The organism is Paraburkholderia sediminicola, from assembly GCF_902859805.1.
Lineage (GTDB): Bacteria > Pseudomonadota > Gammaproteobacteria > Burkholderiales > Burkholderiaceae > Paraburkholderia > Paraburkholderia sediminicola.
On sequence record NZ_CADIKC010000001.1, the window covers coordinates 1 to 57,671 of the forward strand.

53 protein-coding genes and 1 pseudogene (1 of these 54 running past the window's edge) are annotated in these 57,671 nt (G+C 61.5%); 30 read left to right on the forward strand and 24 right to left on the reverse strand.

The annotated features are described in order from the left end of the window. From R8871_RS00005 to R8871_RS00020, 4 genes and pseudogenes are all read left to right on the forward strand, one after another. Positions 1–196 (forward strand): annotated as a pseudogene (locus tag R8871_RS00005) (IS30 family transposase); the annotation flags it as partial. Between the two features lie 71 nt (positions 197–267). After that, complete coding sequence (locus R8871_RS00010; RefSeq protein ID WP_175048469.1) at positions 268–579, forward strand: hypothetical protein; 312 nt, start codon at positions 268–270, stop codon at positions 577–579. Positions 580–1,061: 482 nt separating this feature from the next. Then, positions 1,062–1,868, forward strand: coding sequence for a DUF72 domain-containing protein (locus R8871_RS00015; protein ID WP_175048470.1), 807 nt, complete (start codon positions 1,062–1,064; stop codon positions 1,866–1,868). A 112-nt stretch (positions 1,869–1,980) separates the two neighbouring features. Further along, complete coding sequence (locus R8871_RS00020) at positions 1,981–3,099, forward strand: 3-deoxy-7-phosphoheptulonate synthase (protein WP_054042840.1); 1,119 nt, start codon at positions 1,981–1,983, stop codon at positions 3,097–3,099. Between the two features lie 268 nt (positions 3,100–3,367). Here R8871_RS00020 and R8871_RS00025 read toward each other — a convergent pair whose 3' ends face one another. Then, positions 3,368–3,646, reverse strand: coding sequence for an HU family DNA-binding protein (locus R8871_RS00025; RefSeq protein WP_006049832.1), 279 nt, complete (start codon positions 3,644–3,646; stop codon positions 3,368–3,370). 601 nt (positions 3,647–4,247) lie between these two features. Here R8871_RS00025 and R8871_RS00030 point away from each other — a divergent pair. After that, complete coding sequence (locus R8871_RS00030) at positions 4,248–6,215, forward strand: putative bifunctional diguanylate cyclase/phosphodiesterase (RefSeq protein WP_175048471.1); 1,968 nt, start codon at positions 4,248–4,250, stop codon at positions 6,213–6,215. A gap of 75 nt (positions 6,216–6,290) precedes the next feature. Here R8871_RS00030 and R8871_RS00035 read toward each other — a convergent pair whose 3' ends face one another. Beyond that, positions 6,291–7,019, reverse strand: coding sequence for a DUF899 family protein (locus tag R8871_RS00035; RefSeq protein ID WP_175048472.1), 729 nt, complete (start codon positions 7,017–7,019; stop codon positions 6,291–6,293). Positions 7,020–7,291: 272 nt separating this feature from the next. On the opposite strand from R8871_RS00035, the gene R8871_RS00040 reads away from it, so the two are divergent. Continuing rightward, entirely contained in the window at positions 7,292–8,254 is a 963-nt protein-coding gene (locus tag R8871_RS00040; RefSeq protein WP_175048473.1) for a LysR substrate-binding domain-containing protein, read from the forward strand. A 113-nt stretch (positions 8,255–8,367) separates the two neighbouring features. Then, entirely contained in the window at positions 8,368–9,618 is a 1,251-nt protein-coding gene (locus R8871_RS00045; protein WP_175048474.1) for an MFS transporter, read from the forward strand. 70 nt (positions 9,619–9,688) lie between these two features. Here R8871_RS00045 and R8871_RS00050 read toward each other — a convergent pair whose 3' ends face one another. Beyond that, positions 9,689–10,294, reverse strand: a complete 606-nt coding sequence (locus tag R8871_RS00050) for a peroxidase-related enzyme (RefSeq protein ID WP_175048475.1) — start codon at positions 10,292–10,294, stop codon at positions 9,689–9,691. 379 nt (positions 10,295–10,673) lie between these two features. Here R8871_RS00050 and R8871_RS00055 point away from each other — a divergent pair, with 379 nt between their 5' ends. The 3 genes from R8871_RS00055 to R8871_RS00065 all read left to right on the forward strand — a co-directional run bounded on the left by R8871_RS00055 (position 10,674) and on the right by R8871_RS00065 (position 13,538). Further along, on the forward strand, positions 10,674–11,693 hold the full coding sequence (locus tag R8871_RS00055) for a VTT domain-containing protein (protein WP_175049915.1): 1,020 nt from the start codon (positions 10,674–10,676) through the stop codon (positions 11,691–11,693). Between the two features lie 118 nt (positions 11,694–11,811). After that, complete coding sequence (locus R8871_RS00060) at positions 11,812–12,345, forward strand: MarR family winged helix-turn-helix transcriptional regulator (protein ID WP_175048476.1); 534 nt, start codon at positions 11,812–11,814, stop codon at positions 12,343–12,345. Continuing rightward, on the forward strand, positions 12,342–13,538 hold the full coding sequence (locus R8871_RS00065; RefSeq protein WP_175048477.1) for an MFS transporter: 1,197 nt from the start codon (positions 12,342–12,344) through the stop codon (positions 13,536–13,538). Before R8871_RS00060 ends, R8871_RS00065 begins: the two co-directional genes overlap by 4 nt. A 34-nt stretch (positions 13,539–13,572) precedes the next feature. Here the strand turns inward: R8871_RS00065 and speB are convergent, their stop codons facing one another. The 3 genes from speB to R8871_RS00080 all read right to left on the reverse strand — a co-directional run bounded on the left by speB (position 13,573) and on the right by R8871_RS00080 (position 16,804). Further along, positions 13,573–14,535: an agmatinase gene (gene speB / locus R8871_RS00070; protein WP_093645064.1), complete on the reverse strand. Its 963-nt coding sequence runs from the start codon at positions 14,533–14,535 to the stop codon at positions 13,573–13,575. Positions 14,536–14,669: 134 nt separating this feature from the next. Beyond that, entirely contained in the window at positions 14,670–16,163 is a 1,494-nt protein-coding gene (locus tag R8871_RS00075) for an aldehyde dehydrogenase (RefSeq protein ID WP_175048478.1), read from the reverse strand. Positions 16,164–16,252: 89 nt separating this feature from the next. Then, positions 16,253–16,804: a cupin domain-containing protein gene (locus tag R8871_RS00080; protein ID WP_054042828.1), complete on the reverse strand. Its 552-nt coding sequence runs from the start codon at positions 16,802–16,804 to the stop codon at positions 16,253–16,255. Positions 16,805–17,238: 434 nt separating this feature from the next. Between R8871_RS00080 and R8871_RS00085 the strand changes: the two genes are divergently transcribed. The 11 genes from R8871_RS00085 to R8871_RS00135 all read left to right on the forward strand — a co-directional run bounded on the left by R8871_RS00085 (position 17,239) and on the right by R8871_RS00135 (position 30,151). Next, a complete protein-coding gene (locus tag R8871_RS00085; RefSeq protein WP_035516723.1) occupies positions 17,239–17,442 on the forward strand; it encodes a hypothetical protein in 204 nt (67 codons plus the stop codon). A 301-nt stretch (positions 17,443–17,743) separates the two neighbouring features. Further along, a complete protein-coding gene (locus R8871_RS00090) occupies positions 17,744–18,538 on the forward strand; it encodes a gamma-glutamyl-gamma-aminobutyrate hydrolase family protein (protein WP_175048479.1) in 795 nt (264 codons plus the stop codon). 32 nt (positions 18,539–18,570) lie between these two features. Further along, entirely contained in the window at positions 18,571–19,905 is a 1,335-nt protein-coding gene (locus tag R8871_RS00095) for a glutamine synthetase family protein (protein ID WP_120294626.1), read from the forward strand. A gap of 49 nt (positions 19,906–19,954) precedes the next feature. Further along, positions 19,955–21,400 carry an aspartate aminotransferase family protein gene (locus R8871_RS00100; protein WP_175048480.1) on the forward strand — a complete coding sequence of 482 codons (1,446 nt, stop codon included), beginning with the start codon at positions 19,955–19,957 and terminating at the stop codon, positions 21,398–21,400. A 73-nt stretch (positions 21,401–21,473) separates the two neighbouring features. After that, positions 21,474–22,595, forward strand: a complete 1,122-nt coding sequence (locus tag R8871_RS00105; protein WP_175048481.1) for a polyamine ABC transporter substrate-binding protein — start codon at positions 21,474–21,476, stop codon at positions 22,593–22,595. A gap of 206 nt (positions 22,596–22,801) precedes the next feature. After that, complete coding sequence (locus R8871_RS00110) at positions 22,802–23,965, forward strand: ABC transporter ATP-binding protein (protein ID WP_175048482.1); 1,164 nt, start codon at positions 22,802–22,804, stop codon at positions 23,963–23,965. Then, positions 23,962–24,933, forward strand: coding sequence for an ABC transporter permease subunit (locus tag R8871_RS00115; protein WP_175048483.1), 972 nt, complete (start codon positions 23,962–23,964; stop codon positions 24,931–24,933). The genes R8871_RS00110 and R8871_RS00115 overlap by 4 nt, the downstream gene beginning before the upstream one ends. After that, positions 24,930–25,841, forward strand: a complete 912-nt coding sequence (locus R8871_RS00120) for an ABC transporter permease subunit (RefSeq protein ID WP_175048484.1) — start codon at positions 24,930–24,932, stop codon at positions 25,839–25,841. Before R8871_RS00115 ends, R8871_RS00120 begins: the two co-directional genes overlap by 4 nt. 38 nt (positions 25,842–25,879) lie before the next feature. Next, positions 25,880–27,463 carry a DUF3138 family protein gene (locus R8871_RS00125; protein ID WP_175048485.1) on the forward strand — a complete coding sequence of 528 codons (1,584 nt, stop codon included), beginning with the start codon at positions 25,880–25,882 and terminating at the stop codon, positions 27,461–27,463. Positions 27,464–27,536: 73 nt separating this feature from the next. Beyond that, positions 27,537–28,829 (forward strand): NAD(P)/FAD-dependent oxidoreductase, encoded by a 1,293-nt coding sequence (locus R8871_RS00130; protein ID WP_175048486.1) that lies wholly within the window; start codon positions 27,537–27,539, stop codon positions 28,827–28,829. Continuing rightward, on the forward strand, positions 28,829–30,151 hold the full coding sequence (locus tag R8871_RS00135; protein WP_175048487.1) for an NAD(P)/FAD-dependent oxidoreductase: 1,323 nt from the start codon (positions 28,829–28,831) through the stop codon (positions 30,149–30,151). Before R8871_RS00130 ends, R8871_RS00135 begins: the two co-directional genes overlap by 1 nt. 95 nt (positions 30,152–30,246) lie before the next feature. Here the strand turns inward: R8871_RS00135 and R8871_RS00140 are convergent, their stop codons facing one another. From R8871_RS00140 to R8871_RS00155, 4 genes are all read right to left on the reverse strand, one after another. Beyond that, positions 30,247–30,741 carry an Lrp/AsnC family transcriptional regulator gene (locus R8871_RS00140; RefSeq protein ID WP_175048488.1) on the reverse strand — a complete coding sequence of 165 codons (495 nt, stop codon included), beginning with the start codon at positions 30,739–30,741 and terminating at the stop codon, positions 30,247–30,249. 41 nt (positions 30,742–30,782) lie between these two features. Next, positions 30,783–31,508: a haloacid dehalogenase type II gene (locus tag R8871_RS00145; RefSeq protein WP_175048489.1), complete on the reverse strand. Its 726-nt coding sequence runs from the start codon at positions 31,506–31,508 to the stop codon at positions 30,783–30,785. 104 nt (positions 31,509–31,612) lie between these two features. Next, positions 31,613–32,347: a haloacid dehalogenase type II gene (locus tag R8871_RS00150; protein WP_175048490.1), complete on the reverse strand. Its 735-nt coding sequence runs from the start codon at positions 32,345–32,347 to the stop codon at positions 31,613–31,615. Positions 32,348–32,544: 197 nt separating this feature from the next. Continuing rightward, positions 32,545–33,426: a LysR family transcriptional regulator gene (locus R8871_RS00155; RefSeq protein WP_175048491.1), complete on the reverse strand. Its 882-nt coding sequence runs from the start codon at positions 33,424–33,426 to the stop codon at positions 32,545–32,547. Between the two features lie 269 nt (positions 33,427–33,695). On the opposite strand from R8871_RS00155, the gene R8871_RS00160 reads away from it, so the two are divergent. The 5 genes from R8871_RS00160 to R8871_RS00180 are packed head-to-tail and all read left to right on the forward strand — an operon-like array spanning position 33,696 to position 39,256. Continuing rightward, positions 33,696–34,826, forward strand: coding sequence for a porin (locus R8871_RS00160; protein WP_175048492.1), 1,131 nt, complete (start codon positions 33,696–33,698; stop codon positions 34,824–34,826). Between the two features lie 32 nt (positions 34,827–34,858). Further along, entirely contained in the window at positions 34,859–35,086 is a 228-nt protein-coding gene (locus R8871_RS00165) for a DUF3311 domain-containing protein (protein WP_175048493.1), read from the forward strand. Continuing rightward, positions 35,083–36,561, forward strand: coding sequence for a sodium:solute symporter family protein (locus R8871_RS00170; RefSeq protein ID WP_175048494.1), 1,479 nt, complete (start codon positions 35,083–35,085; stop codon positions 36,559–36,561). The genes R8871_RS00165 and R8871_RS00170 overlap by 4 nt, the downstream gene beginning before the upstream one ends. A gap of 5 nt (positions 36,562–36,566) precedes the next feature. After that, the gene (locus tag R8871_RS00175; protein ID WP_175048495.1) at positions 36,567–37,763 is read left to right on the forward strand and encodes an amidohydrolase family protein; all 1,197 of its coding nucleotides are present in this window, start codon (positions 36,567–36,569) and stop codon (positions 37,761–37,763) included. A 41-nt stretch (positions 37,764–37,804) separates the two neighbouring features. Continuing rightward, a complete protein-coding gene (locus tag R8871_RS00180) occupies positions 37,805–39,256 on the forward strand; it encodes an amidohydrolase family protein (RefSeq protein WP_175048496.1) in 1,452 nt (483 codons plus the stop codon). Positions 39,257–39,269: 13 nt separating this feature from the next. Here the strand turns inward: R8871_RS00180 and R8871_RS00185 are convergent, their stop codons facing one another. Both R8871_RS00185 and R8871_RS00190 read right to left on the reverse strand, forming a co-directional pair. Beyond that, positions 39,270–40,106 carry a bifunctional allantoicase/(S)-ureidoglycine aminohydrolase gene (locus R8871_RS00185; protein ID WP_175048497.1) on the reverse strand — a complete coding sequence of 279 codons (837 nt, stop codon included), beginning with the start codon at positions 40,104–40,106 and terminating at the stop codon, positions 39,270–39,272. A gap of 74 nt (positions 40,107–40,180) precedes the next feature. After that, on the reverse strand, positions 40,181–41,398 hold the full coding sequence (locus R8871_RS00190) for an amidohydrolase family protein (protein WP_175048498.1): 1,218 nt from the start codon (positions 41,396–41,398) through the stop codon (positions 40,181–40,183). Positions 41,399–41,836: 438 nt separating this feature from the next. On the opposite strand from R8871_RS00190, the gene R8871_RS00195 reads away from it, so the two are divergent. From R8871_RS00195 to R8871_RS00205, 3 genes are read left to right on the forward strand one after another with little or no spacing between them, the layout of a single operon-like run. Beyond that, entirely contained in the window at positions 41,837–42,544 is a 708-nt protein-coding gene (locus tag R8871_RS00195; protein ID WP_175048499.1) for a DUF969 domain-containing protein, read from the forward strand. Further along, the gene (locus R8871_RS00200; RefSeq protein WP_175049916.1) at positions 42,544–43,494 is read left to right on the forward strand and encodes a DUF979 domain-containing protein; all 951 of its coding nucleotides are present in this window, start codon (positions 42,544–42,546) and stop codon (positions 43,492–43,494) included. The genes R8871_RS00195 and R8871_RS00200 overlap by 1 nt, the downstream gene beginning before the upstream one ends. Positions 43,495–43,504: 10 nt before the next feature. Then, on the forward strand, positions 43,505–44,515 hold the full coding sequence (locus R8871_RS00205) for a DUF2891 domain-containing protein (protein ID WP_175048500.1): 1,011 nt from the start codon (positions 43,505–43,507) through the stop codon (positions 44,513–44,515). Between the two features lie 164 nt (positions 44,516–44,679). Here the strand turns inward: R8871_RS00205 and R8871_RS00210 are convergent, their stop codons facing one another. Then, the gene (locus tag R8871_RS00210) at positions 44,680–45,105 is read right to left on the reverse strand and encodes a PRC-barrel domain-containing protein (RefSeq protein WP_054041262.1); all 426 of its coding nucleotides are present in this window, start codon (positions 45,103–45,105) and stop codon (positions 44,680–44,682) included. 217 nt (positions 45,106–45,322) lie between these two features. Here R8871_RS00210 and R8871_RS00215 point away from each other — a divergent pair, with 217 nt between their 5' ends. Next, on the forward strand, positions 45,323–47,737 hold the full coding sequence (locus R8871_RS00215) for a DNA polymerase II (protein ID WP_175048501.1): 2,415 nt from the start codon (positions 45,323–45,325) through the stop codon (positions 47,735–47,737). Positions 47,738–47,875: 138 nt separating this feature from the next. Here the strand turns inward: R8871_RS00215 and R8871_RS00220 are convergent, their stop codons facing one another. From R8871_RS00220 to R8871_RS00270, 11 genes are all read right to left on the reverse strand, one after another. Further along, positions 47,876–48,244 (reverse strand): Rieske (2Fe-2S) protein, encoded by a 369-nt coding sequence (locus R8871_RS00220; RefSeq protein ID WP_175048502.1) that lies wholly within the window; start codon positions 48,242–48,244, stop codon positions 47,876–47,878. A gap of 12 nt (positions 48,245–48,256) precedes the next feature. After that, positions 48,257–49,120 carry an intradiol ring-cleavage dioxygenase gene (locus R8871_RS00225; RefSeq protein ID WP_246287270.1) on the reverse strand — a complete coding sequence of 288 codons (864 nt, stop codon included), beginning with the start codon at positions 49,118–49,120 and terminating at the stop codon, positions 48,257–48,259. 8 nt (positions 49,121–49,128) lie between these two features. Beyond that, entirely contained in the window at positions 49,129–50,235 is a 1,107-nt protein-coding gene (locus R8871_RS00230) for a branched-chain amino acid ABC transporter permease (protein WP_246287272.1), read from the reverse strand. Between the two features lie 9 nt (positions 50,236–50,244). Further along, a complete protein-coding gene (locus tag R8871_RS00235) occupies positions 50,245–51,111 on the reverse strand; it encodes a branched-chain amino acid ABC transporter permease (RefSeq protein ID WP_175048504.1) in 867 nt (288 codons plus the stop codon). Continuing rightward, on the reverse strand, positions 51,108–51,818 hold the full coding sequence (locus R8871_RS00240) for an ABC transporter ATP-binding protein (RefSeq protein ID WP_175048505.1): 711 nt from the start codon (positions 51,816–51,818) through the stop codon (positions 51,108–51,110). The genes R8871_RS00235 and R8871_RS00240 overlap by 4 nt, the downstream gene beginning before the upstream one ends. Before the next feature lie 2 nt (positions 51,819–51,820). Continuing rightward, positions 51,821–52,543, reverse strand: a complete 723-nt coding sequence (locus tag R8871_RS00245; protein ID WP_097396162.1) for an ABC transporter ATP-binding protein — start codon at positions 52,541–52,543, stop codon at positions 51,821–51,823. 20 nt (positions 52,544–52,563) lie between these two features. Next, complete coding sequence (locus R8871_RS00250; protein ID WP_175048506.1) at positions 52,564–53,853, reverse strand: ABC transporter substrate-binding protein; 1,290 nt, start codon at positions 53,851–53,853, stop codon at positions 52,564–52,566. Between the two features lie 43 nt (positions 53,854–53,896). Beyond that, positions 53,897–54,955 (reverse strand): maleylacetate reductase, encoded by a 1,059-nt coding sequence (locus R8871_RS00255; protein WP_175048507.1) that lies wholly within the window; start codon positions 54,953–54,955, stop codon positions 53,897–53,899. A 6-nt stretch (positions 54,956–54,961) separates the two neighbouring features. Further along, positions 54,962–56,425, reverse strand: coding sequence for an aldehyde dehydrogenase family protein (locus R8871_RS00260; protein WP_175048508.1), 1,464 nt, complete (start codon positions 56,423–56,425; stop codon positions 54,962–54,964). A 96-nt stretch (positions 56,426–56,521) separates the two neighbouring features. Next, positions 56,522–57,517 (reverse strand): hydroxyquinol 1,2-dioxygenase, encoded by a 996-nt coding sequence (locus R8871_RS00265; protein WP_175048509.1) that lies wholly within the window; start codon positions 57,515–57,517, stop codon positions 56,522–56,524. A gap of 37 nt (positions 57,518–57,554) precedes the next feature. Further along, positions 57,555–57,671 carry the 3' portion of a cupin domain-containing protein gene (locus R8871_RS00270; protein ID WP_175048510.1) on the reverse strand. Its footprint extends 375 nt past the window's final position, so only the last 117 of its 492 coding nucleotides appear in the window; the start codon falls outside the window, past its right edge; it ends in the stop codon at positions 57,555–57,557.

The following is a 57,671-nucleotide window of genomic DNA, read 5'->3' on the forward strand; positions in this document are numbered from 1 at the left end:
TGGGTTGCTGCGCCAGTTTTTGCCCAAAGGAGCAGACCTGTCGAAGTTCTCGCAGCGCCAGCTTGATGCGATCGCGCTGAACCTGAATCGGCGACCTCGAAAAACGCTGGGCTGGCGCAGGCCCGGAGAAGCCTTCATTGAAAACTGCGCCAGGCAAGGGATTGTTATCGACCCGGCTGTTGCACTTGGTATTTGAAACCGCCAGGCAAAAGAAAGCAGCTCAAACCGCTAATGCTAAGTGGGCACCGTGGTTTTCTGCAGGTAGTGGTGCATCTGGAATCTGTGTTCGTGCGTGTGCATACGCCAGTGACAAGGGCATCATACTTCCGGCGGCGCTGCGCGCGCCGAAGAGCCGCTCGTAAAACCACCCGCTACGTCTCGACGCTCGCGTCTCGCCACCGACCTTGGCTGGTCATTGCACCGCTGCAACCTTTGCCATTGCCATTGTCATTGCCAGCCTTCGCCTTCGCCATCGCCATCGCCATCGCCATCGCCATCGCCATCGCCATCGCCATCGCCATCGCCATCGCGATTGTGATTGGAACGGCACCTGCAACCGCATCCGTGCCGCGACCGTGATTGCGGGATCCCGCCATATCATTTGAGGCGGGGTTCCCGCGTGAGTGCAGAGGCGCGTCGCCGAGGCGAAGCCGACGGCCCCCACAAACCCCAACCGAAGCCCGTGGTTTCCCCTGCAGACCCGTCCGCGACGCACGCAGTGCGGAGTGGGAGCTGATGAATCCTTTGTCACTAACGCGGAATGTGCGAGAACACGGATTCCAGTCGGACCACTACCTGCAGCAGACCACGGTGCCCGCTTAGCATTAGCGGTTTGAGCCGCTTTCTTTGCTTATCTTTCTTTGCGGCGGCAAAGAAAGTAAGTGCCGCCCCGCACAGGGGCAACGCTAATAGACCACTAACAAATCAAGGAAAGGCACCAAAGCCAGATCAAGGAAAGGCCAACGCCCAAAGCAAACAGAAAAAAAGCGCCGCAAAGGCAAAAACCCCAAAATACGCTACCCTACCCCTCCCGGCAAAGCCACCAACCCTGGACACGCAAAATGCCATCCCCGAAACCCGGCAAAATCCGAATCGGCATAGGCGGCTGGACCTACGCTCCCTGGCGAGGCACGTTTTACCCGTCAGACCTGACACAAAGCCGCGAGCTCCAACACGCGAGCCAAAACCTCACATCGATAGAAATCAACGGCACCTTCTACGGCTTGCAAAAACCTGCAAGCTACGAAAAGTGGTATCAGGAAACGCCCGAAGATTTCGTCTTCTCGCTAAAAGCCCCCCGCTACGCAACAAACAGAAAAATCCTGGCGGACGCCAACGAAACCATCGAACGTTTCTTCGCCAGCGGCGTGCTACTGCTAAAACAGAAACTAGGCCCGATTAACTGGCAATTCGCCACCACCAAAAAGTTCGACCCGGAAGACTTCGAAGCCTTCCTGAAACTGCTGCCCGCGAGCATCGAAGGCCAGAAACTAAGGCACGCCATCGAAGTCCGTAACGACACCTTCAAGACCCCCGAATTCATCGCGCTGGCCAGAAAATACAAAGTCGCCGTCGTGCTGGCTGCCGACAGCGACTACCCGCAAATTGCCGACATCACCGCGCCATTCGTCTACGCCCGCATCATGGGTACTAGCGACAAGGAAGCCAAAGGTTATTCGGCCAAAGCCCTCGACGCCTGGGTCGAACGCGCCCGCCAACTCGCCACGGGCACGACACCGGATGACCTCGAAACATCCGCCGCGGCCCCCGCAAAAACCGCGGCGCGCGACGTCTACCTCTACGTCATCAGCGGCTTCAAGGAACGCAATCCGGCCGCCGCCATGGCGCTGATCAAACGCCTCGAATAACGGTCATCCGGCCCACACGCGCGAGTGTCATAATCCCGGCAGCGAACCAACGCAACGACACTCACCCATTCAGGCCGCAAGGCCATCTCAACCCAAGGTCCGGGAGACTATTTTGAGCGCCATCGACAATCCTTTGCACGATCAGGAAGTCGGCTCGGCCGACGCCACCCAGGACACCACGCGCATCGACGACGTTCGCATCGGCGCGGTACGTCCGCTGATTTCCCCAGCCCTGCTGCAGGACGAATTGCCTGTGCCGCCGTCGGTGCAGACGCTCGTCGAGAAAACCCGCGCGGAAATCGCCGATATCCTGCACGGCCGTGACGACCGGCTCGTGCTGATCGTTGGCCCGTGTTCGATTCACGACCACGACCAGGCAATTGAATACGCCCGCAAGCTCAAGGTCGCGGCGCAAACCTACAAGGACGATCTGCTGATCGTCATGCGCGTGTACTTCGAGAAGCCGCGCACAACAGTAGGCTGGAAAGGCTATATCAACGATCCGCGTCTCGATGGCAGCTTCCGCATCAACGAGGGCTTACGTCTCGCACGGCAACTGCTGCTCGACATCAACGGTCTCGGCTTGCCCACGGCCACCGAATTTCTCGACCTGCTCAGTCCGCAATACATCGCGGACCTGGTCGCGTGGGGGGCGATCGGCGCGCGCACGACGGAGAGCCAGAGTCATCGGCAGCTTGCATCGGGACTGAGCTGCCCGATCGGCTTCAAGAACGGCACGGACGGCGGCGTGCAGATCGCCGCGGACGCCATCGTTGCGGCGCACGCAAGCCATGCGTTCATGGGTATGACCAAAATGGGCATGGCCGCGATCTTCGAGACGCGTGGCAATGACGACGCGCACGTGATCTTGCGCGGTGGCAAGAAAGGTCCGAATTACGACAGCGCGTCCGTCGACGCAACCTGCGCAGTGCTCAAATCGGCAGGCCTGCGCGAGCAGGTCATGATCGACTGTTCACATGCGAACTCAGGCAAATCGCATTTGCGTCAACTGGAGGTGGTGCAGGATCTGGCGCAACAACTCTCGCAGCGCGAGCGCCGCATTCTCGGCGTCATGCTCGAAAGTCATCTGGAGGAAGGTCGTCAGGATCTGAAAACCGGTGTGCCGCTGCGTTACGGCGTATCGATTACGGACGCCTGCGTGAGCTGGGCGCAAACCGAACCGGCGCTCGAAACGCTGGCCGAAGCGACCCGGAAACGGCGCGCGGGCTGAAACCCGCCGTACGGCCTGCACGATCTCGCGCATCCAGTAACCGTCCGATGAGCATCACGCACGATGAGCATCAATAAAGGCTGGAACGCGAGCGTGCACGACGCAAATCTGAAGCAAAAACAACATCATAAGCACCACACGCGCCGCACCAGCCACCGATATAACACCCTCACCGGTGTTGGGCAGCGCGTGTTTCCTCACGCCCGATGCATCGGGCACCGCGCACTAAAACAGCGCGCGTGGATGCTCCAGCGCGAGGCGCGTTGCATTACGACGCGTTGACGGCTTCCTTGAATGCCTTGCCGGCGGTGAACTTCACCGTCTTGGCTGCGGCGATCTGGATTTCTGCACCGGTCGACGGATTGCGACCCACGCGTGCTGCGCGCGCGCCGGTCGAGAAAGAACCGAAACCGACCAGTTGCACCGTATCGCCGCCAACCACGGCTTTGGTCACCGCTTCGACGATCGCGTCGATGGTTTGGCCGGTGGCCGCTTTGCTTTCGCCCGTCGCTGCGGCGACTGCATCAATCAGTTCCTGTTTGTTCATAGCACTTCCCGTATGGTAATCATGGAACCGGCGCCACATCTGTTGCGCCGGGACCGACACACTAACGCATAGGCGCGCATTCGCGCAAACCTTGGATGTAAGCCTTGTATCGCCCGCCCAGCGGCAATTTGACGTTTTTTTGTCCCAAAGTGCTATAAGAATCGCGCGCTTACGCATTTCTCCCGCTTTACGGCTCTCCGCGGCGTATCACAATCCGTTGCAATTTCAGTGATTTAGCGGCGGAAAATCGGCTGCCACCATGCTTTTTTACGATGTTACGGGGGATCGCAAAGATTGACGATTCAGCGCCGCGCCACGCCCAGCAATAAAAATCCGGGAAGAATAAAACAATGAAAATTCGCCATATTGCAACATGCGCGGCGCTCGCCGGATGGTCTTGAGGACCGGAGCAGCAGGCGATATCGCCTGCGCGGCCCGGATCGGGCGCGGCACAAATGACCCATCACCGACAATCTCGCAGGGCGTATTTACCGCTCTTTCAACACGCCTGATTTATTTCCGCTGAGAATTCCCTCAAGGTCTCACCGACGTTGCCGATATACAAAGCTGCGTGTGCGGCGCAAACGTTACAAGGACGGGCATGGTTCGGTTAGCCAGATTGAGGGAAGCGCTATCGGTCGCGGAAGGCGACCCGGAACTCGTGCGCTCGCAACTTCAGGCATTCGGCCGCCAGATACCGTTGCTTTATTTCATCCTCATCGTCAACACGATGGCCGTGGCTGTCACGCATCTGGGATCGGCGCCGGCGTGGTTGTCCATTTACTTCCCCGGGGCGCTCTGCGCGCTGTGCGTCATCCGTTGCGTGCGCTGGTGGCGCATCCGGCACCGGCCTCTGACGCACGACAAGGCCGTGCCCGAACTGCGCAAGCTGATCTGGCTCGCGGGCATCTTCGCCGTCGCCTTCAGCAGCTGGTCACTATTACTGTTTCCCTACGGCTCAGCCTATGAGCAGGCCCAGGTCGCGTTTTACATGGCGACGACGCTGGTCGGCTGCGTGTTCTGCCTGATGCATCTGCGGGCGGCCGCCCTGCTTCTGCTATCAATCGTTATCCTGAGCTTTTCGACGTATCTGGTTTCCACGCGCTCGCCTGTCTTCATCGCGATGGCCATCGACATGACGCTGGTCGGCGTCGCACTCGCCTTCATCATCGAGTTGTATTACCGGACTTTTGCCGGCGTGGTGCATGCGCAGCGCGAATTGCAGGTAAGCCAGGAGAAAACGCAAAGACTCAGCGACGACAACTTCAGACTGGCGAGCATCGACAGCCTGACCGACCTGCCCAACCGGCGCAGCTTCTTTGCCTCGTTGCGCGCGTTATCGGAGCAGACGCCCGCTGCCGGTGGCGGCTTCAACGTCGGCCTGATCGATCTCGACGGGTTCAAACAGGTCAACGATATCTACGGACATGCAAGCGGCGACCTCGTGCTGCAGGAAGTCGGCATGCGCTTGCTGGCGCTCGCGGAACCGGGCATCTTCTTCGCGCGCCTGGGCGGCGACGAGTTCGGCGTGCTGGCCCAGCACAAACTGCCGAATGAGACGCTCGTCGAGTTGGGAGAGCGCATCTGCGAAACGCTCGGCCAGCCCTATCGGGTGGCCGGCAATGTCGCCGAACTGACCGGAACGATCGGCTGGGCCGCGTTTCCTGAAGCGGGCACGACAGTCCAGCAGGTTTTCGAACGCGCCGACGCCGCCTTGTACGTCGGCAAGGAAGGGCGCCGCGGTACGCCTGTGATCTTCTCGACGGAACATGAGACCCGCATCCGGCGCTCGAGCCTCGTCGCCCAGGAACTCCGCCATGCGGACCTGGAGTCGGAACTGTTCCTCGAGTTTCAACCGATCTACGACGTGCTCACACAACGCACCATCGGCATGGAGGCGCTCGGGCGCTGGCACAACGCGCGGCTAGGCGCAGTCAGGCCAGAGGAATTCATTCGGATTGCCGAGCGTACCGATCTGATTCTGCGCGTCACCGAAGTGCTGCTGCGCAAAGCGCTGGATGAAGCATCGCGCTGGCCGTCCGACCTCTATCTGTCGTTCAATCTCTCCGCGATCGATATTTCGACTTCGCCGCGCGCTCGCCGCCTGGTCGATATCGTGCTGGGCAGCGGCGTGCCCGCGCATCACGTCAACTTCGAGATTACGGAAACCGCCGTCACGCGCGATTTCGAGCAGGCCCACTGCTCGCTGACGATGATCAAGCAAGCCGGCTGCCGCGTCTCGCTCGACGATTTCGGCACCGGTTATTCGAGCCTCAGCTACGTGCATCGCCTGCCCTTCGATACGATCAAGATCGACCGCAGCTTCATGACCGACGTGGATTCCAATAGCGCGTCGAAGAAGATCGTCAAGTCGGTGCTGGATCTGTGCAGAAACCTCGGACTTGAATGCATCGTGGAAGGACTCGAGACGTCGTCGCAAGCCGACGTCGTCAAGGCGCTGGGCGCTCGCGCGCTGCAGGGCTATCTGTTCGGCAGGCCGATGCGGGCAAGCGCCGTGCCGGCCTATCTGCAGACCATGCTTGGGCAAGGTGACGTCGTCGAGACGTAGAGGCTCTCCTCCCCTGCCTCGTGCGGACCAGCACGACACGCGCACCGCACACGTGCACGAAACCGCGCGACTAACCTAACGCGGCACAGTGTCGTATTCCAGCTCCGGATACCAGTCGCTGCCGCGGCCGCCGGGGGTCATGTCGAGCACCGTCCAGATCGGCATCACATCGGGTGCGCCGCGCGGATCCTGACCCGGGTCCGCTGTCGACGGTCCCATCTCCTCGGCCCAGAAGTGCCGCACCGTCCCGCCTGAACGCGTGAACACGTTGAAGGCGGGATTGTCGCCGCCATCCGGAACTTCGGCGGCGTAGTCGCGGTTGAACGTGTTGCCGCCCGACGAATACAGCCGCAGGTGCCGCCAGCCGCGCTCTTTCTTGAAGGCCACCAGCTTGTCGATTGGCGAGCGGCCGATCACCGCAAAGGCCACGCGTTGCAATATGTCGGGCATTTCGCCGTCGTACGCGCTCAGGAGCGAAGTGCACATCGAACAGGGGCGCTCGCGCTGCGGGCCGAACATCCAGTTGTAGGTGACGAGGGTGTCATGCGCGCCGAACATTTCGGAAAGCGTCACCGGGCCTGCCTCGCCCTCGAAGAGATAGTCTTGAGGCACGATACCGCCCGGCGGCAGCGCGCGGCGCTGGGCGGCCACACGTTCGATATGGCGGCGTAATTCGATTTCCTCGGCCAGCAGGTCGTTGCGCGCGCTGCGATATTCGGCGCTCTCGCCCGGAAAGCGCGCGGGAGATTCGGCCAGCAGCCGGGCCGGTTTCAACGTTTGTGCAGATGGGTCTACAGCATTCATCAGCCACCTCCTGTTGCGGCAACAAGGATTAAGGGCCCGATAGCGGCACGGCGTGACGCGACGCGACGCAGCCGCAAGCGCATCTTTTGCCCTTATATAGCCACGACGAACGGCTTGGCGGCGAATCGACAACGCCGGCGAAATATTTTGCGCCGCCTACGCGGCGGCAATCGAAACCTCATTGCAAGGTATCCTTTCCCGAAACAGCATGCGCGCGCCGGCGCACTTTTGCACCGTCACGGCGTCCGCCGCGCCGCCTATGAGGATGCCCCATGCCGCTTCGTCTGCCCCCGCTGCCCGCGCTTCGTTTTTTCGAAGCGGCCGGCAGGCATCAGAGTTTCAAGCTCGCCGCCGCGGAACTGAACGTCACGCCGAGTGCGATTAGCCACGGCATCGTCGGCCTCGAACAATCGCTCGGCGTCGAACTGTTCGTGCGCGAGCCGCGCGGAATTTCGCTGACGACGGCGGGCGCCGACTATCTGTCGTACGTATCCGAAGCCTTTTCGCTGATCGCGATCGGCACGCAGCGCCTGCCGAACCACCGCGCGAATCGCCCGATCGCGCTGAGTTGCGCGCCTACGCTCGCCTCGCGCTGGCTGTTGCCGCGCCTCGCCGCCTTTCGTGCGCGCTGGCCGGATGCGAACGTCACCGTCGATACCTCGCACCGTCAGGTCGGTTTTCCCGTCGACGGTTTCGATTTCGCCATTCGCCTGAGCCGCGCCCCGGTCGCGGGAACCGCGTGGACGCGTCTGTTCGGCGAACGCCTGGTGCCGGTGTGCAGCCCCGCGTACGTGGATAACCTGCGCGACGCGCATGGCAACATCGATCTGCGTCACGCGACGTTCATTCACGTGAACTCGGCGAGCGAGGACTGGCAGGCATGGTTCGACGGGGTCGCTATAGACGGAACCGCCACAGACGGCATCGACCTGAACGACGGCCTGCGCGTCGACACGATCCAGCTCGCTTTCGAAGCCGCGAGCATGGGCCTCGGCGTCGCACTCGGCAGACGGCCGCTGGTGGACTGCGATCTCGCGAGCGGCGCGCTCGTCGAAGCCAGTCCACACACGATTGCCTCCTCCACGGCATATTGGCTGGTGAGCGCGCAAAACACGGAAAGCGCGGCGAATCGCCCGGAACTGTCTGACTTCAAACGCTGGCTGCTCAGCGAGGCTGAACCGTTCACCAATCCATCCGATACTGCCGACGCGGAATCGCACGGCGCCAACCACTAGACCCTGCACGCCCCCTGCCTGGACAGGTGAGCCACGCTCACCCGTCGTCAAAATCTTTTCTTTTGCCGCTTCTGACGCTCGCTGCGACCATGGTGTCCAAGGAGATCAGAACCATGTCCACCGCCAACAGCAAACGCTTCGCCTTGCCGTTCAGTCAGACGACGCTCGTGATCATCGCCGGCGCGCTGATTCTGAGCGCCGCCATGGGCATCCGGCAGACCTTCGGCCTCTTCATCGGGCCGTTCTCGTTCGACCGCGGCCTGCCCGTCACGCTGATCGCTTTCGCCATCGCGCTGCACAACCTGGTGTGGGGTTTCGCGCAACCGTTCGCGGGCGCTGCAGCGGACCGCTATGGCTCGGCGCCGGTGGTCGCGTTCGGCGCGACAACATTCGCCGCGGGCCTGGGCGTCGCGGCGGTCGCGCCGTCGGGTCCGCTGCTGATCGTCGGTATGGGTTTGCTGGTCGGCATCGGCGTGAGTTGCACGACGTTCGGCGTGGTCTTGCCGGCAGTCGGCCGCATCGCGTCTCCAGAAAAACGCAGCATGGCGATGGGTCTCGTCAGCGCAGGCGGCTCGGCAGGACAGGTGCTGATGATCCCGCTCGTACAGAGCATTCGACTCAGCTCGGGTATCGCCACATCGCTCTTCGTGCTGGCCTTCCTGATGCTGCTGATCGCGCCGCTCGGCATCGTGCTCGACCGGCGTGCGAGCGTCGGCATGCAGCTGCAGGAGCCGCCCGCTGCGCCGCTTCGCAAGGTATTCGCTCAGGCGATCCGGCATCGGGGATATCGACTCCTGACGCTCGGCTTCTTCACCTGTGGATTTCAGCTCGCGTTCATCGCCACGCATCTGCCTGAGTATCTGACGCTGTGCCATATGCCCGTTGGGCTGGGCGCCACCGCGCTCGCGCTGATCGGCCTGTTCAACATGGCGGGCAGTTGGGGATGCGGCTGGCTGGGCGGCCGGTTCCGCCAGCACCATGTACTCGGCTGGCTTTACCTCATTCGAAGCGCGACGATCGGCGCCTTCTTCCTGCTGCCGAAGACCTCCGCTTCGGTCGTGATCTTCGCAGCGGTGATGGGGCTGACCTGGCTCGGGACCGTGCCGCTGACGAGCGGACTCGTGGCAAAAGTGTTCGGCACGCGGCACCTCGGCAGCCTCTTTGGTGTCTGCTTTCTGAGCCACCAGATCGGCTCGTTTCTCGGCGCGTGGCTAGGCGGCCTGGTGTTCGATCTGACGGGATCGTATTCGCTGCTGTGGGAAGCGACGGTCGTCGCAGGACTCGTCGCGGCGATGCTGCACTTCCCGATCGACGACAAGGCCGTCAGCACGCCCGCAATCAGGTCCAAGCCGGCGGCTGCCTGAGGGTTCAGGCGCGCGCGTGTGCGAACACGTATCCGCACGCGCCGCGAATCCGCTACTCACAGCGCCGATGCTATTTACGCGGCGCGTCCGCCGCCGCTTTCGGCACACGCCCCATCAGATAGAACTCGTCGTTTGGCCGCATTGAAATGACGTTGGCCATCCGGTTCGACAAACCGAAAAATGCGGTGATGGCCGCGATATCCCACACGTCTTCATCCGAGAAGCCGTGCTTACGCAGCGTCTGAAAATCGGCATCGTCGACCGTGCCGGATTCGCGGCAGACCTTCAGCGCAAAATCGAGCATCGCCTTCTGACGCGCCGTAATATCCGCCTTGCGATGATTGACGGCCACCTGATCCGCAAGCAGCGGCGCCTTGTCGTAGATGCGCAGAATCGCGCCATGCGCGACCACGCAATACAGGCACTGATTCACCGCGCTCGTGGCGACGACGATCATCTCGCGCTCGCCCTTGGTGAGGCCGCCTTCTTTCAGCATCAACGCGTCGTGGTACGCAAAGAACGCGCGGAATTCATCCGGCCGGTGCGCCAGCGTCAGAAAAACGTTCGGGACAAAACCGGCTTTCTCCTGCACTTCGAGAATCCGGGCGCGGATGTCGTCCGGCCACGCGCCAGGCTCCGGCACGGGATAGCGGCTAATGGGCTGCGCGTTTGCCATGGGGCGTCTCCGTTGTATCTGTATGTGCACGACGATTGTAGCGAACTTCGACCCGCTGCCGTTCCGGTCAATCTGGCGCGTTGCTCCGCGCTGAGCAGCGGCAGGGAGAGGCCGCGCAGGGGCGCCGCAGCACGATCAATCGCTCCATACCCTTGAATTTTTTCAGGTACTCGGCCCGCCCCGCAGCGTCATTTCACAAACCTGTGCTTAAATCCGAAGTTCGTGCTGCTGCGTTCGTGCCGCCTGCCTGCTGAACGAGCCATGCACTCGGCCGCTGCCCGGCGAGAACAGGCCCTGCACGACGTGTTCGCAACGCGCCCCGGCGAGGCACGGGCACGGGTTGTCCAGATCCCTTCATCGCATCAACAGGAGCGTGGTTGTGTGGCATTTTCCGGTTGCTATTCCACCCTCGCTGGGCGTGTGGGCCGTCTTCATGAGCGTGCTCGTCACACAACTTGGGCTGCCGATTCCGGCAGCACCGATGCTGATCCTCGGCGGCACCATGGCTGCCATGGGCCAGACCTCTTATGCCAGCGTCATTGGGGCCGCCGTCTGCGCCACGCTGCTGGCGGACTCGCTATGGTTCTTCACCGGACGAACCTACGGCCGGCGCTTGTTGAATCAACTGGTGCGCTTCTCACTCTCGCTCGACACCACCGTCCGTGTCGCACGCAATACCTATGAACGGTACGGCGCACCGATTCTGACCGTCGCCAAGTTCCTGCCGGGGCTCGGTCTGATCTCGGCGCCGCTGCTCGGCACCACGCCAATCAACGTCGGCGTGTTTCTGCTGTGGGATTTTGTCGGCGCGATGCTGTGGGCCAGCGTGTGGGTGATCGGCGGCGCCGCGCTTGACGATCAGATCGTGCAACTCGTTCTGCTGGTACGCCATCACGGCGGCACGATTTTCGACGCGTTCGCAGCGATCTTCCTTGCCGTGCTCGTCTATCGCTACGTGCGGCGCTGGCAGTTTCGCCGCTGGCTCGCGCATATCCGCATTTCGCCGGACCAGCTCGACGAACTGATGAAGTCCAATGAGCCGCCGCTGATCCTCGATGCCCGGCCGCACGGCATCCGCGCGAAAGAATCACACCGGATAGCGGGTGCGCAGCTGTTGGACCTCGATTCGCCCGAGCCCTTGCATCCCGAGTTGCTGAAACGACCGATTGTCGTCTACTGCGTGTGTCCTAACGAGGCGACGGCCAAGCGGATCATCGCCCAGTTGCATCGGAAGAATATTCACCACGTCAAAGCGCTCAAGGGCGGCCTCGACGCGTGGGAAAAACGCGGCTATCCGGTCGAGCCGCTGCCACCCGACTTCGAAACGGCGATGGCCCATATGGCGGAAGACGAGGGCAACGAGGGCGAATACACCGTACGGGCGCGATTGGCGAAGTGACGGCAGGTGCCTGAATCCACCCCAAAAAACACCACGGACTGCATTAAAAACCACTTGCGCATCACCCTCAATGTGTGCAACATGCATATATGCATGTTGCACACATTGAGGTGTCGCTATGACGCAGCGCACAGAAAACCTGCTTGGCGTGCTTGCCCTGCTGGTTACGGACGAGATGAACGCGCAGCCTACCGTGGCCGCGCTCGCGGGCCCCACTGCCCGCGCCATGCTCAACGCGATCGGTCAATATCCCGATTCATCCATTGAAGTTTTACGCGAGGCGGTCGATCTTTCGCATCCAGCCGCGGTCCGCGCCGTTGCGGGCCTGGTGGACGCCGGTCTCGTCGAAAAGAAATCCGGCACGGATAAACGTTCCGTCGCGCTTGCCTTGACCGCTTCCGGCAAGCGTGAGGCCAAACGCCTGCAAACGGCGCGCGACCAGATGCTCCAGCGCATCGTCGGGCAGCTCGACGAGGGCGAACGCGCCGTGCTCGAAAGCCTGCTGATCAAGATCCTGTGGAATGAGACCCGCGATCCGGCGCACGCCATGCAACTGTGCCGCCTTTGCGACGACGGCCCCTGCCTGAAAGCCGGCTGCCCGGTCGAATGCCGCGAACAGGGTCTGCCCATGCCTGCGCGGAGCGGCACATGAATACCGTCACGCCGGTGCGCTGGCCGGCAATCGCCGCGCTGACCACCGTGTCTGCGCTCTCGCAGATCGGCCAGTTCGGCATAGGTTTCATGGTGCTGCCGGTGTGGCTCGCGCAGCGCGGCCTCGACGCACCGCGCGCCGGCCTCTTTTCCGCTTCGCAATGGACCGGCATGCTGGCCGGCTTGCTGCTCGCGCCGTGGCTGATGGAGCGGATCGGTGCGAAGCGCACGGTATCGCTCGGTCTCGCCGCCACGGTGCTTGCGTTCGCAACGATGAACGCGCTGTGGTGGCCGCTGTGGCTCGTGCCCGGTCTGTTGACGGGGCTCGGCATCGGGTTGCGTTGGATCGCCAATGAAACGTGGCTCTATCGGCTTGTGCCGGCCGAATCGAGCGGACGTGTCGTGGGCGTCCACGAAGCCCTGATTGCCAGCGCCGGCGTCATCGGCCCGGCGTTGGCGGTGTGGTGTGCAGTCGACGGACGGATTACGTTCGCGGCCGGCGCGGCCTTCACGTTTGCAGCGGCCCTCCCGTTGTGGCTGACTGCGTCGGACGACAGGCCCGCTGCTGTCAAATCAACACAGCCTGCCCGAACAGACAGCGCCTCGAAAAGCCTCCCTATTGGCCCAATGGTCAGCCTCGGCATGGTGGTCGTCGCGGCAGGCGGCATCGGCGATGGCGCGCTCTACGGCCTCTTCCCGCTCTTTGCCGACGCCCACGGCCTCAGCACCACACAGACGGCCACGCTACTCACGCTATTCGGTGTCGGCGGCATGGCGCTGCAATTTCCAGTCGGCTGGTTCGCGGATCGCGCGGGCCTGGCGGCCACGGTGATCGTCTGCGCCGCGCTCAGCACGCTGGCGATCTGCGGTTTCGCGCTCGCCGCACCCGCCTCATGGCTCGCCGGCGCAAGCGCGTTGCTGCTCGGCGGCATGAACAGCGCGTACATCACACTCGGCATGGTCGCGGCGGCATGCAGCGACAAGGCCGCGCTCACGCGCAACATGCGGCTGGTGTCGCTCACCTTCACCGCGAGTTCGATCGTGGGGCCGCTCATTGCCGGCTTCGCCATGAAAGCACGCGGCAGCGACATGCTGTTGTGGCAACTGGCGATCATGAGCGGCGCGCTCGTTGTCTACACGCTCGGCTTGCGCGAAGGCCGGCGTCAGCCCGATCGATCGTCGTCGATGGGCTAACGCCTGCATTTCGCTTCAAGGCGATTGAACGTGCCTAGCGTTCAGCGACCTTCTTCTGCCGCCAGAGACACAACAGATCGCAGGCGATATGCGCAGCGGCAATCGCCGTGATTTCGCTCTGGTCATAAGCGGGCGCCACTTCCACTACATCCGCGCCCACCAGGTTCAATGCACCCAGTCCACGCACAATGGCCAGTCCCTGTGCCGACGACAAACCGCCGGCCACCGGCGTGCCCGTGCCCGGCGCAAACGCCGGATCGAGACAGTCAATATCGAAGGTCAGATACGCGGGCCGCTCGCCGACAATCGACGTGATCCGCTCCACCGCTGCTCGCGTGCCATGTTCATGGACCCATGCGGCGTCGAGGATATTGATCCCCATGAAGTCGTCGTTCCACGTGCGAATGCCGACCTGCACCGAAGTCTTCGGATCGATCAGGCCGTCTTTCACCGCCTTGTAGAACATCGAACCGTGATTCAGGCTGTCCGGGCTATCGTCGGCCCAGGTATCGCAGTGGGCGTCGAAATGGATCAGCGAAAGCGGTTTGCCGTACTTCTCCGCATGCGCGATCAGCAACGGATACGTAATGTAGTGATCGCCGCCGAGCGTCAGCATCTTCGCGTCCGAACGCAGGATCGTGCGCGCATGCTCGACGATCGACTCCTTGATCGTCATGGGATTGTGCGCGTCGAACCAGCAGTCGCCGTAGTCCGTCACGGCGAGGTCGTCGAACGGATTGAAGCCCCACGGATACGGGTGCAGTTCCGACAATTGCACGCTCGCCGCGCGCACCGCCGCCGGGCCAAGACGCGCGCCCGAACGGAACGTGGTGGCGAGATCGAGCGGCACGCCGGAGACTACGACGTCAACGCCGTCGAGTTCGCGGGTGTACTTGCGGCGCATGAACGACAACACACCCGCATAGGTGTTTTCGATCGACGAGCCATAAAGCGACGGACGACGGATCGCGCCGTCGCCATAAACGAGTTCAGTCATGGGATGACCTGATACCTAAACATGCCAGCGTTGCACGCGGGGCTTCCAGGTAATGCGTGCAACGTCCGGCCTCGGATTCATTGGGAACGCGACGGCGTTTCTTTCAAACGCCGCCGCGCTGGCTTGCGAATCCTTTAGCGCAGCCGAACGAGCGTGGACTTCAGCTCGGTGTACTTCTCCAGCGCGTGCAACGACTTGTCACGGCCGTTGCCCGATTGCTTGTAGCCGCCGAACGGGAAGTTCATGTCCCCGCCTTCGTCGTAGCAATTGACCCATACCGTACCGGCGCGCAGCTTGCGCGACACTTCATGCGCGGTGGTGAGGTTCGAGGTCCAAACAGCGGCGGCGAGACCATATTCGCTGTCATTAGCGATCCTGATCGCTTCTTCAACCGTGTCGAATGTAATCACCGACAACACCGGCCCGAAGATTTCCTCGCGCGCAACCTTCGCACCGGAAGCCGGAATCTCGAAGATGGTCGGTTCGATATAGAAGCCGCCGGTCTCCTGCTTGACGCGCGAACCACCCAGCAGCAGCTTGGCTTCAGCGCGCCCCGCTTCGATATAGCCGAGCACGCGTTCGAGCTGCACGTTGTCGACAATCGCGCCCATCGAGGTTTGCGGATCGAGCGGATTGCCCGGCGTATAGCTGCGCGCGGCGGCGATCAGCTTGTCGAGGAACACGTCCTTGATGTCTTTGTGCACGAGCAGGCGTGAACCCGCGGTGCACATTTCACCCATGTTGTAGAAGATCGCGCCGGCCGCCGCGTTTGCCGCACGGTCGAGGTCGGGGCAATCGGGCATCACGATGTTCGGCGACTTGCCGCCGAGTTCGAGCCACACGCGTTTCAGGTTCGACTGACCGGCGTATTGCATGATCAGCTTGCCGACGTTGGTCGAGCCGGTGAAGGCGAGACAGTCCACGTCCTGATGCAGCGCCAGCAGCTTGCCCGGTTCGCCCGCGCCCGGGATCACGTTGAACACGCCGGCGGGGATGCCCGCATCCAGCGCAAGTTGAGCGAGGCGAATCGCGGTGAGCGGCGACTTCTCCGATGGCTTCAAAACCACGCTGTTACCCGCGGCCAAAGCCGGGCCGAACTTCCACGCCGCCATCATGATCGGGAAATTCCACGGCACGACGGCCGCAACCACACCGATCGGCTCACGCGTGACGAGACCCACCAGATGATGATCGGCCGGCGCGACTTCGCCGCCGACCTTGTCGATGGCTTCGGCGAACCACTCGACGCAATAGGCCGCGCCCGGCACGTCCACCGTGGTGGTGTCGGCGATCGGCTTGCCTGCGTCCAGCGTTTCAAGCAGCGAGAGTTCGTCCATGTGCTCGCGGATCGACGCAGCCCAGCGCAACAGAATCGCCTTGCGTTTGCGCGGATTGAGGCCGGACCACACGCCGGAGTCGAACGCACGGCGTGCGGCGGCCACGGCGGCGTCGACATCCGCCGCGCCGCTATCGGCCACCTTGGCGAGCAGCTTGCCGTCGATCGGGCTCAGGCAGTCAAACGTGCGGCCGCCTGCGGCGTCACGGTACTCGCCGTCGATAAACGCACGGCCTTCGATCGAAAGCGTAGCGGCTTTGTCTTGCCAGAAAGCGAGAGATTTCTTGTCCATCAGGATGCCTCAATGTTATGCGCTCGACGCACGCCGGCTCCGACTTCGAGCGGCCTGGAACTGCGTCGCGGCGCGTTGGCGCGGAGTCTTTAGAACGTGGGCGGCGAATTGGCCGACACGATCTCGCAGAGATGCTCCGCGCTGGGATTGCGAAAACGATGCGGTAGACGGCTTTCGAAGTAATAGCTGTCACCGGGGTCGAGCAGCCACGTGACACCATCCACGGTCAGTTCGATCTGACCGCTGACGACTACGCCGCCCTCGTGCCCCTCGTGCTCCAGCATTTCCGGTCCGGTATCCGACAGCGGCTGATAGACCTCGCGCAGAATGCCCATGTTGCGGTCTTTCACACTGGAGCCAGCGAGATAGAACTCGATCGACTCATTGCCGAGATTCGGCATGTCGGCACGGCGCGACACGACAGAGCGCTCCACCTCGACTTCAAAGGTGAAGAACTCGGCGAGACTCATCGGTATGCATTCAAGCAGTTTCTTCAGCGATCCAACCGACGGACTCACCCGGTTCTGTTCGATCAGCGAGATCGTGCCGTTGGTCACCCCCGCCCGTTTCGCCAGCTCGCGCTGGGACAGACCATTCTTCTTACGGATGTACTGCAGGCGGGTCGCAACTTCTATGGACATCGCTAGGTTCTCTGACATGGGAGACGATCGGGCGCGTGGACTCGGGCAACGTGTGCCCGCGAGTGTTGAATATTCTAATCACTTTAATCGTTGCGCCGCTGGGGAAAACCCTGAAAGGATTCCGAAATATGATTTGCGCAACGAATGTTCCCACTGACCGGGATTCCAGGGACACCCTCGGGAAAGCCCTGATAAATCTTTTATAAAAATGATTTGACGGCATTATTGGCTCGTATACGATGGTTCTCAGGCGATCGTCATGCCGGCGTCACGAAACACGAACGTGTGTTTCTGATGCAGCGAACCCGGTTCGCAACGGTCAGAGACGGTCATCCCAGCGTCATGTTTCTTTAAACGCCCTGTGCGTTTTTCGAGCAAGCGTTCAATACTTTCAACGTCGCTAGTCGAGTGTAATCGTGAGAGTCCGAGGCCCTTTGGTGAGATGGAATCGAAGTCAGGCGAGTTGTCCTCGCGCTGACGGCGCCATCGCCGACGGCAGCAACGGCAGCCTTGCGTTCCGCCGCTTCCTGTCCGTCTTCACGATCCTGTCCCGCCGTTCAGTTCGACGTCACAACTCCATCTCCGCGCGCGCCTTCATTGCTGTGCGCACGGACGAAGTCGCCTCGCTGCTGCCGTAGCGCCTCCCCCTTTTCCGTCGTTCGATTCGTCCGTTTGCGTGAGCGCGCTCTCTTGAGCCATGCGTTCGTGCGTGTGCGGTGCCGTCTGCCGCACAGCGCTTCATGCGGATCAGATCAGTTGCGCACCGCAACGGGCCGAATCGAACGACACATCTAATTACCACGCGCGGCGCGTCCCGCTGACGACGACCGCCTGCATTACCGGTGGCTTGACGCCTTGCGTCCGGCTGCGGAATGTTGCCGCGCCGTGTTTAACGTTGTTCATGCCGCGTCCCGCGGGGAACATACACGTCTATCTGATATGCGAAACAAACCCCTCGTCGGCATCAGCGCCGACAGAACGATGATGGGAGTCCACCCGTCGCACGTCACCGGCGAGAAGTACATCGCCGCGATCGTGGACGGCTCGCAGGCGCTGGCCATGTTGCTGCCGGCGCTCGGCGAACGTCAGTCCACCGAAGACGTGCTGGCTGCTGTCGACGGCTTACTGTTCACCGGCAGCTATTCGAATGTCGAGCCGCACCGCTACGGCGGCCATCCCAGTGCACCGGGCACGCTGCACGACGCCGCACGCGATGCGACGACGCTGCCGCTGCTGCGCGCCGCGATCGCCGCAGGCGTGCCGGTGCTGGCGGTATGCCGGGGCTTTCAGGAAATGAACGTGGTATTCGGCGGGACGTTGCATCAAAGCGTTCACGCGGTGGCCGGGTTGAACGACCATCGCGAGAACAAGGAAGACGACCTCGACGTGCAATACGCACCGTCGCATTCGATCACGCTGACGCAGGGCGGCTTGTTGCAGCGCCTCGCGGGCGGCACGAATGAAGCGCGTGTGAATTCATTGCACGGTCAGGGCGTCGAGCGGCTGGGCGTGGGTCTGGTGGCAGAAGCCACCGCGCCGGACGGATTGATCGAAGCGGTGAGCGTGAAAGATGCGCGTGCCTTCGCGCTGGGTGTGCAGTGGCACCCGGAATGGAAGCATGCCAACGACGCGCTTTCCACCGCGATCTTTCGCGCCTTCGGCGACGCCTGCCGCGATCGAATGCGCACCAAGGCCGGCTATGGCGCGGCATCCGCCGCTGCCACGCATGCCTGAGCCGGTCGCGCACCAAAACTGAGAGAATAACCATGCATGAAATCGACGACTTCCTGAAGAAGAACCGCGTCACCGAAATCGAAGCGATCATTCCGGATATGGCCGGGATCGCACGCGGCAAGATCATTCCGCGCAGCAAGTTCGAATCCGGCGAATCCATGCGCTTGCCGCAGGCGGTGATGATCCAGACCGTCACAGGGGACTATCCGGAAGACGGCACGCTCACCGGCGTCACCGACCCGGACATGGTCTGCGTTCCGGACGCCAGCACCATCCGCATGATTCCGTGGGCCGTCGATCCGACCGCCCAGGTGATCCACGATTGCGTTCACTTCGACGGCACGCCCGTCGCCATCTCGCCGCGCCGTGTGTTGCGCCGCGTGCTGGAACTCTACAAGGCCAAAGGCTGGAAGCCGGTTATCGCGCCGGAACTGGAGTTCTACCTGGTCGACATGAACAAGGACCCGGATCTGCCGCTGCAACCGCCGATCGGCCGTACGGGCCGTCCGGAAACCGGCCGTCAGGCGTACTCGATCGAAGCGGTCAACGAATTCGATCCGCTGTTTGAAGACATCTATGAATACTGCGAAGTGCAGGAACTGGAAGTCGATACGCTGATTCACGAAGTCGGCGCCGCGCAGATGGAAATCAACTTCATGCACGGCGACCCGTTGAAACTCGCCGACAGCGTGTTCCTGTTCAAGCGCACGGTGCGTGAGGCCGCGCTGCGTCACAAGATGTATGCGACTTTCATGGCCAAGCCGATGGAAGGCGAACCGGGCTCGGCAATGCACATGCACCAGAGCCTCGTGGACGAAGAAACCGGCCACAACCTGTTCACGGGTGCGGACGGCAAGCCCACATCGCTTTTCACCGGCTATATCGCGGGCCTGCAGAAATACACGCCGGCACTGATGCCGATTTTCGCGCCGTACATTAACTCGTATCGCCGCCTGTCGCGCTTCATGGCCGCGCCGATTAACGTGGCATGGGGTTACGACAACCGTACCGTGGGTTTCCGGATTCCGCATTCGGGCCCGGCTGCGCGCCGCATCGAAAACCGCATTCCGGGCGTGGATTGCAATCCGTATCTGGCGATTGCCGCGACGCTGGCTGCCGGCTATCTTGGCATGACGCAAAATCTGGAACCGACCGAGCCGCTGCTCAGCGACGGTTACGAACTGCCCTACCAGTTGCCGCGCAATCTGGAAGAAGGGCTGACGCTGATGGGTGCGTGTGAACCGATGGCCGAGATTCTCGGCGAGAAATTCGTCAAGGCCTACCTCGCACTGAAAGAAACCGAATACGAAGCGTTTTTCCGCGTGATCAGTTCGTGGGAACGCCGGCATTTGCTGCTGCACGTCTAAGACTTTTGTCGACGACGTCGCCCGCAAACGCAAAAAAATTGGAGGCAGTATGAACTACAGAACAGAAGAAGTCGCTTACGTGCAACCGGCCATTCAACCCAGCGCCGCTGCAAGCGCACAGGCCACGCAACAACGCAGCACCGCCGAATACCGCGCGCTCGACGCCGCGCACCATATCCATCCGTTTTCGGATATGGGCTCGCTCAATCGCGCCGGCAGCCGCGTGATCGTCAAGGCACACGGCGTGTACCTGTGGGATTCGGACGACAACAAGATCATCGACGGCATGGCCGGTTTGTGGTGCGTGAACGTCGGTTATGGCCGCAAGGAACTGGCCGACGCAGCGTACCGCCAGATGCAGGAACTGCCCTTCTACAACACGTTCTTCAAGACGACGCACCCGCCGGTGATCGAACTGTCGGCCCTCCTCGCCGAGCTGGCGCCGGAACCGTTCAACCACTTCTTCTATTGCAACAGCGGCTCGGAAGGCAACGACACCGTGCTGCGCATCGTCCATCAATATTGGGCGACGCAAGGCAAGCACTCGAAGAAGGTCGTGATCTCGCGCAAGAACGGCTATCACGGTTCGACGATCGCGGGCGGCACACTGGGCGGCATGGGCTACATGCATGAACAGATGCCTTCGAAGGTCGAGAACATCGTGCATATCGACCAGCCGTATTTCTTCGGCGAAGCAGAAGGCAATCTGACGCCGGAAGAATTCGCTCTGGCCCGAGCGCAACAACTCGAAGCGAAGATTCTCGAAATCGGCGCGGATAACGTGGCCGCGTTTATCGGCGAGCCTTTCCAGGGCGCGGGTGGCGTGATTTTCCCGGCATCAACGTATTGGCCGGAAATCCAGCGCATCTGCCGCAAGTACGACATCCTGCTGGTCGCCGACGAAGTCATCGGCGGCTTCGGCCGGACCGGCGAATGGTTCGCGCATCAGCACTTCGGTTTCGAGCCGGATCTGATCACGCTGGCCAAGGGCCTGACAAGCGGCTATGTGCCGATGGGCGCGGTCGGTCTGCATGATCGCGTCGCCAAAGCGATTATCGAAAACGGCGATTTCAATCACGGCCTCACCTACTCCGGCCATCCGGTAGCCGCAGCCGTGGCGCTCGCCAACCTGAAGCTGCTGCGCGACGAGAAGATCGTCGAGCTCGTCAAGACCGACACGGGTCCGTACTTCCAGAAGAAGCTGCGCGACACCTTCGCCAATCACCCGATCATCGGCGAAATCTCCGGTGCGGGTCTGGTAGCCGGTCTGCAACTCGCAGAAGACCCGAAAGCGCGCAAGCGCTTTGCCAATGGTGGTGAAGTCGGCACGATCTGCCGTGACTTCTGCTTCAACGGCAACCTGATCATGCGCGCCACCGGCGACCGGATGCTTCTGTCGCCGCCGCTCGTGATCAACAAGCTGGAAATCGACGAGATCGTTGCGAAGGCCAAATACGCCATCGACGCGACCGCACAACAACTCGGAATTTCGTAACGGCAGTTCGTTCCGGCATGGGCACACCCACGATACGCGCTCATGCCGGTTCTTCACATCAAGGGAAAAAACCATGAGCGTTTGTCATCTTCGTCATGCGGTCGCGGGGGCCGCGCTTCTCGCCTTCACGGGTTTTGCGGCGTTGTCGGTTACGCCGGCCCTTGCGGCCGACACGGAACTGAATGTGTACAACTGGTCGGACTACATCGCGAAGGACACGATTCCAAACTTCGAGAAGCAGGACGGCATTCACGTCAAATACGACAACTACGATAGCGACGATACCTTGCAGGCCAAACTGCTGGCAGGCAGCTCCGGTTATGACATCGTGGTGCCGACGTCGAACTACATGGCCAAGCAGATCCAGGCCGGTGTGTATCAGAAGCTCGACAAGTCGAAGCTGCCGAACCTGTCGAACCTCGACCCCGTGCTGATGAAGATGATCTCCGACGCCGATCCGGGCAACCAGTACGGTGTGCCTTGGGCTTACGGCACTGACGGTATCGGCTACAACGTGCAAGCCGTGCAGAAGGCGCTCGGCGCCAATGCGCCGGTGGACAGCTGGGCACTGGTCTTCGACCCGGCCAATCTGTCGAAGCTAAAAGGTTGCGGCGTGTCGTTCCTCGACCAGGCAGTCGACGTATTTGCCGCGACGCTCCAATACATGCATAAGGATCCGAACAGCACGAACCCCGCCGACTATCAGGCCGCGTTCGAAGTGCTGAAGAAAGTCCGCCCGTATATCACCCAATTCAATTCATCCGGCTACATCAACGACCTCGCTAACAACGACATCTGCGTCGCGGTGGCATGGTCCGGCGACGTCGGCATCGCCAGCCGCCGTACCGCTGAAGCCAAGCGTTCGTATCAGGTGAAATTCTCGAACGTGAAGGAAGGCGGTCTGCTGTGGTTCGACGTGATGGTGATTCCGAAAGACGCACCGCATCCGGAAGCCGCGCTGAAGTGGATCAACTACATTGAAGATCCGAAGGTCAACGCAGCGATTACCAACGAAGTGTTCTATCCGACTGCGAACAAGGCCGCGCGCCAGTTCGTGATACCGGGTGTTTCACAGGACACGACTGTTTATCCGGGCGATGAAGTGTTGAGCAAAATGACACTGATGAAGCCGATGCCCACCGACATTCTGCGCCTTGAAAATCGTCTTTGGGCGCAGCTTAAAACCGGCCATTGATTAAGCCAAACTAAAAAGAATCGATCCCGCGCTCAGGGATCGCTCGAACCCTGAGCGCATGAATAGTAGTAACGTAGTCAGCCTGCGCGCTTAAGTCCCACCTGTGCGCAGTCCCATGTTTTCCGATCGCAGCGCATCTTGCGAGCCGCCTTAGGCGACTCGTATGGAGACACTTGCGCTCGCGATCCGCAAGGAATGGTTACATCATGAACTCGACGACACAAAAAAGCGTAGCCGGCGCCACCCAGATGGCCCGCCCCGCACCGGCGACAAAATCGAAATCGGACGAATTCGTTCGCATCGAAAATGTCGTTAAGAAATTCGGCGACAGTACTGCTGTCGACAACGTCAACCTGAGCATTGCGAAGAATGAATTGTTCGCGCTGCTCGGCAGCTCCGGCTGCGGCAAGTCCACGCTCCTGCGCATGCTCGCAGGGCTCGAGTCGGTCACGTCCGGCCGCATTTTCGTCGACGGCGAAGACCTCGCCGCGATGCCGCCGTACAAGCGACCGGTCAACATGATGTTCCAGTCGTATGCGCTGTTCCCGCATATGAGCGTTGAAGCGAATATCGCGTTCGGCCTCAAGCAGGAAGGCACGCCGAAGAACGAGATCAAGGAGCGTGTTGCCGACGCGCTCAATCTCGTGCAGATGAGCAAATACGCGCAACGCAAGCCGCACCAGTTGTCCGGCGGACAGCAGCAGCGTGTGGCGCTGGCCCGCTCGCTCGTCAAGCGCCCCAAGCTGCTGCTGCTCGACGAGCCGATGTCGGCGCTCGACAAGAAGATCCGTCAGAAGACCCAGCTCGAACTGGTGAACATCATCGAGAAGGTCGACGTGACCTGCGTGATGGTGACGCACGATCAGGAAGAAGCCATGACGATGGCCGGACGCCTCGCCGTGATGAGCGAAGGCCGCATCGTGCAGATCGGCTCGCCCAGCCAGGTGTACGAGTTTCCGAATAGCCGCTTCTCGGCCGAGTTCATCGGCTCGACCAACCTGTTCGAAGGCACCGTGGTTGCCGATGAACCGGACCACATCTTCGTGGAAAGCGAAGACCTCGAATCGCGCATTTACGTGAGCCACGGCATTACCGGCCCGCTCGGTATGCCCGTGGGCATCTCGGTGCGTCCGGAACGCGTGAAGGTCTCGCTCGACAAGCCCTCGACGCCGCACAACTGGGCACGCGGCGTGGTGTCGGATGTCGCGTACATGGGCAGCTATTCGCTGTATCACGTGCGCCTGCCGAGCGGCAAGACAGTCGTGTCGAATCTCTCCAGCTCGCACCTGATGAGCGAAGGTGCGCCGTCCTATAACGACGACGTGTTCGTCTACTGGTCGCCGGCTAGCGGCGTGGTGCTGACGCAATGAGCAATCCCACTACCTCCCCTGCGGCGCTCGGCGCGCCGTCCGGCAGCCGCCTGCTCGGCTCGCTGAAAAAACGCCTCTCGATCCTGGTGCCCTCGGGCCGCACGACCGTGATCGGCGTGCCGTTCATGTGGCTCTTCGTGTTCTTCGCGTTGCCGTTCGTGCTGGTGCTGAAAATCAGCTTCGCCGATCTGCGCCTGGGCATTCCTCCGTACACGGATCTCGTGACGGTCAAGGACGGCATGGTGCACTTCGCCATGCAGCTCAGCCATTACGCCTTCCTGCTGCAGGACGATCTGTACGTCGCCACGTACATCAGCTCGCTGAAGATGGCCGCAATCTCGACCTTCTTCTGCCTGTTGATCGGCTACCCGATTGCGTACTACATCGCGCGGTCCGAGCCGACCAAGCGCAACCTGCTGATGATGGGCGTGATGCTGCCGTTCTGGACGTCGTTCCTGATCCGCGTCTATGCATGGATCGGCATCCTGAAGGACGACGGCCTGCTCAATCACACGTTGATGTCCATCGGCATGATTCATTCACCGTTGCGCCTCTACCACACGGATATTGGCGTCTATATCGGCATGGTTTATTCGTATCTGCCGTTCATGGTGATGCCGCTGTATGCGCACCTGGTGAAGATGGATCTGACGCTGCTCGAAGCGGCCTACGACCTCGGTTGCAAACCGTGGACCGCCTTCACGCGCATCACCTTGCCGCTGTCGAAGAACGGCATTATCGCCGGCAGTCTGCTGGTGTTCATTCCGGCGGTCGGCGAGTACGTGATTCCTGAACTGCTGGGCGGCGCCGATACGCTGATGATCGGCCGCGTGATGTGGGATGAATTCTTCAACGATATGGACTGGCCGATGGCATCCGCTGTCACCGTCGCCATGGTTCTACTGCTGCTCGTGCCGATGGCCGTGTTCCAGTACTACCAGGTCAAGGAACTGGAGGGCGCGAAATGATCAAGCCAAATAGAACGCTTTCCAATAGCGTACTGACGTTCGGGTTTCTGTTTCTGTATATCCCGATCATCAGCCTGGTCGTGTATTCGTTCAACGAGTCAAAGCTCGTTACGGTCTGGTCCGGCTTTTCGCTCAAATGGTATGGCGCATTGCTGCAGGACGGAGAACTGCTCAGTGCAGCGTGGTTGTCGCTGAAAATCGGTCTGCTGACCGCGTGTGCGTCAGTGGTGATCGGCACATGGGCAGGCTTCGTGCTGGCCCGCTTCGGACGCTTTCGCGGCTTCACGCTGTTCGCCGGCATGATCAACGCGCCGCTCGTGATTCCTGAAGTGATTCAGGGCATCTCGCTGCTGCTGCTGTTCGTCGCGCTCGAACAGATGCTCGGCTGGCCGAAGGGCCGCGGTCTCTTCACGATCTGGATCGGCCACGTGATGCTGTGCGTTTCGTACGTGGCGATCATCGTGCAATCGCGGGTGAAGGAGCTCAACAAGTCGCTCGAAGAAGCCGCACTCGATCTCGGCGCAACGCCCTTCAAGGTGTTCTTCCTGATCACGCTGCCGCTGATCTCGCAAGCTCTGATGTCCGGCTGGCTGCTGTCGTTCACGCTGTCGTTCGACGATCTCGTGCTCTCCGCGTTCCTGTCGGGTCCTGGTTCGACCACGCTGCCGCTCGTCGTGTTCTCGCGTGTTCGTCTTGGCCTGAATCCGGAAATGAACGCGCTCGCCACGATCTTCATCACCACGGTGACGATCGGCGTGATCGCCGTCAACCGCTGGATGCAGGTGCGTGAGCGCAAGCGCAACCGCGACATGCAGATGGCGTTCGCACTCGCCGAAGCCGCCGACCCGTTGCCGTTAGCACCACAACAAGCCACCGTACGGAAGTCGCTCGATACGGCAAGCGCATAAGAAGTCCTTTTGCAATACGACCAATAAGGAGAATTTGCATGAGAAAGAAGCTCATCTGTCTGTTGGTGGCGGGGAGTTTGCCAGGCTTTGCCATGGCAGACGCCACCAGCGACCAGATCAAGGCGCTACAGGCCCAGCTCAACGCACTGCAAAAGGAAGTGAAGCAGTTGCGTTCCGAGGTAGCGTCCAAGCCGAAGGCGGCCGCAGCTGCCACCGCGGCACCGGCTCCGGCTGTGGTGGCAGCGCCGGTCGACATTTCCTCGCCGGATTACGGCAAGGCCCAGGCGACGCTGACCAACGATCAGGTCGATACGATGAAGCAGCAGATCGCCAATCAGCAGTTGAAGGTCGACTCGCTGGTGGACGCTGCGAACACGGGGCCGATCGCCGGCTTGTCGGTGACCGGTTATATCGATCCGACGTACATGTATAACCGCGCGCAGAGCAGCTCGTCGTTCCTGTTCGCGAACCACGAAAGCAGCTACAACTACTTCAACAGCACGTTCGGCGATCTGTACCTCGACATCAAGAAGACCTTCGGTGTCGGCCCGATGGCGCCGTCGGCCGAAATCACCTTGATGCCGAACCGCGGCAACGGTATTACGCTGCTGCAGAACGAGCATGGCAACATCGGCAACAACATCCTGAACACGGCGGTCGTCAATGTGCCGATCACCGCCGAGACGACCCTTGTGGCCGGTTTGATTCCGAGCTTCGGCGGCTATGAAGTGCAGCAGTCGAACCAGATGCTCACGCTCACGCACAACCTGCTGTACGACTTCTCCGATCCGGGCAGCTACATCGGGATCGGCGCGAACTACACGAAGGGTGACTGGGCGTGGAAGTTCTTCCTCGGCAACGAGCAATACCGTACGTACGGCGCGACGACGCAGATCGGCACCAACGCGCTGGGCGATCCGATCACGACCAGCAACAAGATTCCGACCTTCACGGCGCGGGTCGACTACACGTGGTCGAGCGCACTGGATGTAGGCGGCTCGTTCAATATCGGGCGTCAGACGCTGCCCGCCTCGGCTGCAACCGATGCGAACGGCAATCCGATTCCGATCTCCTACGGCGTAGGCGGCAACTCGCCGAGCGCGGGCGGTACGTTCTTCTTCGGCGAGGCCGACCTGGCCTACACCCTCGCGGATGTGCAGTACAACGCCGAACTCGACTACGGTCAGCAGCAGAATGCCGCGTTCAACGGTGGCCAGGCGCAGTGGTACGGCCTCTCGCTGCTCGCGCACCGTAAGTTCTCGCTGCCGGTGGTGGGCCGTATGGGCGTGACCGCCCGTTACGACGTGCTCGTCGACAGCAAGAACGGCGGCGGCGGCGGTGGCATCGCGCTGAATTCGAACGGCATGGATACTGCCAACGGCTTCGGTATCGGCGCGGACTGCCTCGCCAATTCGAAGGCCAACGGTGGTCTCGGCTTCGAGTGCAAGGGCGCAACCCGCCAGGACGTTTCGCTCGATCTGTTGTTCTATCCGACCCAGCAGATCACGGTCAAGGTGGAATACCGCCACGACTGGGCGAACAAACAGGTGTTCCTGAAGAACGACGGCTCGTACGGCAAGTCCAACGACCTGCTCGCAACGCAGTTCATCTACTCGTTCTAAAACGACCCGCCTCATCGCGTGGCCCGGCTTCACCCCGGGCCACGCGCCAAGGCCTCTTCTGCATGCTCTGCCTATGCTCCGATTCTCAAACCAGCCTCACGTCGCCTCGTACTACGCAGCAACCGCTAACGACACCACTCGCCATCCCCCGCTCGAAGAAACGCTTAACGTCGACGTCTGCGTGATCGGCGCCGGACTCACCGGCATCTCGACTGCGTTGAATCTCGCCGAACGCGGTCACTCGGTCGCAGTGCTCGAAGCATCGAAAGTCGGATGGGCCGCGAGCGGCCGCAATGGAGGCCAGTTGATCGGCGGCTTTGCCTGCGATATCGACACATTCGCGAAGTTCATGCCCGCGGATGACGTGAAGCGTGTTTGGGACATGGGGCTCGAAACCCTGGATATCGTCAAGGAACGCGTCGCGAAGCATCAGATCGACTGCGACCTGACCATCGGTTACCTGACCGCGGCGAACAAACCGCGCGATACGGATGCACTGCAAAAATGGCGCGACGAAGCGCAAAAGCGCTTTGGTTACGACCGTTTCAGCTATGTCGACGCCGATGGCGTCGGCAACTATGTTCAATCACAGCGCTACCTCGGCGGATTGTTCGATGCGGACAGCGGCCATCTGCATCCGTTGAATTACACGCTCGGTCTGGCGCGCGCAGCACGCGAGGCCGGCGTACAGATTTTCGAAGACAGTTGCGTCACCGCGTTGCGTCAGGAAAACGGCCGCCATGTGGCCGAAACCGCGCGCGGCAAGGTCAATGCGCAATTCGTCGTGCTCGCCTGCAATACCTATCTCGGTCAACTCGCGCCGGACCTCGCCAGCAAGATCATGCCGGTGGGCACCTACGTGATCGCAACCGAACCGCTCGACCCCGATCGCGCCGAAGCGCTGATGCCGGCGAAAGCGGCTGTGTGCGACAGCCGCTTCGTGCTGGACTATTTCCGCCCTGCCCCGGACAATCGCTTGCTGTGGGGCGGCAAAGTCAGCTATTCGACGTTCGCGCCGCGCAATCTCGGTGAAGCTATGCGCCGCGATATGCTGAAGACTTTCCCGCAACTCGACGATGTCAAAATCGACTATGCGTGGGGCGGTTTCGTCGACATCACGATGAATCGCGCGCCGCATTTCGGCCGTCTATCGCCAACCGTGTATTTCGCGCAGGGTTTTTCCGGCCACGGCGTGAACACCACCGGGCTCGCGGGCAAGCTGATCGCCGAAGCGATCGACGGTCAAGCGTCGCGCTTCGATCTGTTCGGCAAGATTCGTCACCGCGACTTCCCCGGCGGCGCTACACTGCGCACCCCTGCCCTCGTGCTTGCGATGGCCTGGTATCGAATGAAGGACCTGCTTTGATGAATGCACCGACTCCCGGCTTCAACACCCTCGACCACCGCGCGGATGCGCTGATCGCCAACTCCTACTACGAGGCGAGCGCCACGCGTCCGCCGGCCGACGATCCGATGCTCGACGGCGTGCTGGAGGCCGACGTCTGCGTGATCGGCGCGGGTTTCTCCGGTTTGTCGGTGGCGTTGGAATGCCGGGCGCGCGGATTGTCGGTGGTTGTGCTCGATGCGCATCGTCCCGGTTGGGGCGCGTCCGGCCGCAACGGCGGGCAGACGTTGGTGGGTTTCGCGAAAGACGAGATCATCGAACGGCAACTCGGGCTCGACGGCGCACGCGCCGCGTGGGCGATGTCGGTGGAAGGCGTGGCGCTCGTGCGCGAGCGCATCGAACGCTACGGCATCGATTGCGATTTCACCTCCGGCTATCTGACGGTGGCCACCAAACCGAAGCGTGTGCCGGATTTGCGTTCGTGGATGGAATCGGCCTCGCAGCGTTGGGGCTATACGAAACTCTCGTGGCTCGATACCGACGAGGTGCGTTCACGCGTCGCTTCGCAACGTTATCTGGCGGGCGTCTACGATCCGTTTTCCGGTCATCTGCATCCGCTCAAATACTGCCTCGGTCTCGCCGATGCGGCACGCCGCGAAGGCGCGCAACTGTTCGCCCATTCGCCGGTGATCGAAGTCGTGCGTGGTGCACGGCCTGTCGTACGGACCGCTCATGGCGAGGTACGCTGCCGCTTTGTCGCGGCATGCGGCAATGCCACGATCGGCGACGTGTTGCCGGCACCGGTGGCCGCGCGCATCGCGCCGATTGCCTCTTACATTGTCGCCACAGAGCCGCTCGGTCAGGCACGCGCCGACGCACTGATCAAAGGACGTGAGGCGATTTGCGACAACAACTTCTTCCTCGACTACTTCCGTCTGTCGGCTGATCATCGCGTACTGTTCGGTGGGCGTGCGAGTTCGACCGGCGCGTCGCCCGTGCAACTCGGCGAGGAAATCCGCAAGCGCATGATCGGCGTGTTCCCGCAGCTAGGCGACGTGCGAATCGACTATGCGTGGGGCGGTTTTGTCGACGTGACGCGCAATCGTGCGCCCGATTTCGGTTCGATCGATCCGAACTACTTCTACGTGCAGGGTTTTTCAGGTCACGGCGTGGCGTTGACCGGGATTGCCGGGCGCGTGATTGCGAAAGCCATGGCCGGTGAGAGCGCGGCCTTCGATCTGTTCGCGCAGCTGCGGCATGCGCGCTTTCCGGGTGGGCCGGCATTGCGTGGGCCGGCGCTGGAACTCGGGATGATGTATCACCGGATTCTTGAGTTGTTCTAGGCAGATTTTCAGGCGCCGACTGTTGCTCTCTCGCGGCGCCTGAACCCTCTGTATGGGAGATCGGCCAGTGTTCCAACCACGATCATGGCGTAGCTTCAGTCGTCATCTGTCAGCAACGTGTTGAGCGGCACTCCGTGCTTGACGAACGGCGAACGGATCACGATGTAACTGAAATACTTCTCGATGCCGAGATTGCGGTCGAGCAGGCGTTCGATCACTTCCTGGTAGTGACCGATGTCCTTGACGATGAACTTGAGCAGGTAGTCATATCCACCGCTCACCAGGTGACATTCGGTAATTTCATCGAAATCGCGCACGTTCGCTTCGAAACGTACAAAATCATCGCGCCGATGGTCATGCAGCATGATTTCCGTGAACACGGACACGATGCTGGTTACTTTCGCGACATTCACGTGCGCACCATAGCCCGAAATCACACCGGCGGATTCAAGACGCTTGACGCGCTGCAGGCACGGGCTCGCAGAAAGACCGACCGCGGCCGCGAGATTCGCGTTGGTGATGTTGCCGTTCCTCTGCAACTCGGAGAGGATCTTGATGTCGATCCGGTCGAGCTTTGGTCGGTTGCTCATATCGTTCTGTTCTCGAATCGGCGGGCGAACCGGCTTTCCCGCTAAACGCGGGAAAGCTCCTCGTGATGCGCCTTGACGAACTGCGCCATGCTGGTGAACCTGAAATCGACAGACGGCTCCGCGAATGTGCGAATCGTTGCGCCGAGCCCGCGCTGCTCGAAGCGCCGATGGATCCAGCATGAACGGATGTCCAACCGGTTGGCTGGCTCATGATCGTGGTACATGCTATCCGCGACGTGCAGGATTTCGTCCTTACGCACGCCGAGTGTCGACAGCGCGTCGAGCATATATTCAAAATTACGGCTCGACGGCTTGTAGCTTCCCACATCCTCAGCCGTAACAACCACGTCAAAGGGCACATGCAGCCTGGCGTGGCTGTATGCGAAATTCTCGTTATCCACGTTCGATATGATGACCAGCTTGAAGTACTTCTTCAAATACTGCAGCGTACTTGCCGAATCCGGGAACGCGGGCCAATTGCGCACCGAACGGCCATAGGCCTCCGCCTGCTCGCGCGTGTAGCTCACGCCCCACTCCTCCGCGAGCCGCTTGTAGACCACCTCGAGCAGCCGGTTGTACGGCATGTCGGGCGTCGCGTTCTGCTGATATGACTCGTGGCGGGCGTGCGCTTCCAGCACCTGGTCGCGCGTCGGTGCCGGGTCAAGCAATGAGACCACTGCTGACAGACCCGCGACGATGCCCGATTCCCAGTCGATCAGGGTGCCATAGCAGTCGAATGTCAGGGCCTTAAAATCCGTCAGCCGCATGAAGGGCTCCTTAACTGGGGTGTTCCGGCTTGCGCGGAACGCGCCGCGCCGGCACCGGCGCGGCAAATCAAACCGGCACAAGGGCCGGCAAATTTGTCGACTACTTACTTCTGCAACAGCGCTTCCTGGTGAGCCTTCGCGAATTCGGCCATGCTGTTGAAACGGAAGTTCACGGTGGGTTGCTCACCGGGGTTCATCGTCGCGCCGAAACCGGTTTGCGAATGGCGGCGATAGATCCAGCACGACGCAAGCCCGAACGCGTTCGCGGGCTTGTGGTCGTGGAACAGACTCTCGGCGGTGTGAAGGATCTTCTCCTTCTGGATGCCGCGCTCACCCAGCTTTTCCAGCTTGTCCAGCATGTACTCGAAGTTGCGCGGCGACGGTTTATAGGAGCCGACGTCCTCCGCGGTAATGATCGCGTCGAATTCGACCTGAAGCTTCGCGTTGCTGTACGTGAAGCTGTCGTTGTCGATGTTCGAGAGGATGACCAGTTTGTAGTGCTTCTTCAGATACTGCAGCGCGCTCGCCGAGTCCTCAAATGCCGGCCAATTGCGTATGGACTTGCCGTAAGCGAGGCACTCTTCGTACGTAAAAGGCACCTGCCATTCCTCGGCGAGTCGCTTGTACACGATCGGCAGCAGTTCCTGGTAACGCCTGGCCGGCGTGTAGGCCTGCTGCGACGACTCATGACGTGCGTGTGCTTCAAGAACCTGATCGCGCGTCAGCGGCGGGTTGACGCGTTCGAGCAGAGGACGCAACCCCTCGAAAATACCCGTTTCCCAGTCGATGAGCGTGCCATAGCAATCGAAAGTCAGTGTATCGAAGTCGGTCAGTTTCACAGTAACGCCTCCTGTTGGTTGGTGAGCTAGACATAGTCTATTGGGCGCGCCCAGCAACCGTTACTTATGTTGTCCACCGCATCGGCAATCTCTGTTGCTCGCCCGCACACCAACAGCAGAATCTGCTGCTAGCTTCTGCCTGGCATGTTAGCAAGAAGCAATCGCTGGATACCTTGCTGCAGGCATCAAAGCAGGCGTTATCGCCGCTGCGGCCCAAACATACGCGACAACGCACGCGCGAGCTCCTTAACAGCGGCATCAGCCGTCGGACGGTGCAGCAGCGCAATATCCATGGTTTCAATCGAAGGCAGCCCGCTCTTCGATGTCAGCACGGCGTGATCCGCCAGCACCGCGCGCGCGGGCAGCAGACTGATGCCGAGACCATCGGCAACGGCCGCCTGGATTCCGCTCAAACTCGAACTGATAAAGCTCATCCGCCAGCGGCGCCCGAGCCCTTCGATCGCGTTGGTCATATCGTCACGATATAACCCGCGCGGCGGAAACGCGACGATCGGAATCGGATCGAGGTGGATCGAAGGGTTCTTCGCACTGTCGATCCATCTCAACTGCTCCGGCCAGCACGCAACCGCCTCACGGCTATTACGCCGCTGCTTCACGAGAATCAGATCCAGGTCACCGCGATCGTAGCTATTGCCCAGGTCACGGCTCAATCCGCTAGTCACTTCCAGCTTGACCTGCGGATGCTTGCGATTGAACGCGGCGAGCATATGGGTTGTCGGTCCGCCGACGAAATCTTCCGGCACGCCCAGCCGGACCGTCAGCCCCACCGTTGCGCCCGACAGCGCTTCAATCATTTCATCGTTGAGCGCAAGCATACGGCGTGCGTAGGCGAGCAAAGTTTCGCCGGCATCGGTCGGACTCACGTCGCGACTGCCCCGCTCGAGTAGCTTGTGGCCCGCCATATCCTCGAGACGCCGCACCTTCTGGCTGATGGTGGACTGCGTGGAATGAAGCCGCGCGGAAGCCGCAGTAAAGGTGCCGCAATCGGCCACCATGACGATGGCCTTCAGCAGATCCAGATCGAACAACGGTGTACGCGCTTTCGCGTTGGGTTTCATTGAGCCTCCAATCAGACGCCGCAGTGCCGGATAACGGCATACGTCTAATCAATGGTATTCGATTTCACACTGATATGCATTTGAACATTTAACTTTTGAATATTGGGTGACGTGGATAACATCAAGCGATGTCGAAGCGGTGGCCACCCGACGGCCGACCACTTAGCGTCGACATCAGACAAAAAACTCGAATGTGGGCGAAACGCGGTACGACGCCGCCGTGCCGGCAGAAAAAAGCGCCACAACGAGACACATACCCGGAGACAGGCATGCAGCAAACGCAGTTGAAGAAAAGTTGGAGGACGTCACTCGTGGGCATCGGCGCAGGCATGATGCTGGCGGGCACGGCGGGCGCGCAGTCCAGCGTCACGCTGTACGGAATCGTCGATTCGGGCGTGACCTACACGAACAACCAGCAAGGACATTCGGCATGGCAGGCAACGGCCGGCAACGAGTCCGGGCCGCGCTGGGGGATGCTCGGAACGGAAGATCTGGGTGGCGGCCTGAAGGCGAACTTCCGGCTGGAAAACGGTTTCAACCTCGAAAACGGCGCCGCCGGCCAGGGCGGCCGGATGTTCGGCCGGCAGGCATGGGTCGGCATGAGCGGCGACAAGCTGGGCGCACTGACGTTGGGCCGCCAGTACAACACCGTCCAGGACATTCTTGGCTCAATCCAGATCAGCAATACGCTGGTCCAGTACTCGACCCACCCGTTCGACAACGACGACATCAACAATACGTTCCGCACCAACAATGCGGTCAAGTACGTCTCACCGACCATCGCCGGCCTGCAAACGAACCTGATGTACGGCTTCTCGAACGCAACCGGCTTCGCTGCGAACAATAGCTGGAGCGCGGGTGTGTCGTACACGCACGGTCCGCTCAATGCCGGCGCGGCGTACGCGCGTATGAACCAGCCCGCCAGCAGCGCGGCAGGCGCGGTCGCATCAGACAATTACTTTGCGTCGTCAGCCGCCGTATTCGGCACACATCTCGGCGCCGCGACGCGTCAACAGATCTGGGGCGCGGGCGCGACCTACGCCATCGGGCACGCCACGCTGGGACTGCTCTACACGGGCACGGACTTCAACATGGCGGCGGGTGGTGCCCTGCGCTTCGGCAACTACGAGGGCAGCCTGCGCTACGCGCTGACGCCCGCGCTGATCGCGGCCGCGGGTTACACCTACACACAGGTGTCGCAAGGCGACGCCAGCGGACACTATCACCAGGCCTCGGCCGGGCTCCAGTACCTGTTGTCCAAGCGTACCGACGTGTATGTGAACGGCCTCTACCAGAACGCCTCGTCGCGCATCGGTCATGCGTGGATCGACGGCATCGCCGCGCCATCGTCGACGACTTCACAGTTGGCGTTCGTCGCCGGCCTGCGTCAGAAGTTCTGACGGGACACGCAAGACACCTCGGGAAGGACCCCATGAAACTTCGCTTTCTGCTGGCCGCGCTGCCATTCATTGGCATCTATTCGGGCGGCTCTCTCGCCGCCGGTACGCCGCTCCTGTTCGGCCTGCCGTTTCTGCTCGTCTGGAATCTGTTCTGGATGGCTGCAACGGCGGCCATCCTCGCCATCATCTATTGCCTCGACACGCGCGACGAAGCGGCGCAAGCGGCGCAAGCGGCCGAACAATCGGGAGGTGTGCAATGAACCCGGCCCTCGTCATCATCGTTCTGTTTGCTCTCTTCGCGCTGGCGGTCGGCCTGTATGCGCGTCGCGGCAAGACGTTCAGCCTGGAGCAATGGGCGGTCGGCGGACGCGGCTTCGGCTCGCTTCTCACCTTCCTGCTGATGGCAGGCGAGGCGTTCTCGACCTTCTCGTTTCTCGGTGCGAGTGGCTGGACCTACAGCAAGGGGGTGCCGGCGTTCTACATCCTGTCGTATGGCTGCCTCGCATACGTGTTTGGTTACTGGATGCTGCCCCTCATCTGGCGTTATGCGAAGGAACGCGGCCTCGTTTCGTTCGCCGATTATTTCGCATCGAAGTACGACAGCCGCGCCATCGGCGTGCTGGTGTCGGTAGTGGCGGTCTTCGCGATGGTGTCGTTGCTGATCATCCAGTTGCGCGGTCTCGGCATTATCGTCTCCGAGATGTCGTATGGCCTGATCTCGCAGGAAACGGCCATCTGGATCAGTGCGACGCTGATGGTCCTGTATATGAGCGTCTCTGGCATCCACGGTTCGGCCAGCATTGCGATCTTCAAGGACGTGCTGATCCTCGGTCTCGCGATTTTTCTCGGCACCTATTTGCCGCTGCACTACTTCGGCGGCTTTGGCGAGATGTTCGCGCGCATCGACGCTGTTCATCCCGAACTGTTGCGCATGCCCGAGCACGGTTTTAATCTGAGCTGGTACAACTCGACACTGCTGCTGACATCGCTGGGCTACTACTTGTATCCTCATGGTTTCACCGCCGTCTACGTGGCGCGCGACGCATCGGCGCTGCGCAAGAACACCATGCTGATGCCGATCTACCAGGTGTTGATCGCGTTCCTGTTCCTCGTCGGTTTCGCCGCGGTGCTGACCGTGCACGGGCTCGAAGGCGCCCAAACCGATCTCGCGCTGCTGCGGCTCGTCAAGCAGACTTTCCCGTCATGGTTCGTTGGGATCGTTGGCGGCGCCGGTCTGCTTACGGCACTGGTGCCAGGTTCGCTGATCATGCTTAATGCGTCGACGATGATTGCCCGCAACATCTATCGCGAAGGTTTCGCGCCGCAGGCAAGCGACCGGCAAGTCGGGCGCGTTGCACGTATCGCGCTGCCGCTGTTCACGCTGGTTGTCGTCTACTTCGTGCTGCGTGGCGGCTCGAACTTCGTCGCGCTCGCAATCTTCTCGTCGAGCCTTTTGACGCAACTCGTCCCGATGCTCGCCTCGAGTTTCCTGAAGCGCCCATTCGGCACCCGGGAAGCAGCGTTCGGCGGCATCTTCGCGGGTGCGATCGTGCTGGCTTTGGCGAACTGGCGCGGCATGACGCTGGCCACTGTTTTCCCGGCCGCGCCGATCGCCTTCACCTCCATTAACACGGGCCTCGTCGCGTTGTTCGCCAATGCCGTGGTGTTCATCGCGATCAGCGCCGCGCAGCGCGCGTTGCGGGCCCGTATCGCCACTTCCGTCGAATCGGCATGACCATCATGACTCGCTCTATTCTTCTCTCCAACGTCCGGCTGGCTGACGGCCAGGCGGTTTCCGTAGCCATCGCCGATGGCCGCATCGCCGCGCTCGGCCCGCATGTCGAAGCGCAACCTGGCGTGCTGGCCGAAGACGGCGGCGGCGCATTACTGCTGCCGGGTTTTGTCGAAGGGCACACGCACATCGACAAGAGCCACTGGGGCCGCGCGTGGTATCGCAACGAGGTCGGACCCGCCCTCACCGACCGGATCAGCAACGAGCGCGAATGGCGCAAGACGTCGGGCCACGATGCGGCCAGCCAGTCGCTCGCGCTGTCGCGAGCATTCGTGCAGGCAGGCACGACACGACTGCGTACCCATGTCGACGTGGATACCGACGCGGGGCTGCGTTATGTCGAAGGCGTGCTCAGCACGCGGCAGACGATGCAAGACGTGCTGGACATGCAGATCGTCGCGTTTCCCCAGTCGGGCATGCTGATCCGTCCCGGCACAGTCGAACTGCTCGGCGGCGCACTCGCCGCGGGCGCCGACGTACTCGGCGCACTCGATCCAGCCTTGATCGACGGTGATCCCGTTGCGTCGCTGAACGCGACCTTCGAACTGGCGGAACGCTATCGCAAGCCGATCGATATCCATCTGCACGAACCCGGTGAAGTCGGCGCGTTCACGCTGAAACTGCTGCTCGATCGCGTTGCCGCGATGGGCATGCAGGGGCAAGTGGTCGTCAGCCACGCATTTTGCCTTGGCGCATTGCCCGAACGTGAGCGCGACGCGCTGCTCGAACGGATCGCATACTTGCGTGTAGCGCTTCTCACCAGCGCGCCGCCGTCTCGCCCCGTTCCTCCGCTCAAAATTTGCAGGGACAAAGGCATCACGATCTTTGGCGGCAACGATGGCATTCGCGACACCTGGTCGCCGTACGGCGTACCGGACATGCTCGAGCGCGCGATGCTGATCGGCATGCGCTACGACTTGCGGCGCGACGACGATCTCGCGATTGCCTTCGACTGTGTGAGCGACGCTGCGGCTCGAGGCTGCGGTTTCGCCGACTATGGCCTGCGCGTCGGTGCACGCGCGGACCTCGTGCTGGTCGATGCCGAGTGCGTCGCGCATGCCGTGGTTGCGCGGCCAAAACGCAAACTGGTTATCGCAAACGGACGCATCGTCGTACGCAACGGCGAGCTGGTCGACGCCGCGTAACCGTGCGTGAGCACCTCACAAGACACAAGAAAAGTTTGCATATGAACGATAAGCAACAGGTCGACATCCTCATCGAGCACGGCTGCGTGATCACAATCGATGCCGCGCGCCGCGTCATCGAAGACGGCGCAGTGGCCATCAAGGGGGACCGCATCGTCGCCGTCGGCGAGACAAGCGAGCTTGCGCAGCAATACCACGCAGACCGCGTAATCGACGCACGCCGCAAAGCGGTGCTGCCAGGTCTGATCGATGCCCACGCCCATGCCGGGCATGCGATGTTGAGGACGATCGGCGGCGCAAACGGCGATGCATGGTCGGCGGCGTGCGAGGCGATCTATACGCGCGCCTCGGACGAAACGTTCTGGGAAATGGAATCGCATCTTGCGGCACTGGAGCGCCTCAAGGCGGGCGTGACGACCGGCGTATCGCTGCTCGGCGGCGGGGACTCGATCATGCGCGTCGACGACCCCATCTATGCACGGCGTCACTGCGACGCGGTGGTCAGAACCGGCACCCGCTCGATCGTCGCGGTCGGTCCGTCGCGGCCACCCGAACCGCGCGCCTACACCCACCATGGTGCGAACGGCAGCGTGACGCGCAACGTCGATTTTGCGCAGATGTATGAGGTTTGCGAAGAGATCATCGACGCATGCCATGGCGACGCCAACGGCCGCATCCAGATTGCCTTGACGCTGCCTGTCTACGCCCCGCAACACTATCCCGAGCACGCAGCACACGAACCCAGCGTCCGGCTTCAGGCCGAGCGCTACACGGCGTTGGCCCGGGAACGCGGTCTAAGTCTGACGCAAGACGGCCATCGCGCCGGTTCGCTCGATTTCGCGCATCGTGAGCTGGGACTGCTGAACGCGAAGTCGTTCATGTCGCACGCTATCGATCTCACCCCCGAGGACATTGCGGCGTGCGTCGAGACGGGCGCCTCGATCGTGCACAATCCGAGCGCGATCACGTCGATCATCGGACGTTGCCCCGTGCCCGAACTCATCGATGCCGGCGTGACGGTGGCGATCGGCTCGGATGGCGCGGCGCCGGATCGGGGCTACGACATGTTCCGCCACATGTGGCAGTGCATGCATTACCACCGCCGTCATTTTCGTGACCCGGACGTCCTGCCGCACGGCAAGGTACTCGAAATGGTCACGATCGACGCCGCTAAAGCGTTGTCGCTCGACCATGAGCTCGGCTCGCTCGAAGTCGGCAAGCAGGCCGACATCATTCTGGTCGACCTGTTCAAGCCGCACCTCATGCCGATGAATATGCCGGTTCATCGCGTCACCTGCTTCGCGAATGCCGGCGACGTGTGCATGACGATGGTCGGCGGCAGAGTGCTGATGGAGAACTACCGGGTACTGTCGGTCGACGAAGGGGACATTCTCGAGCGCGTGCAGGCGGCTGCGGATCGTGCGTTCGATCGCGCGGGGTTGCGCCATCTGCTGGAAACGCCGCCTACGCTTTGGCGACGTAGCCATTATTGAGGCCCAAGCGGCTTTATCGGGGTGCGTTTAGCGTCAACTTCATATGCCGGTTGACGTCCTTGTACAGGAGGTAGCGGAAACGGTCCGGTCCACCTGCGTAGCAGGCTTGCGGGCAAAAGGCACGCAACCACATGAAGTCACCGGCCTCGACTTCCACCCAGTCCTGATTCAACCGGTAGACCGCTTTGCCTTCCAGCACATACAGGCCGTGTTCCATCACGTGAGTCTCGGCGAACGGAATCACGCCGCCTGGCTGGAACGTGACAATGTTGACGTGCATGTCGTGACGCATGTCGTTGATATCGACGAAACGTGTCGTCACCCAGCGTCCGTCGGTGCCGGGCATCGGAATGGGTTCAATGTCCTGCTCGTTTGTGACGAAGGCCTCAGGCAACGGCACGCCATCAACGCGCTCATAGTGCTTGCGAATCCAGTGGAAACGCGCCGTGTCGCCGCTGCGATTGCGCAACGACCAGTCTGTGCCTGGCGGAATGAACGCGTAACCGCCAGCCTTCAGAACGTGGGCGGCGCCATGCAGGGTGACTTCGATTTCGCCTTCGACAACAAAGAGCACGCCTTCGGCGTTCTTGTCCTGTTCGGGATGTTCGCTGCCACCGCCGTCCCTGACTTCCATGATGTACTGCGCAAACGTCTCGGCGAATCCCGACAGCGGGCGCGCCAGCACCCACATGCGGGTCTTCTCCCAGAACGGAAGGTGACTGGTAACGATATCCCGCATAACGCCTTTGGGAATGACCGCATACGCTTCGGTGAACATGGCGCGGTCTGTCAGCAGTTCAGTCTGGGCGGGATGGCCGCCGTGAGGTGCATAGTAAGTGGTCCGTGACATTCGACACTCTCCCTGATAATTCACGTTGAAGTCCCGGTAGCCGCAAACATGCGGCTTCCTGGCGGACGTTGGTTTCAGTCGGCGAGGCCAGGTTCTGGCGCCCTGACCTTGAAATGCAAACGGGACGAATCACCCCAGAATTGCCCGCTTCGGACGATGGCCCGATCAGCCGGCACGGCGGCGACGGCAGCAGCGGCGTTCGGCGCTTTCACGACGATGAACGTCGCCTCATTGCCGACCTTCAGTCCGTAGCCACTTTTCTCCAACACGGCGGCACCCGCTTCCGTTGCCATGTGCAGCGCAACGCGCAGTTCTTCATCGGTGTAGAAACCGGCGCGATAACCGACCAGCATCGCTCGTTGCAACATGTCGCCGTTGCCATACGGCCACCATGCGTCCTGAATGTTGTCGTTACCGGTGAACACGCGCACACCGGCTGCGCGCAGTTGCAGGATCGGCGGGAACGCGCGGTCGCCCGGCGCATTCGTCATGATCGATACACCGGCTTGTGCAAGCGCGACAGCGACACGATCGACTACTTCGGGCGCGACGTCACCGAGCCCGTACGCGTGACTCACCGATACGCGGCCGTTCAACCCCAACGCTGCCGTACGTGCAGCAATGCGGTGCAGTTGATCAATGCCCTGCTGCCCCGGTTCATGGAGGTGAATATCGATTTTCACGGCGCGCTTTTCAGCGATGCCAAAGACAATATCGAGCTGGCCATCGGCGTCGTCATCCAGCGTTGTTGGATCGATTCCGCCCACCACCTGCGCGCCTTCACGGGCCGCCAGATCGAGAATCTCCGCCGTGCCCGGGCACGACACGACGCCGGCCTGCGGGAACGCGACGAGTTCGATATCCATCACACCACGCCATTTTTCGCGCGCTTCCATGACGGCATGCAGGTTGGTCAGCCCCGTTGTCGCGTCGACGTCGACATGGCTGCGCATCGCAATCGTGCCGAACGAGGCGGCCTGACGGATCAGCGCGTCGGCGCGCTCGACGATAGGCGCGGCGCTTGCCAGTTCCTGCTTTTCGATGGCGAGACGCTCGCGCAGGCTCGCGACATGACGATGAGGACGCCAGCCGTCGCCAACGAAGCTTTTATCAAGGTGAATATGTCCGTCGACAAACCCGGGCAGCACCAGATGCCCCGCCAGATCTACGACCTCCGCGCCGTCGATCCCGGGACGTTCCGCATCGATGCCGACAAAGCGCCCCTCATGCACGGCGAGGTTGAGTGGGTTGCCGTCGGCGTCTACGGCGTTGACGAATACGCGGTCGAACATGATTCTGCCCTCTGCGAGTCAGGACACATCCAACGCGCCCTGATCGGGTTGCGTTCGTCGCGCTGCATGGTCCTGTGTGGAATGGATCGTTGCACCATATCGGACAGCCGCCATATCCACAAATTAAATGTTGGAATGACCTGTATTCATTTTTTGGATAGGTCGGCGCGACCGCCGGTCGCCCGTGACTGCGCAATCTGACATTTCCCCTGGCGCACCAACTCTCCGACGTAACTGCTCGTCATTCCTGGCGTTTACCCTGAAACCGCATTTTGCTGACTATTTATCGATAAATTATCGTGCTAGATTTCGTCGCCTGAGATCCGTTGCAACCTGGAGCAACCTTGCACTGCCCGAGTGCAACCGGCTTTCACCCGGCCTCCTAAGCAACGCGCTCAGCAGTAGAACAACGACATAACAGCGACGCAGGAGAACAGCATGTGGGTCTTGATAGGCGTGCCGATCGTCGTACTCGGCTTCGCATTGCGCTTCAATGCGCTACTCGTGGTGACGATTGCGGGAATTGCCACGGGCATTGCCGGCGGCTTGCAAGCGGTGGAGATTGTGAGCGCGTTCGGCAAAGCGTTCGCCGACAACCGCTACATGGGCCTGATCTGGCTCACGCTGCCCGTGATCGCATTGCTCGAACGCAACGGCCTGAAAGAACAGGCCAAACACCTGATTTCACGTTTGCATGCAGCCACCACGGGCCGGGTGCTGCTGCTCTACTTCGTGATCCGCCAGATCACGGCCGCGCTTGGGCTTACCTCGCTCGGCGGTCATGCGCAGATGGTGCGCCCGCTGATCGCGCCAATGGCCGAGGCGGCCGCCGCGAACCGCTATGGCGAATTACCCGATGCGGTGCGCCAGCAGATTCGCGCGAATGCGTCAGCCGTCGACAACATTGCCGTGTTCTTCGGCGAAGACATTTTCATTGCAATCCAGTCGATCCTGCTGATCAAAGGCTTTCTCGAACAGAACGGCATCATCGTCGAACCGTTGCACGTCTCAGTGTGGGCGATTCCCACGGCGGTGGCGGCACTCGTGATTCACGCCGTGCGCCTGATGCTGCTCGATCGCAATCTCTCGCACAAGATGAATTCGCTCGGCATGGCGCAGGGACAGAAACAAGGTATCGCACCATGATGATCAAGCTCGAATCCCTCTACGTGCTGGCCGGTTTGATGTTTGCCGCGTTCGCGATTTTTAATCTGCAAGACCGTTCGAATCCGCGCCGCATCGTCAATTTTCTGTTCTGGGGGATCTACGCGATCACCTTCATGTTCGGCGGAGAACTGCCGCATTTCGTGACCGGTTGTCTCGCCATCGCACTGGCCTTGATCGCCGGATCCGGCAAGCTCGGCAAAGGCAACGCCGACAGTAATGGCGAAGCGGCCGCCGCGCGCCGCGAGGCCAGAGCACAACGCTTTGGCAACAGGCTTTTCATACCGGCGCTGCTAATTCCGGTCGTTACTTTGCTCGGCACATTGACACTGAAATACGTACCGTTCGTCGAAGCGAAAAACGTCACGCTGATTTCGCTGGTGTTGGGCACGCTGGTCGCGTTTGGTGCGGCACTTTTTATGCTGCGCGACTCGCCGGTGCACGCATTGAAAGACGCGCGGCACACCATGGATACCGTGGGCTGGGCAGCCATTTTGCCGCAGATGCTGGCCGCCCTCGGCGCACTGTTTGCGATTGCCGGCGTGGGCCATGTGGTATCGGATCTCGTGAAAACGTGGATTCCAGTCGACTCCGCTTTCGCGGTGGTCGCGGCCTATACGTTCGGCATGGCAATCTTCACGATGATCATGGGTAACGCCTTTGCCGCCTTTCCGGTTATGACCGCCGGCATTGGTCTGCCATTGATCGTGCATCAATTTCATGGCAACCCGGCCATTCTCGGCGCGATCGGCATGCTGTGCGGCTTCTGCGGCACTTTGATGACCCCAATGGCCGCCAACTTCAATATCGTGCCGGCTGCGCTGCTGGAACTGAAAGACCAGAATGGCGTGATCAAGGCGCAGTGGCCGACCGCTTTACTATTGCTGATCGTCAATACCATACTGCTGTACCTGTTCGTATTCCGCTTTTGAGGAGGCGCCGATGACCATTCAACTCACGCCCGAATTCGCGTCCCGATTCGCCAATCTCGCGCTCGCCCACCTCACGCGCGAGTATCCGAACAAGCTGACCCATTCGCTCGCCGGTCCGCAAGATGTGCAGGGTCCGCGCGCACTGCATCCGATTTTTTACGGCAGCTACGACTGGCATTCATGCGTGCACGGCTACTGGCTGATCCTGCATCTGCTCGACCGCTTTCCCGATCTGCCTGAAGCGGCGCGCATCGTCGCGGTGGTCGACGAGCATTTCACCGATGCGAATGTGGCCGGTGAGCTGGCGTATCTCGACCTGCCGCACAATCGCGGTTTCGAGCGTCCGTATGGATGGGCATGGCTGCTCGCGCTGAGTGCGCAACTCCATTCACTGAAGCTCTCGGAAGCCGCGCGCTGGTCCAAGGTTTTTGCGCCGCTGACCGAGGCCTTTGTTGACCGCTTCGAGGAATTTCTGCCGAAAGCGACCTACCCGTTGCGCGTCGGCACGCACTTCAACATGGCATTCGCACTTGCCCTCACGCTCGATTTCGCGCGGCAAACCTCGCGTGAATCGCTGGAGGCGCTGTTGGTGAATACGGCGGAGCGCTGGTTCCTGAACGATGTCGCCTGTCAGGCCTGGGAGCCCGCCGGCGACGAGTTTTTGTCGCCTTCGCTGATGGAAGCGGAATTGATGCGGCGCGTGTTGCCGCCCGCGCAATTCGTTGAATGGTTCAGGCGCTTTCTGCCCGATCTTGGCGCGAAGAAGCCCGCCACGCTGTTCGAACCCGTCACCGTGACCGATCGTACCGACGGCAAGATCGCCCACCTGGATGGCCTGAATCTGAGCCGCGCATGGTGCCAGCGGTCGCTGGCGCGCGCGCTGCCCGCTGGCGACGTGCGCCGCACAGTATTGTTCGATTCGGCCGAGCGGCATCTTCTAAGCGCCCTGCCGCATGTAGCAGGCGACTATATGGGCGAACACTGGCTGGGCACATTCGCCACGCTCGCATTGGAAGCGTGAACAGCGGCCCGACAGGGCCCGCATTGAATGCAAAAACGGCGCTGCAAGCGTGAAACGGTTTGGACTCAGCTACCGATTCGCGCCGCGAGCGCCGTTTTCTTTTTACCGCTTGATTCAGGAGCCTTTTCAGGGGCTGCCTGCTGCAGCCCCGCCGGCTCCGCGCTTTACTGGCCGGTCAGCTTCTTAGGCTTCGGCGGCGCCTGAACCTTGTTGTACTGAAACTCGGGCGTCGCCTTCAAGGCATCCTTGGTTGCGCCGGCCAGATAGAAATTCCCGCCGCGAATATCCAGCGCCGCGATCGGCACCGCTACGTCATGCGACGCCACGCCGAGAAATCCGCCGGCGGAGACGATGGCAGCGGACAGCGAGCCGTCGGGAGCGACCACCAGATCGCGGATCGAACCGATCTTCTCGTTCTGGTCGTTGTAGACGGCCTTGCCGAGAATGCTCTTCTTCACGCTCCAGCCGCTCAGCAGCGCATTGGACTGTTCGACCGTAACGCTCAAGGGTTGCGTGCCGGCGACTTGCGCCTGTGCACCAAAGCTGGTTGCAGCTACCGCGACCACGACAACAAGTTTGCTCAACGTCATATCGCTCACTCCATTCTTAGTAGACTTGACCGGCGCATGGTCTGCGCCGAAGGAATCGCTGCCGAACGATGATACAGACTACGCGGCGGATCTGCATCCAGACGTGTCGCGCGAACGAAACGACCGTCCGTCGCCGCCACGAAAAGGCGCAAGCGCGGCCCAAAGCGCATAACGGTAAAATCGAGCCAGGCGATGACGCCCGTTTAGAGGTGGAAGTTTGACTGAGCTTGAACAGGGTTTCATTCTGACCCGACACTGGCGGGATACGCCCGCCGGCACGGAAGTAGATTTCTGGCTGGCAACAGACGGCGGGCCCCGTCACGTGCGCCTGCGTCCTCAGCCTTCGGTGGCCTTTATTCCGGCCGACCACCGCGAGCGCGCGGAAACCATCCTGCGCCGCGAAGCGCCGCTCGATCTGCGTCCGCTCGAACTGTGCGACTTCCAGCATCGGCCGGTGATGGGGCTTTACTGCCCGCAGTACCGGCAATTGACGGGTTTCGAAAAACGCCTGAAACAAGGCGGCGTCGATGTCTACGAGGCCGATATCTTCCCGCCCGAGCGCTACATGATGGAGCGCTTCATTACCGCGCCGGTATGGTTCGCCGGCGACGCGCAGCATGGCGGCCCGCTTCTGGGCCCGCTTCTGGGCCCGCTTCTGGGCCCGCTTCTGGGCCCGCTTCTGAACGGCGAATTGAAGCCGGCCACGAACTACCGGCCGTCATTGAAGCTGGTGTCGCTCGATATCGAAACCAGCGCGCATGCCGAGCTCTATTCGATCGCGCTCGAAGGTTGCGGGCAGCGCCAGGTTTATATGCTGGGGCCGCCGAACGGCGATGCCAGCGCTGTCGACTTCGACCTCGAATACTGCGAAACCCGCGCACAGTTGCTTGAAAAACTGAACGCATGGCTGGAACGGCACGACCCCGATGCGATCATCGGCTGGAATCTCGTGCAGTTCGATTTGCGTGTGCTGCAGCAGCACGCCGAACAATATCGCGTGCCGTTACGGCTCGGCCGTGGCGGCGCGGTCATGGAATGGCGCGAGCATGGCCACAAGCAGAACCATTTCTTCGCGGGCGCCGCGGGAAGATTGATCATCGACGGTATCGAGGCGCTGCGTTCCGCCACATGGACTTTCCCTTCGTTCAGCCTCGAATACGTCTCGCGCACGGTGTTGGGCGAAGGCAAGTCGATCGACAATCCGTATCAGCGCATGGATGAAATCCAGCGTCGCTTCGATGAGGATAAGCCCGCGCTCGCGCAGTACAACCTGAAAGATTGCGAGCTGGTTACGCGTATCTTTGCGAAGACCGAGTTGCTGCCGTTTCTGCTGGAACGCGCGACGGTCACCGGGCTGCCAGCGGATCGCAGCGGCGGATCGGTCGCGGCGTTCACGCATCTGTATATGCCGCGGATGCATCGGCAAGGCTACGTTGCACCGAATCTCGGCGACGTAGCCGGTGCCGCGAGCCCTGGTGGCTTCGTGATGGATTCACGGCCCGGCCTCTATGATTCAGTTCTGGTGCTCGACTACAAGAGCCTGTACCCGTCGATCATCCGCACGTTTCTGATCGACCCGCTGGGTCTCGTGGAAGGCATGCTGAATCCCGGCGACGATCAATCAGTGCCGGGTTTTCTCGGCGCACGCTTCTCTCGCACCCGCCATTGTTTGCCGTCGATTGTCGGCCAGGTATGGCAAGGGCGCGAAACCGCCAAGCGCGAGAACAACAAGCCGCTTTCGCAGGCGTTGAAAATCATCATGAACGCCTTTTACGGCGTGCTCGGCTCCACAGGCTGCCGGTTCTTCGACCCGCGCCTCGCGTCGTCGATCACCATGCGTGGCCATGAAATCATGCACACCACGCGTGAGCTCATTCAGGCGCAAGGCTATGAAGTCATTTACGGCGACACAGATTCGACCTTCGTCTGGCTGAAGCACGCACATAGCGAGGAAGAAGCGAGTCGCATCGGCCGCGCGCTTGTGGAGCATATCAACGCGCGGTGGCGTCAGAATCTGCAGGAACGTTTCGGCCTCGAGAGCGCGCTCGAGTTGCAATTCGAGCGGCACTACAAGCGCTTCTTTATGCCGACGATTCGCGGCGCCGAGGAAGGCAGCAAGAAACGTTATGCCGGGCTGACTATTTTGCCGGACGGTAGCGAGGACATCGTCTACAAAGGGCTCGAAACGGTGCGAACCGATTGGACGCCGCTCGCCCAGCAGTTCCAGCAGGAACTCTACGGGCGAATCTTCAGGCAACAGCCGTATCAGGACTATGTCCGCGACTACGTGCGCGATACGCTGGCAGGCAAACTGGACGATCAACTCGTGTACCGCAAGCGGCTGCGCCGCTCGCTCGGCGATTACGAGCGCAACGTGCCGCCGCATGTGCGCGCGGCGCGTGTGGCCGACGAGTTCAACCGGCAACAGGGGCGCCCGCTGCAATACCAGGACGGCGGCTGGATCAGCTATGTGATGACAACCGCCGGACCGGAACCGTTAGAAACGTTGCGCTCGGCAATCGACTACGAGCACTATCTGACGCGGCAGTTGCAGCCGGTCGCCGACGCGATCCTGCCGCTATTGCGCGATGATTTTACGAATTTGGTGTCGGGGCAGAGACAGTTGTTCTGAGAGCGGCATTGGCCATGAATGCTTCGCAGAAACCGCGTGACACACTGCTTTGCGCGCCGGCGAAACCCGGCGCCATCAACGCGACCGTGCAGCCTGCTATCGAAAAGCGCTTCGTCTTCGTCTTGGTCTTCGTCCCGTTCATGCCTGTCCCCTTCCGTCGTTGTTGAATATGTTTCGCTGCTCGATGCGAATGGCAACGCGCGTGAGCGCCGCGCCCTGACACGGTCCGTCGATGCACTGACCGTCTTCGAAACGGAACATCGCGCTGTGATGTGCGCACATCAGCAATTCCGCGTCGTAGGCCCAGAACGTGTTCGGTTCGTAGTTGAGCGGAATCGAAAAGTGCGGGCAGACGTTGCGATAAGCCCAGGCGGCGTCGCCTCGGCGCACCACGACGATGCCTGGGGCGCCGGCTTGCTCAGCGGCAATTTCCAGCGCGCCGCCGTCCGGAATATCGTCGAGCGCGCACAGAAAGCCCGCATGAGGTTCGGGACTCGCTGCATTCATGACGTGCCCTCCTCACGCGAGTTGCCGACTCATCACGAAGTCGCGCTGGACTTCGAAGAACGGACTCGGCAAGTCCCACTCCTTCGCGGACGCCGCGCTGTCGTTCGGCACGTAGTCGATTACGAGCGACGGCTTCGCGCCGAAAACCGCGTCGGAGTCGACATACGGGTCACCGGCGGAATACAGCGCGGTGGTGAGCGTCTCGTAGCCGGGCGCCTCGATCAGGAAGTGGATATGCGCGGGCCGCATTGGATGACGTCCGGTCGCGAGCAGCATCCGTCCAACCGGGCCATCGGTCGGAATCGGGTAGCTGGTCGGTTTGATCGTTCTGAATGCGTATTCGCCGTTCGGTCCGGAACGGAATTTGCCGCGCAGATTGCTCTCGGGCTGATCGGGGTCCTGGCCTTCGTACATGCCGTTATTGGCCGTTTCCCACACCTCGATCAATGCGCCGGACACCGGCGCGCCACGTTCGTCGACGAGACGGCCGCGAATGAGCGTCGGCTCGCCTTCGGTGCGCGCGATATTGGCGCCGAAGGCCTCTTCTCTCGCGCCCTCGCGGTAGAACGGGCCGAGCAGGCTGCTCTCGGTCGTGTCGCCGGTGCGTTCGTGATTGATCGCGTCGACCATGATCGACAGGCCAAGCGTGTCCGACAGCAGAATGAACTCCTGGCGAATGCCGCTGCACTTGTTGCCGGTTGCCGTCAGGAATTCAATGCCGCGACGCCACTCCTCACCGGTCAGTTCAACTTCGCTCGCAAACGCATGCAGATGCTTGACCAGCGCGGTCATGATCTGCTTCAGACGCGGATCGGTGCAGTCGGCAAACGTCCTGAGCACGTTCTGCGTTAAAGGATGGATAGTTTCGTCGTTCATTGTCGACCTCATGCGCGATGGGGAGCCGACGGCGCTTCGACGGAATCGGTCGATGCATCGTGCGGCGAAGTTTGTTGTGCATCTTGTTGTGAAGCACCGGCATCGACGAATACAACGCGGCGTCCCACGGGGAACAATTGCAGTCCGTAGCGGCGCGATACGAAGCCCCAAAGTCCTTGCGGAAAGAACATCGTCACCACGATCGCCAGCGCGCCGAGCCCGATCAGATACCAGGTGCCGAAGTCGGAGAGGAACTGGTTAAGCACGAAGAAAATCAGCGCGCCGACAATCGGTCCTTCGAGCGTGCCCAGGCCGCCGATCATCACGATGAAAATGCCGAACGCGGTCCAGTTCACCGAGAACGCCGCGTCCGGCGAGATACGCAGGTTGCCGACAAAATACAGACCACCGGCCAACGCCGTACCGCACGCAGAGACCAGATAGACGAGCAAGCGTGCACGCTTCACGTCGACACCCTGGCTGCTGGCCGCCACGGCGTTGTCGCGCATTGCGGTCAACGCGAGACCGGCTTTGGAGCGCAGGAACAGATACAGCAGGCCGATCGCCGCCGCGACGATAACGAGCGCGAGCCATAGCGCCAGCGATTCGCGCAGCGCACGCGGCACGTCCTGCAGCGCGGTGAGGCTGGTGCCCGAACCGCCGCCCAGCACCGACACGTTCGCCACCGTCAGCCGGAACACTTCGGCGATCACCCATGTGCCGATTGCGAAGTAGCCGCCTTCCAGCCGGAACGCCACCATCGATACGGGAACGGCGATGACCGTTGCAATTGCCGCCGCGATCGGCACAGCGACGAACGGCGAGATCCCGCAGTAGTTGGCGAGAATCAGCATCCCATAGCCGCCGATGCCGAAGAACGCCTGCTGCCCGATCGACACCATCCCGCCATAGCCCGCCAGCAGATTCCACATCAACGCGAAGACCAGATACGACGCGAGTTGCACGAAGTCGCGCATCGCATCGCGCCCGGCCCACCATGGCGCGCTCGCCACCGCCAGCGCGACGATCAGCAGCACGATCATCGCCACGCGGCTCGCACGCGTCGCGCGCCGCACTTCGAAGCCCCCTGCGGGCCGGTTCATTTGCATCGTCATGTCGAGCCTCTATGCGGTTTTGGGCAGCAAACCCTGCGGCCGGGCCACCAGCACGCCGAGAAACACCACGTGGCCGAGCCAGATACCCCAGCCGGGATCGAAGTAAAAGCCCACCTGCTGCGCAATACCGAGCGCCATGCCGCCGACGAAGGTGCCCCAGAACGAGCCCATCCCGCCGATGATCACGGCTTCGAATGCGTACAGCAGCAATGCCGGGCCATCGGTCGGCGACACCGCGGTGCGCATCGAGTACAGCGCGGCGGCGACCCCGATCAGCACGAACGCGATGCCCATGGCCAGCGCATAGGTGCGGCGATAGGAGACGCCCATCAGTTGCACGATCTCGCGGTCATCCGAGGTGGCGCGAAACGCGCGGCCAAGCGGTGTGCGGCCGAATAGCCACTGCATGGCGAAAGCCAAAGCAGTGGTGACGACCAAAGTAACGAGTGGCAGATAACCCAGCGTGATGCCGCCCGCGAGCGTGAGGCTCTGCGACTCGAAGCTGCCAGTTGCGATCGAACGCGGATCGGCGGAGAACACCTGCTGCAATACATTCTGAATCACGATCGACAAGCCGAACGTGACGATCAGCGAAGGCAGCGGATCGCGGCTGCTCACCCGGTTGAGGATCGTGTACTGCACCGCATAACCCGCGCCGAACGCAATCACGAGCAGCAGAACCAGCGACACGGCGAGCGGCAGATGCGCGTAGTTCGTCAGGGCGAAGAGCACGAACACCAGCAGCACGATGAAATCGCCGTGCGCGGTGTTGGTGAGCCGCATCACGCCGAACACTAACGATTGCCCCATCGCGAAGAGCCCATACAGCGCGCCCAGCAGCACGCCCTGCACGACGATATTGATGAACGTGTTCATGCGACCGCTCCAAAATATGCCTGCGTGATGGCCTCATCCGATACTTCGGCCGACACACCAGCCAGTGACACACGCCCTTCCTGGAAGCAATAGAAACGCGACGACACGCGGCGCGCCAGTTGCACGTCCTGCTCGACGACGATCGCACTCATGCCATCAGCGACAATCGCAGGCAATGCCGCATAGATCTCGCGCACGATCACCGGCGCGAGGCCAAGCGAAAGTTCGTCGCACATCAACAGATCGGGATTGCTCATCAGCGCACGGCCGATCGCGACCATCTGCTGCTGGCCACCCGACAAGGCGGTGGCCGCATGGTGACGGCGCTCGCGCAAGGCTGGAAACAGCGAATAGACGCTTTGCAGGTTCCAGCGGCCGGGCCGTTTGGAGAATGCGCCGAGCAGCAGGTTTTCTTCAACGCTCAGGCTTGCAAACAGACGCCGCCCTTCCGGCACCAGCGCAATGCCCTTGCCGACAATGCTCGCCGCAGCCGCGCCACCGACCGGCTCGCCGCGATACAGAATCTGCCCGGCGGAACGGGGGCGCAGCAGACCCGCCACCGATTTCAGAAAGGTCGACTTGCCGGCGCCGTTCGAGCCGATCAGCGCGATCACCTCGCCGGGCGCCACCGTCACGTCGATGCCGAACAGCGCCTGGAAGTCGCCGTAAAACGCGCTCAGCGCGCGAGTCTCCAGTAATGCCGACATGGTCATGCCTCCAGTCCGAGGTACACGCGCCGCACTTCAGGGTCGTCCATTACGGCGCCAGGCAGGCCTTCCGCGAGCCGTTTGCCGAAGTTGATGACGAGCAGCCGGTCGGCCACCGCGAGCAACGCATGCACGACGTGTTCGATCCACACGATCGTCACGCCCGCCTCTTTCACGCGACGAATCTCGTCGACGAGTTCGTGCGTTTCGGGCTCAGTCAGGCCGCCTGCAATTTCATCCAGCAGCAACAACTGCGGTTGCGTGGCCAATGCGCGGGCCAGTTCAAGGCGTTTGCGGTCAAGCAGTCCCAGCGTGCCGGCCAACTGGTTCGCGCGAGCTTTGAGGCCCGTGCGTTCGAGCACATCCATGCAGACATCGTAGGCCGCGTGCTCGGCCAGTTCGCCGCCGAAGGTCGCGCCGACCAGCAGGTTTTCGAATACCGTCATGCCGCCGAACGGCCGCGGTACCTGATACGAGCGGCCGATCCCTGCCGCGCATCGGCGATGCGGTGGCAAGTGGTTCACGTCCGCGCCGTCGAATTCGACGCTGCCCTGATCGGGCCGCACGTCGCCGCTAACGAGGTTGAACAGCGTGGTCTTGCCGGCGCCGTTCGGACCGAGAATGCCGTAGGTCTCGCCGCGTTCGACCGCGAAGCTGATGTCGTCGGTCACCTGCAGCGCGCCATAACGCTTCGACACGCCGGTTAATCTGAGAACTGGGTTCATCACCGCTCTCCGCTATACATTCACGCGATCAGCTTGAGCGGGCCGGATAGCGGCACGTTCGGCGCGAGCTGGTTGTTGACGATGGCGAGATCGAAGCGATGCTTCTGCCCTTTCACCCATTGGCCGCCTACCAAAGGCGTCTTGGCGACGTTCTTCACCGGCCCGCTGCCCCATGCAACATGCCCGACCAGCGTGTCGAGCTTCGTCGTTGCCACTGCGTCGCGGATCGCTTCATTCGAGTCGATATCTTTTGCGCGCTTCAACGAATCGACTGCGATTTCGAACAACGCATGTGCGAAGCCGATTGGCTGCGTCCATTGCTTCGACGTGATGCGCTCGTAGTCGTCCGCGACTTGCCGCGCGCTTTGTCCCGTCAGCGAAGACTTGAACGGATGCGAAGGCGACCACCACACCTCGGTGGAAAGGCCATCGCCGAGATCGCCCAGTGCTTCGATCGAAGTGGGAAACAGCAGTGCCTTGCCGATCGAAATGACTTTGGGCTTCAGTCCTTGCTGACGCGCTTGCACGAGGAAATTCTTCGCGTCGGGTGGAATGACTACGCCGGTGACGATCTGCGCATTCGCCTGCTTGAACGACGAAATCTGCGCGGAGAAGTCCTGCGTCATGCTCTGGAAGCGGCCCGGGTCCTTCAGCGTGAAGCCTTTCTGCGCGAGCACCGGCGGGAAGCCAAGCTTCGCGTCGCCCCAGGCGTTGCCGTCGCCATCGTTCGGGAACAGGCCGCCAACGCTGTGATTGGTCTGCACCGCTTGCCACATGCCGGTGTAGACGCTGATGACGTCCTCGAGTCCCCAGAAGAAGTGATACGTGAAGCGGAAGCCCTTCTTCGGATCGCCCTTTCTACCGAAGAACCACGGCTGCCACGGCACCACGGTCGACACGCAGGGCATCTCGTTCAGCTCGCATGCATCGCTCACCGGATTCGCGGTCTCAGGCGTGCCGGAGACGAGCATGATGTCGACCTTGTCCTTCAGGATCAGATCGTTGGCGACTTCGCCGGCGCGATTCGGGTTCGACTGGCTGTCCTTGACGACAATCGACACCGGATAGGTTTTGCCGCCGATCACGATGCCGTTTTTCAGCGTGGTCTGCATCTGCTGGATCGTGAAGCGGTCGGCTTCACCGAACGGCGCGAGCGGGCCGGTTTGCGGCGATACGTAGCCGATTTTCAGCGTGCGCGGGCCGGCAGCGAAGACGAGCGGCGAGAACGCCGAGGTTGACGCGGCAAGCGCGCCGCCTGCGGCGAGTGTGACGAAGCGGCGGCGCTTCGCATCGAAAGAATGGGCGTCCATCGTTGTCTCCTGAATTTTTTTGTATGAGTGGGGGCCGTTCCTGCTAATCCGGCCGTCTACCTTCGAAAGCTGCTTCCAGCAGTGCACGTAGCGGCGTTCGTTCGACCGGCCGCGGATTCCAGTACGGGTTCTTCAACGCGAGATCGAGCGCGACGTCGAGATCACTTGCGCTCACACCAATGTCTCTCAGCGCGGTAGGCGCGCCGTTGTCGCGTGCGAGATCGAATACGCCTTGCGCGGCGTCGTCGGCGTGCAGCGCGCGTGCAATGCGCTTCATCGCTTCAGGCGCGGCTTCGCGGTTGTAGGCGAGCACATGCGGCAACACGATCGTGTGCGTTTCCGCGTGCGGCAGATTGAATGTGCCGCCGAGCGTATGGCACAGCTTGTGGTGCAGCGCCATGCCGACGCTGCCGAGCACTGCGCCGCATAGCCATGCACCGTAGAGGCAGTCACCGCGTGCAGCGAGATCGTCCGTTTTCAGCATCACCCGCGGCAAACCTTCGCCGAGCGCACGGATACCCTCTTCCGCCATCAGCGCGATGACCGGATTCGCATCCTGCGCGTAGAGCCCTTCGGCCGCGTGGGCGATTGCGTTGATGCCGCTCGTCAGCGATAACGCAGGCGGCAGCGACGTGGTCAACGACGGGTCGTAGATCACCGTTCTCGGTAATACCCGCAGATCGCGGCCGGTTTTCTTGACGCCGTCCTCGGTGAGGCCGTAGATCGGCGTCATTTCGGAGCCTGCATACGTGGTCGGAATCGCGATGATCGGTAGCGAGGTTTCGAGCGCGATCGCCTTGCCGAGTCCTGTCGTCGAACCGCCGCCTATCGCGATCGCGCAATCGGCGCCGACCTGAGCGGCAAAGTCGCGGGCCGCGCGAGCGGTTTCGATCGGTACGTGCATCACGGCTTCGGCGTAGACGCCTGCCGCACGCGAGCCAAGACTTGCCGCCAGCGCTTCGGCCTGGGCGCGTTGCTGCGGCGTGGACAGCACGATCGCGCGCGTGGCGCCGAGCAAGCCGATCTCACGATCCAGCTGGTCGAGACTGCCCACGCCGAAGATCACGCGTGACGCCAAGCCGTTATAGACGAACGATTCCATGGCGGTTCAGCGCGGGTAGTAAGGCGGAATCTGCGCATCCACGTTGACCCAGACCGACTTGGGCTGCGTGTATTCGCGCATCGCTTCGAAACCCATCTCACGTCCGTAGCCGCTTGCGCCGACACCGCCGAACGGTGACGCGGGGCTCACGCGCTTGTAGCAGTTGATCCACACCATGCCGGCGCGAATCTCGCGCGCCACGAGATGCGCGCGTTGCAGGTCACGTGTCCAGAGACCCGCGCCCAGACCGTACTCGGTGCCGTTCGCGATCGCGAGTGCTTCTTCGTCCGTGCGGAATGTGGTGACGGTCATGAACGGACCGAACACCTCTTCCTGCGATACGCGATGCTCCGGCTTCGCTTGAACGATGGTCGGCTCGACATAGCAGCCATTCGCCAGCGCGGCATCGTCCGGCGCCTTGCCGCCCGCCAGCACGCGGCCACCCTGTTCACGTGCGACGTCGACGAACGAGAGCACGCGATCGCGATGCTGACGCGAAGTAAGCGGGCCCATTTCGGTCAACGGATCGAGCGGATTGCCGATTCGGATCGTGCGGCTCAATGCGGCGAACTTCTCGAGCACTTCGTCAGCGATCGATTCATGCACGATCATCCGCGAGCCGGCGATACACGCCTGCCCCTGGTTGTGGAAAATCGCGAACGCGGAGCCTTGCACAACGGCGTCGATATTCGCGTCGCCGAATACGATGTTCGCGCCTTTGCCGCCGAGTTCGAGTTGAACCTTCTTCAGATTGCCGCTCGACGCCTGGACAATCTTGCGGCCAATCGCAGTTGAACCGGTGAAAGCAACCTTGCTAATCTCAGGGTGCTCAGCGATGTACTGACCGGCCACATGACCCAGACCCGGCAAGATATTGACGACGCCCTCCGGAAATCCAACCTCCGCCATCAGTTCTGCGATGGCGAGACTCGACAGCGGCGTGAGTTCGGCGGGCTTCATGATCACGCAGTTACCTGCGGCAAGCGCCGGCGCCATCTTCCAGCTCGTGAACATCAGCGGGAAATTCCATGGCACCACTTGCCCGACAATGCCGACCGGCTCGCGCGTCATGTAGTTCAGAAAACCCTGCTCGACCGGAATCACCGAGCCTTCGAACTTGTCGGCCATGCCGCCGAAATAGCGGAATGTAGCTGCCGTGCGCGGCACATCGAGATTGCGGGTGTCGCGAATCGGGTGCCCCGTATCGAGCGATTCGAGGCGCGCGAGCGCATCGGCATTCGCTTCAATTGCGTCGGCGAGTTTGAGCAGCAACCGCCCCCGCTCCATCGCGGCGAGATTGCTCCACTTCGGAAACGCCGCCTTCGCAGCGGCCACGGCGCGGTCGACATCGGCGGGTCCGGCCATCGCGACTTCGGCAATCACCGAGTTGTCGTGCGGATTAAGGGAGGCGAGGGTTTCGCCGTTTGCAGCCGGCACGAAGCGGCCGCCGATAAAGAGTTGCGTTTGCATGTCAATCCCGCGCAAGTAAAACTTTGGACGTGACAATCCCCGCGGCGCCAGCGGTCTGGCGCCGTTCGATCGACGATCGGAGGGAATGTCTGAGAGTTAGATCTGGATCGGATACGGCGGCAGTTCACCGCTTTCGTAGCGCTTGGGCAGATCGGGCGTGGCGTTCTCCCACACCAGCAGCATCGAGCGTTTCTGCGAGTAGCCCTTGTGACGGATGTCGGCCGGCATCGCGGCAATGTCGCCCGCGTTCATCGTGATGCGCGCACGCGGCTCGCCGCTGTCTTTATCGGCGACGTCCCAGATGATCTGGTCGGACAGTTGCAGAAACCACTCCACGCGGTCGTTGCCATGAAACACCGGCAGCACGAATTCCTCGGTGGTCGGACAGAACAGGCTCTGCTGGCAGACCGACGTAACCGACGGATTCCACGTCACGTCCGAGCGCGACAGGTACTTGAAGAGGCTGAACGCATGCAACGCGCTCTCGAATCCTGGCTCCGCATGAATCTCGGGTTCGTCCTGAACCACATCGGCGAACTGACGGTTGACCGGCAAGTCGTCGCGCAACGGTGAATCGCCTGCGAGACCCGGCATGCGCTTCGTGGCGATCCGCGTACGCTCGATCGCGGCGATGTTGTCGCCATGTTTCGTGCCGAATGCAGAGCCGGTTTCTTCGGGTGCGGCAAACGGATCGAAACCTTCGTTGACCCAGTCCCGCAGAATCGCCTTGAAAGTCGCCATGATGAGCGGCGTGTCGAACTGCTGCATATGGTCGACGCCCGCTTCCTTGAAACTTGCGTTGTATGCACCGGCATACATGTCGACCTTGCCGTAGTGATTACGCGTGCCGATCACCTCGTCGAAGTTGACCCAGCCGTAGAAGAAGCCCCACGCAACGTCGCGCATCATGGCGCGCAGGAAGTCGTCGGCATGCATCTGGTGCGAGCGGATCTGCCCTTTTGCGGGCCATTTGACGGTGGCGAAATAGGCATCGCGGCTGAATTCGAAATCGCCGAGGCGGAACGTGCGATAACCGCTTACCGCGTCGGCCTCGCTCGCGGTGACGTTTTGCAGGGTGCTGGCTTTGTCCATGATGGGCTCCAGGAATAGTTCGATCGGGTAGAGGGAATCAGTGGATGCAGATGTCGGCCCACTTCTCGACCGAATAGCGCCCAAGGATCGTCTGCACGAGCAGCACGCCCTTCGTCCTCGCTTCGAAGCGGTACGCGGCGCCCGCAGGCAGCAG

Bases quoted from the DNA above. Each gene is read 5' to 3' on its own strand.
- R8871_RS00015 (WP_175048470.1), top strand. From the start codon at position 1,062: ATGCCATCCCCGAAACCCGGCAAAATCCGAATCGGCATAGGCGGCTGG.
- R8871_RS00090 (WP_175048479.1), top strand. From the start codon at position 17,744: ATGCGAAACAAACCCCTCGTCGGCATCAGCGCCGACAGAACGATGATG.
- R8871_RS00040 (WP_175048473.1), top strand. From the start codon at position 7,292: ATGCCGCTTCGTCTGCCCCCGCTGCCCGCGCTTCGTTTTTTCGAAGCG.
- R8871_RS00095 (WP_120294626.1), top strand. From the start codon at position 18,571: ATGCATGAAATCGACGACTTCCTGAAGAAGAACCGCGTCACCGAAATC.
- R8871_RS00065 (WP_175048477.1), top strand. From the start codon at position 12,342: ATGAATACCGTCACGCCGGTGCGCTGGCCGGCAATCGCCGCGCTGACC.
- R8871_RS00135 (WP_175048487.1), top strand. From the start codon at position 28,829: ATGAATGCACCGACTCCCGGCTTCAACACCCTCGACCACCGCGCGGAT.
- R8871_RS00120 (WP_175048484.1), top strand. From the start codon at position 24,930: ATGATCAAGCCAAATAGAACGCTTTCCAATAGCGTACTGACGTTCGGG.
- R8871_RS00115 (WP_175048483.1), top strand. From the start codon at position 23,962: ATGAGCAATCCCACTACCTCCCCTGCGGCGCTCGGCGCGCCGTCCGGC.
- R8871_RS00145 (WP_175048489.1), bottom strand. From the start codon at position 31,508: ATGCGGCTGACGGATTTTAAGGCCCTGACATTCGACTGCTATGGCACC.
- R8871_RS00180 (WP_175048496.1), top strand. From the start codon at position 37,805: ATGAACGATAAGCAACAGGTCGACATCCTCATCGAGCACGGCTGCGTG.
- R8871_RS00205 (WP_175048500.1), top strand. From the start codon at position 43,505: ATGACCATTCAACTCACGCCCGAATTCGCGTCCCGATTCGCCAATCTC.
- R8871_RS00235 (WP_175048504.1), bottom strand. From the start codon at position 51,111: ATGAACACGTTCATCAATATCGTCGTGCAGGGCGTGCTGCTGGGCGCG.
- R8871_RS00045 (WP_175048474.1), top strand. From the start codon at position 8,368: ATGTCCACCGCCAACAGCAAACGCTTCGCCTTGCCGTTCAGTCAGACG.
- R8871_RS00260 (WP_175048508.1), bottom strand. From the start codon at position 56,425: ATGCAAACGCAACTCTTTATCGGCGGCCGCTTCGTGCCGGCTGCAAAC.
- R8871_RS00155 (WP_175048491.1), bottom strand. From the start codon at position 33,426: ATGAAACCCAACGCGAAAGCGCGTACACCGTTGTTCGATCTGGATCTG.
- R8871_RS00225 (WP_246287270.1), bottom strand. From the start codon at position 49,120: ATGAACGACGAAACTATCCATCCTTTAACGCAGAACGTGCTCAGGACG.
- R8871_RS00250 (WP_175048506.1), bottom strand. From the start codon at position 53,853: ATGGACGCCCATTCTTTCGATGCGAAGCGCCGCCGCTTCGTCACACTC.
- R8871_RS00035 (WP_175048472.1), bottom strand. From the start codon at position 7,019: ATGAATGCTGTAGACCCATCTGCACAAACGTTGAAACCGGCCCGGCTG.
- R8871_RS00060 (WP_175048476.1), top strand. From the start codon at position 11,812: ATGACGCAGCGCACAGAAAACCTGCTTGGCGTGCTTGCCCTGCTGGTT.
- R8871_RS00075 (WP_175048478.1), bottom strand. From the start codon at position 16,163: ATGGACAAGAAATCTCTCGCTTTCTGGCAAGACAAAGCCGCTACGCTT.
- speB (WP_093645064.1), bottom strand. From the start codon at position 14,535: ATGACTGAACTCGTTTATGGCGACGGCGCGATCCGTCGTCCGTCGCTT.
- R8871_RS00050 (WP_175048475.1), bottom strand. From the start codon at position 10,294: ATGGCAAACGCGCAGCCCATTAGCCGCTATCCCGTGCCGGAGCCTGGC.
- R8871_RS00025 (WP_006049832.1), bottom strand. From the start codon at position 3,646: ATGAACAAACAGGAACTGATTGATGCAGTCGCCGCAGCGACGGGCGAA.
- R8871_RS00265 (WP_175048509.1), bottom strand. From the start codon at position 57,517: ATGGACAAAGCCAGCACCCTGCAAAACGTCACCGCGAGCGAGGCCGAC.
- R8871_RS00210 (WP_054041262.1), bottom strand. From the start codon at position 45,105: ATGACGTTGAGCAAACTTGTTGTCGTGGTCGCGGTAGCTGCAACCAGC.
- R8871_RS00195 (WP_175048499.1), top strand. From the start codon at position 41,837: ATGTGGGTCTTGATAGGCGTGCCGATCGTCGTACTCGGCTTCGCATTG.
- R8871_RS00105 (WP_175048481.1), top strand. From the start codon at position 21,474: ATGAGCGTTTGTCATCTTCGTCATGCGGTCGCGGGGGCCGCGCTTCTC.
- R8871_RS00220 (WP_175048502.1), bottom strand. From the start codon at position 48,244: ATGAATGCAGCGAGTCCCGAACCTCATGCGGGCTTTCTGTGCGCGCTC.
- R8871_RS00130 (WP_175048486.1), top strand. From the start codon at position 27,537: ATGCTCCGATTCTCAAACCAGCCTCACGTCGCCTCGTACTACGCAGCA.
- R8871_RS00165 (WP_175048493.1), top strand. From the start codon at position 34,859: ATGAAACTTCGCTTTCTGCTGGCCGCGCTGCCATTCATTGGCATCTAT.
- R8871_RS00185 (WP_175048497.1), bottom strand. From the start codon at position 40,106: ATGTCACGGACCACTTACTATGCACCTCACGGCGGCCATCCCGCCCAG.
- R8871_RS00160 (WP_175048492.1), top strand. From the start codon at position 33,696: ATGCAGCAAACGCAGTTGAAGAAAAGTTGGAGGACGTCACTCGTGGGC.
- R8871_RS00175 (WP_175048495.1), top strand. From the start codon at position 36,567: ATGACTCGCTCTATTCTTCTCTCCAACGTCCGGCTGGCTGACGGCCAG.
- R8871_RS00100 (WP_175048480.1), top strand. From the start codon at position 19,955: ATGAACTACAGAACAGAAGAAGTCGCTTACGTGCAACCGGCCATTCAA.
- R8871_RS00030 (WP_175048471.1), top strand. From the start codon at position 4,248: ATGGTTCGGTTAGCCAGATTGAGGGAAGCGCTATCGGTCGCGGAAGGC.
- R8871_RS00110 (WP_175048482.1), top strand. From the start codon at position 22,802: ATGAACTCGACGACACAAAAAAGCGTAGCCGGCGCCACCCAGATGGCC.
- R8871_RS00170 (WP_175048494.1), top strand. From the start codon at position 35,083: ATGAACCCGGCCCTCGTCATCATCGTTCTGTTTGCTCTCTTCGCGCTG.
- R8871_RS00140 (WP_175048488.1), bottom strand. From the start codon at position 30,741: ATGAGCAACCGACCAAAGCTCGACCGGATCGACATCAAGATCCTCTCC.
- R8871_RS00125 (WP_175048485.1), top strand. From the start codon at position 25,880: ATGAGAAAGAAGCTCATCTGTCTGTTGGTGGCGGGGAGTTTGCCAGGC.
- R8871_RS00080 (WP_054042828.1), bottom strand. From the start codon at position 16,804: ATGTCCATAGAAGTTGCGACCCGCCTGCAGTACATCCGTAAGAAGAAT.
- R8871_RS00190 (WP_175048498.1), bottom strand. From the start codon at position 41,398: ATGTTCGACCGCGTATTCGTCAACGCCGTAGACGCCGACGGCAACCCA.
- R8871_RS00200 (WP_175049916.1), top strand. From the start codon at position 42,544: ATGATCAAGCTCGAATCCCTCTACGTGCTGGCCGGTTTGATGTTTGCC.
- R8871_RS00230 (WP_246287272.1), bottom strand. From the start codon at position 50,235: ATGACGATGCAAATGAACCGGCCCGCAGGGGGCTTCGAAGTGCGGCGC.
- R8871_RS00245 (WP_097396162.1), bottom strand. From the start codon at position 52,543: ATGAACCCAGTTCTCAGATTAACCGGCGTGTCGAAGCGTTATGGCGCG.
- R8871_RS00255 (WP_175048507.1), bottom strand. From the start codon at position 54,955: ATGGAATCGTTCGTCTATAACGGCTTGGCGTCACGCGTGATCTTCGGC.
- R8871_RS00240 (WP_175048505.1), bottom strand. From the start codon at position 51,818: ATGTCGGCATTACTGGAGACTCGCGCGCTGAGCGCGTTTTACGGCGAC.